The sequence below is a fragment of the Marinobacter lutaoensis genome (assembly GCF_001981305.1).
In the GTDB taxonomy this organism is placed as follows: Bacteria; Pseudomonadota; Gammaproteobacteria; order Pseudomonadales; family Oleiphilaceae; genus Marinobacter; species Marinobacter lutaoensis.
Genome location: NZ_MSCW01000007.1, coordinates 280,318 through 337,988, shown reverse-complemented (window position 1 = coordinate 337,988; position 57,671 = coordinate 280,318). Strand labels below are relative to the sequence as shown.

At 64.5% G+C, this 57,671-nt stretch carries 45 protein-coding genes (2 of these 45 only partly in view); 23 read left to right on the top strand and 22 right to left on the bottom strand.

Annotation, left to right across the window (positions count from 1 at the left end):
• The 6 genes from nusA to pnp all read left to right on the top strand — a co-directional run.
• Positions 1-1,408, top strand: the 3' portion of a protein-coding gene (gene nusA, locus BTO32_RS11120; protein ID WP_076724709.1) for a transcription termination factor NusA. Its footprint begins 86 nt before the window's first position; 1,408 of the gene's 1,494 nt are visible here — the last part of the coding sequence; the start codon falls outside the window, past its left edge; the stop codon is at positions 1,406-1,408.
• A gap of 18 nt (positions 1,409-1,426) precedes the next feature.
• A complete protein-coding gene (gene infB / locus BTO32_RS11115) occupies positions 1,427-4,012 on the top strand; it encodes a translation initiation factor IF-2 (protein ID WP_076724708.1) in 2,586 nt (861 codons plus the stop codon).
• Complete coding sequence (rbfA, locus tag BTO32_RS11110) at positions 4,012-4,443, top strand: 30S ribosome-binding factor RbfA (RefSeq protein WP_076724707.1); 432 nt, start codon at positions 4,012-4,014, stop codon at positions 4,441-4,443. Before infB ends, rbfA begins: the two co-directional genes overlap by 1 nt.
• Positions 4,440-5,381, top strand: a complete 942-nt coding sequence (gene truB / locus BTO32_RS11105; RefSeq protein ID WP_076724706.1) for a tRNA pseudouridine(55) synthase TruB — start codon at positions 4,440-4,442, stop codon at positions 5,379-5,381. Before rbfA ends, truB begins: the two co-directional genes overlap by 4 nt.
• 62 nt (positions 5,382-5,443) lie before the next feature.
• Complete coding sequence (gene rpsO, locus BTO32_RS11100) at positions 5,444-5,713, top strand: 30S ribosomal protein S15 (protein ID WP_076724705.1); 270 nt, start codon at positions 5,444-5,446, stop codon at positions 5,711-5,713.
• Positions 5,714-6,061: 348 nt separating this feature from the next.
• Entirely contained in the window at positions 6,062-8,176 is a 2,115-nt protein-coding gene (gene pnp, locus BTO32_RS11095; protein WP_245820335.1) for a polyribonucleotide nucleotidyltransferase, read from the top strand.
• A gap of 82 nt (positions 8,177-8,258) precedes the next feature.
• On the opposite strand, the gene BTO32_RS11090 is transcribed toward pnp, so the two are convergent.
• From BTO32_RS11090 to BTO32_RS11050, 9 genes are all read right to left on the bottom strand, one after another.
• On the bottom strand, positions 8,259-9,137 hold the full coding sequence (locus BTO32_RS11090) for an alpha/beta hydrolase (protein ID WP_076724703.1): 879 nt from the start codon (positions 9,135-9,137) through the stop codon (positions 8,259-8,261).
• A complete protein-coding gene (locus tag BTO32_RS11085) occupies positions 9,107-10,972 on the bottom strand; it encodes an Lnb N-terminal periplasmic domain-containing protein (protein WP_076724702.1) in 1,866 nt (621 codons plus the stop codon). Before BTO32_RS11085 ends, BTO32_RS11090 begins: the two co-directional genes overlap by 31 nt.
• Positions 10,973-11,054: 82 nt before the next feature.
• A complete protein-coding gene (locus BTO32_RS11080) occupies positions 11,055-11,519 on the bottom strand; it encodes a DUF3015 domain-containing protein (RefSeq protein ID WP_076724701.1) in 465 nt (154 codons plus the stop codon).
• Between the two features lie 250 nt (positions 11,520-11,769).
• A complete protein-coding gene (locus BTO32_RS11075; RefSeq protein WP_076724700.1) occupies positions 11,770-12,471 on the bottom strand; it encodes an ABC transporter ATP-binding protein in 702 nt (233 codons plus the stop codon).
• Positions 12,472-12,480: 9 nt separating this feature from the next.
• Positions 12,481-13,236 carry a high-affinity branched-chain amino acid ABC transporter ATP-binding protein LivG gene (gene livG / locus BTO32_RS11070; protein ID WP_076724699.1) on the bottom strand — a complete coding sequence of 252 codons (756 nt, stop codon included), beginning with the start codon at positions 13,234-13,236 and terminating at the stop codon, positions 12,481-12,483.
• Between the two features lie 6 nt (positions 13,237-13,242).
• On the bottom strand, positions 13,243-14,511 hold the full coding sequence (locus BTO32_RS11065; protein WP_076724698.1) for a high-affinity branched-chain amino acid ABC transporter permease LivM: 1,269 nt from the start codon (positions 14,509-14,511) through the stop codon (positions 13,243-13,245).
• Positions 14,511-15,434, bottom strand: coding sequence for a high-affinity branched-chain amino acid ABC transporter permease LivH (gene livH / locus BTO32_RS11060; protein ID WP_076724697.1), 924 nt, complete (start codon positions 15,432-15,434; stop codon positions 14,511-14,513). The genes BTO32_RS11065 and livH overlap by 1 nt, the downstream gene beginning before the upstream one ends.
• A gap of 163 nt (positions 15,435-15,597) precedes the next feature.
• Entirely contained in the window at positions 15,598-16,710 is a 1,113-nt protein-coding gene (locus tag BTO32_RS11055) for a branched-chain amino acid ABC transporter substrate-binding protein (protein WP_076724696.1), read from the bottom strand.
• 196 nt (positions 16,711-16,906) lie between these two features.
• Complete coding sequence (locus BTO32_RS11050; protein WP_076724695.1) at positions 16,907-17,866, bottom strand: tetratricopeptide repeat protein; 960 nt, start codon at positions 17,864-17,866, stop codon at positions 16,907-16,909.
• Between the two features lie 287 nt (positions 17,867-18,153).
• Between BTO32_RS11050 and BTO32_RS11045 the strand changes: the two genes are divergently transcribed.
• Entirely contained in the window at positions 18,154-18,648 is a 495-nt protein-coding gene (locus BTO32_RS11045) for a MarR family winged helix-turn-helix transcriptional regulator (RefSeq protein WP_076725083.1), read from the top strand.
• Between the two features lie 61 nt (positions 18,649-18,709).
• Here BTO32_RS11045 and lon read toward each other — a convergent pair whose 3' ends face one another.
• Positions 18,710-21,160, bottom strand: coding sequence for an endopeptidase La (gene lon, locus BTO32_RS11040; RefSeq protein ID WP_076724694.1), 2,451 nt, complete (start codon positions 21,158-21,160; stop codon positions 18,710-18,712).
• A 228-nt stretch (positions 21,161-21,388) separates the two neighbouring features.
• Here lon and trxA point away from each other — a divergent pair, with 228 nt between their 5' ends.
• Positions 21,389-22,252, top strand: coding sequence for a thioredoxin (trxA, locus tag BTO32_RS11035; protein ID WP_076724693.1), 864 nt, complete (start codon positions 21,389-21,391; stop codon positions 22,250-22,252).
• 52 nt (positions 22,253-22,304) lie between these two features.
• Here the strand turns inward: trxA and BTO32_RS11030 are convergent, their stop codons facing one another.
• Positions 22,305-23,669 (bottom strand): KamA family radical SAM protein, encoded by a 1,365-nt coding sequence (locus tag BTO32_RS11030; protein ID WP_076724692.1) that lies wholly within the window; start codon positions 23,667-23,669, stop codon positions 22,305-22,307.
• 598 nt (positions 23,670-24,267) lie between these two features.
• Between BTO32_RS11030 and aceE the strand changes: the two genes are divergently transcribed.
• Entirely contained in the window at positions 24,268-26,931 is a 2,664-nt protein-coding gene (gene aceE / locus BTO32_RS11025) for a pyruvate dehydrogenase (acetyl-transferring), homodimeric type (RefSeq protein ID WP_076724691.1), read from the top strand.
• Positions 26,932-26,943: 12 nt separating this feature from the next.
• A complete protein-coding gene (gene aceF, locus BTO32_RS11020; RefSeq protein WP_076724690.1) occupies positions 26,944-28,569 on the top strand; it encodes a dihydrolipoyllysine-residue acetyltransferase in 1,626 nt (541 codons plus the stop codon).
• A gap of 391 nt (positions 28,570-28,960) precedes the next feature.
• Here aceF and BTO32_RS11015 read toward each other — a convergent pair whose 3' ends face one another.
• The 3 genes from BTO32_RS11015 to ptsP are packed head-to-tail and all read right to left on the bottom strand — an operon-like array spanning position 28,961 to position 34,499.
• A complete protein-coding gene (locus BTO32_RS11015) occupies positions 28,961-30,706 on the bottom strand; it encodes a PTS fructose-like transporter subunit IIB (RefSeq protein ID WP_076724689.1) in 1,746 nt (581 codons plus the stop codon).
• The gene (gene pfkB / locus BTO32_RS11010; RefSeq protein WP_076724688.1) at positions 30,703-31,668 is read right to left on the bottom strand and encodes a 1-phosphofructokinase; all 966 of its coding nucleotides are present in this window, start codon (positions 31,666-31,668) and stop codon (positions 30,703-30,705) included. Before pfkB ends, BTO32_RS11015 begins: the two co-directional genes overlap by 4 nt.
• Positions 31,668-34,499 carry a phosphoenolpyruvate--protein phosphotransferase gene (gene ptsP / locus BTO32_RS11005; protein ID WP_076724687.1) on the bottom strand — a complete coding sequence of 944 codons (2,832 nt, stop codon included), beginning with the start codon at positions 34,497-34,499 and terminating at the stop codon, positions 31,668-31,670. The genes pfkB and ptsP overlap by 1 nt, the downstream gene beginning before the upstream one ends.
• Before the next feature lie 127 nt (positions 34,500-34,626).
• Between ptsP and cra the strand changes: the two genes are divergently transcribed.
• Complete coding sequence (cra, locus tag BTO32_RS11000) at positions 34,627-35,613, top strand: catabolite repressor/activator (RefSeq protein ID WP_076724686.1); 987 nt, start codon at positions 34,627-34,629, stop codon at positions 35,611-35,613.
• Positions 35,614-35,692: 79 nt separating this feature from the next.
• On the opposite strand, the gene BTO32_RS10995 is transcribed toward cra, so the two are convergent.
• Positions 35,693-36,817, bottom strand: a complete 1,125-nt coding sequence (locus BTO32_RS10995) for a DcaP family trimeric outer membrane transporter (protein WP_076724685.1) — start codon at positions 36,815-36,817, stop codon at positions 35,693-35,695.
• Positions 36,818-37,134: 317 nt separating this feature from the next.
• Here BTO32_RS10995 and BTO32_RS10990 point away from each other — a divergent pair, with 317 nt between their 5' ends.
• The 5 genes from BTO32_RS10990 (at position 37,135) to astB (ending at position 43,485) form a co-directional block, all read left to right on the top strand.
• Positions 37,135-38,349 carry an aspartate aminotransferase family protein gene (locus BTO32_RS10990; protein WP_076724684.1) on the top strand — a complete coding sequence of 405 codons (1,215 nt, stop codon included), beginning with the start codon at positions 37,135-37,137 and terminating at the stop codon, positions 38,347-38,349.
• A gap of 84 nt (positions 38,350-38,433) precedes the next feature.
• Positions 38,434-39,450, top strand: a complete 1,017-nt coding sequence (locus BTO32_RS10985) for an arginine N-succinyltransferase (RefSeq protein ID WP_076724683.1) — start codon at positions 38,434-38,436, stop codon at positions 39,448-39,450.
• 28 nt (positions 39,451-39,478) lie between these two features.
• Positions 39,479-40,612: an arginine N-succinyltransferase gene (astA, locus tag BTO32_RS10980; protein ID WP_076724682.1), complete on the top strand. Its 1,134-nt coding sequence runs from the start codon at positions 39,479-39,481 to the stop codon at positions 40,610-40,612.
• 43 nt (positions 40,613-40,655) lie between these two features.
• Complete coding sequence (gene astD / locus BTO32_RS10975; protein WP_076724681.1) at positions 40,656-42,131, top strand: succinylglutamate-semialdehyde dehydrogenase; 1,476 nt, start codon at positions 40,656-40,658, stop codon at positions 42,129-42,131.
• 13 nt (positions 42,132-42,144) lie between these two features.
• The gene (gene astB, locus BTO32_RS10970) at positions 42,145-43,485 is read left to right on the top strand and encodes an N-succinylarginine dihydrolase (RefSeq protein ID WP_076724680.1); all 1,341 of its coding nucleotides are present in this window, start codon (positions 42,145-42,147) and stop codon (positions 43,483-43,485) included.
• 16 nt (positions 43,486-43,501) lie between these two features.
• Here the strand turns inward: astB and BTO32_RS10965 are convergent, their stop codons facing one another.
• Positions 43,502-44,137, bottom strand: a complete 636-nt coding sequence (locus BTO32_RS10965) for a TetR/AcrR family transcriptional regulator (protein ID WP_076724679.1) — start codon at positions 44,135-44,137, stop codon at positions 43,502-43,504.
• 184 nt (positions 44,138-44,321) lie between these two features.
• On the opposite strand from BTO32_RS10965, the gene BTO32_RS10960 reads away from it, so the two are divergent.
• Together BTO32_RS10960 and BTO32_RS10955 are read left to right on the top strand one after the other, a co-directional pair.
• The gene (locus tag BTO32_RS10960) at positions 44,322-45,395 is read left to right on the top strand and encodes an efflux RND transporter periplasmic adaptor subunit (protein WP_076724678.1); all 1,074 of its coding nucleotides are present in this window, start codon (positions 44,322-44,324) and stop codon (positions 45,393-45,395) included.
• Positions 45,395-48,421 carry an efflux RND transporter permease subunit gene (locus BTO32_RS10955; RefSeq protein WP_076724677.1) on the top strand — a complete coding sequence of 1,009 codons (3,027 nt, stop codon included), beginning with the start codon at positions 45,395-45,397 and terminating at the stop codon, positions 48,419-48,421. The genes BTO32_RS10960 and BTO32_RS10955 overlap by 1 nt, the downstream gene beginning before the upstream one ends.
• A 10-nt stretch (positions 48,422-48,431) precedes the next feature.
• Here BTO32_RS10955 and astE read toward each other — a convergent pair whose 3' ends face one another.
• The 6 genes from astE to BTO32_RS10925 all read right to left on the bottom strand — a co-directional run bounded on the left by astE (position 48,432) and on the right by BTO32_RS10925 (position 53,379).
• Positions 48,432-49,460 (bottom strand): succinylglutamate desuccinylase, encoded by a 1,029-nt coding sequence (gene astE, locus BTO32_RS10950; protein ID WP_076724676.1) that lies wholly within the window; start codon positions 49,458-49,460, stop codon positions 48,432-48,434.
• A 5-nt stretch (positions 49,461-49,465) separates the two neighbouring features.
• A complete protein-coding gene (locus BTO32_RS10945; RefSeq protein ID WP_076724675.1) occupies positions 49,466-50,188 on the bottom strand; it encodes an ABC transporter permease in 723 nt (240 codons plus the stop codon).
• 3 nt (positions 50,189-50,191) lie between these two features.
• Positions 50,192-50,896, bottom strand: coding sequence for an ABC transporter permease (locus BTO32_RS10940; protein ID WP_076724674.1), 705 nt, complete (start codon positions 50,894-50,896; stop codon positions 50,192-50,194).
• A 58-nt stretch (positions 50,897-50,954) separates the two neighbouring features.
• The gene (locus BTO32_RS10935; protein WP_076724673.1) at positions 50,955-51,710 is read right to left on the bottom strand and encodes a transporter substrate-binding domain-containing protein; all 756 of its coding nucleotides are present in this window, start codon (positions 51,708-51,710) and stop codon (positions 50,955-50,957) included.
• An 85-nt stretch (positions 51,711-51,795) separates the two neighbouring features.
• Complete coding sequence (locus tag BTO32_RS10930) at positions 51,796-52,566, bottom strand: ABC transporter ATP-binding protein (protein ID WP_076724672.1); 771 nt, start codon at positions 52,564-52,566, stop codon at positions 51,796-51,798.
• A gap of 36 nt (positions 52,567-52,602) precedes the next feature.
• Positions 52,603-53,379 carry an FCD domain-containing protein gene (locus BTO32_RS10925; protein WP_076724671.1) on the bottom strand — a complete coding sequence of 259 codons (777 nt, stop codon included), beginning with the start codon at positions 53,377-53,379 and terminating at the stop codon, positions 52,603-52,605.
• Between the two features lie 274 nt (positions 53,380-53,653).
• On the opposite strand from BTO32_RS10925, the gene dctP reads away from it, so the two are divergent.
• The 5 genes from dctP to BTO32_RS10900 form a co-directional block, all read left to right on the top strand.
• The gene (gene dctP, locus BTO32_RS10920; protein ID WP_076724670.1) at positions 53,654-54,793 is read left to right on the top strand and encodes a TRAP transporter substrate-binding protein DctP; all 1,140 of its coding nucleotides are present in this window, start codon (positions 53,654-53,656) and stop codon (positions 54,791-54,793) included.
• Between the two features lie 101 nt (positions 54,794-54,894).
• On the top strand, positions 54,895-55,605 hold the full coding sequence (locus tag BTO32_RS10915) for a TRAP transporter small permease subunit (RefSeq protein WP_076724669.1): 711 nt from the start codon (positions 54,895-54,897) through the stop codon (positions 55,603-55,605).
• Positions 55,602-57,137, top strand: coding sequence for a TRAP transporter large permease (locus BTO32_RS10910; protein WP_076724668.1), 1,536 nt, complete (start codon positions 55,602-55,604; stop codon positions 57,135-57,137). The genes BTO32_RS10915 and BTO32_RS10910 overlap by 4 nt, the downstream gene beginning before the upstream one ends.
• Before the next feature lie 19 nt (positions 57,138-57,156).
• Entirely contained in the window at positions 57,157-57,588 is a 432-nt protein-coding gene (locus BTO32_RS10905) for a GlcG/HbpS family heme-binding protein (RefSeq protein WP_076724667.1), read from the top strand.
• A gap of 33 nt (positions 57,589-57,621) precedes the next feature.
• On the top strand, positions 57,622-57,671 hold the 5' end (the start) of the coding sequence (locus BTO32_RS10900; protein WP_076724666.1) for an FAD-linked oxidase C-terminal domain-containing protein. It continues 1,423 nt past the right edge of the window; 50 of the gene's 1,473 nt are visible here — the first part of the coding sequence; its start codon is at positions 57,622-57,624; its stop codon lies beyond the right edge, outside the window.

The window sequence follows — 57,671 nt, the reverse complement described above, 5'->3', positions numbered from 1 at the left end:
TGCGCTCGCCACGGCGGCCAAGAAGCGTTACGAAGACGAGGACGCCGACATTCGGGTTGCCATCGACCGCAGGACCGGCGAATACGAGACCTTCCGCCGCTGGCTGGTGGTGGACAACGACCAGGTACCGGCGCTGGGTACCGAACTGACGTTGCAGGAGGCCGAGGAGATCGATCCCAACCTCAAGCCCGGCGACATCTATGAAGAGAAGGTGGAGTCCGTCTCCTTTGGCCGCATTGGCGCTCAGGCCGCGAAGCAGATCATCTTTCAGAAAGTGCGGGAGGCCGAGCGGGCCAAGATCGTGGACAGCTACCGTGACCGGATCGGCGAGCTGGTCTCCGGAACCGTGAAAAAAGTGACCCGGGACAACGTCATCGTCGACCTGGGCGGCAACGCCGAGGCCCTGCTGCCGCGCGAGCACCTGATTCCGCGCGAATCCTTCCGCATGGGTGACCGGGTGCGGGCGCTGCTGCTGGAAATCCGCACCGATCATCGCGGGCCCCAGCTGATTCTCAGCCGCACCGCGCCGCAGATGCTGGTGGAGCTGTTCCGGATCGAGGTCCCCGAAATCGCCGAGGAACTGATTGAAATCCGGGGCGCGGCCCGGGATCCGGGTTCCCGGGCCAAGATCGCGGTGAAGACCAATGATCGCCGGATCGATCCGGTGGGTGCCTGTGTTGGCATGCGAGGTTCCCGGGTTCAGGCGGTGTCCAACGAACTGGGTGGCGAGCGGGTCGATATCGTGCTGTGGGACGATAACCCCGCGCAGCTGGTGATCAACGCCATGGCCCCGGCGGAAGTGGCTTCCATCGTTATCGACGAGGACCGGCACACCATGGACGTGGCGGTGGCGGAGGACAATCTGGCCCAGGCCATCGGCCGCAATGGCCAGAACGTTCGCCTGGCGTCCGAGCTGACCGGCTGGACCCTGAACGTGATGACCGAGGAAGAGGCCGGCGAGCGCCAGCAGCAGGAGTACAACCGGTTGCTGGAATACTTCACCTCCACCCTGGATGTGGATGAGGAGTTTGCCAGCGTGTTGATCGAGGAAGGCTTCACCTCTCTGGAGGAGGTGGCCTACGTCCCCATGGAAGAGCTGCTGGCGATTGAGGGCTTCGACGAGGAGACCGTGACGGAGCTGCGCCGTCGGGCCAAGGACGTGCTTCTGAATCAGGCTCTGGCGGACGAGGAAGCCCTGGAGGGCGCCGAGCCGGCGGACGACCTGCTCAACATGGACGGCATGGACCGTGCCCTGGCCTTCAAACTGGCGGGCATGGGGGTCCGTACCATGGAGGACTTGGCGGAGCAGTCGGTGGACGATCTGCTCGACATTGAAGGAATGGATGAAGAGCGTGCCGGCCAGCTGATCATGGCCGCGCGGGCTCCCTGGTTTGAAGATCAGGCTTAATTCGGGAGGAGGACCAGTATGTCTGAAGTAACGGTAAAACAACTGGCCAGAGATGTAGGCGCTCCCGTGGATCGTTTGCTGAAGCAGATCGTCGAGGCCGGCCTCAAGGCCCGCTCCGAGGACGACTCTGTGACCAGCGATGAGAAACAGCAGTTGCTGGCTTATCTGAGAAAGACCCACGGCGAGGCGGATGCCGAGCCGCGCAAGATCACGTTGAAACGCAAGACCACCACCACCCTCAAAGCCGGCAAGGCCAAGACGGTGAACGTCGAGGTACGCAAGCGCCGTACCTACATCAAGCGGGCCGAGCTGCAACCGGAGCCGGAGCCCGAGGCGCCGAAACCGGAAGAGGTGATCGACGCGCAACCCGCCCCGGCCGCCGCCGAAGAGGCGACCCCCGCGGTGGCGGAAGCTCAGGCGCCGCAGGCTGCGGACGCGGCCCAGGCGCCGGAGGCCGAAGCGAAGCCGGAGGCCGCGCCGGATACCACGCCGTCGGAATCCGAGGAAGCGCCTTCCGATGAGAGCGCGCCGGCGGAGCCCGAGGCCGCTGAGCCCGAGACCGCCGAAGGCGTGGCTGTCCCGCCGCCGGACAAGGACGGCAAGGACCGCAAGGGCAAGAAGAAGAGCAAGGTGCGCGAGCGCACAGAAGAGGTCGACGACGGCAAGCCCAAGAAGAAACAGGCGGGTCATCGAGGCCCCCGCAGTCGTCCGGTGGAGGAGCCGGTGCTCATCTCGGATGACGAGGACGAGTCCACGCCGCGTAAGTCGCTGCGTGTGAAAAAGAAACCCAAAGAGAAGCGTCATGGCTTCGAGAGGCCGACCAAGCCCATGGTACGAGAAGTGGAAATCCCCGAGACCATTACCGTTGGCGATCTGGCCCAGCGCATGGCCGTGAAGGCGGCGGATGTCATCAAGACCCTGATGGGTATGGGCGTCATGGCCACCATCAACCAGCCGCTGGATCAGGAAACGGCGATTCTGGTGACCGAGGAACTGGGGCACAAGGCCAAACCGGTCAGCGAGGAAGCCTTCGAGGAGGAGATCCTGAGCGAGATCACCGGCGACTCCGAGGGCAAGGAAAAGATCAAACGGGCACCGGTGGTCAGCGTCATGGGCCACGTCGACCACGGCAAGACCTCGTTGCTGGACTACATCCGGCGCACCAAGGTGGCGGCTGGCGAATCCGGTGGCATTACCCAGCACATCGGTGCCTATCATGTTGAAACCGACCACGGCATGATCACCTTCCTGGATACTCCGGGCCACGCGGCGTTTACCGCCATGCGGGCGCGCGGTGCCCAGTGTACGGACATCGTCATTCTGGTGGTGGCCGCGGACGACGGCGTCATGCCCCAGACCAAGGAGGCAATCGACCACGCCCGCTCCGCTGGCGTGCCGATCGTGGTGGCCATCAACAAGATGGACAAGGAAGAGGCGGACCCCGACCGCATCAAGAACGAGCTGTCGGCGCTGGAAGTGATTCCGGAAGACTGGGGTGGCGACACCCAGTTCGTGCCGGTGTCCGCGCACACCGGTCAGGGCATCGAGGACCTGCTGGAAGCCGTGCTGCTGCAGGCGGAAATTCTGGAGCTGGAAGCGTCACCGGATGCCTCGGCCAAGGGCGTGGTCATCGAGTCCAGTCTGGAACGGGGCCGGGGCTCGGTGGCGACCGTGCTGGTCCAGAACGGTACCCTGCACCGGGGCGATATGGTGGTGGCGGGTTCCTACTTCGGTAAGGTTCGCGCCATGACCGACGAGTCCGGCCGTCAGGTCAAGGAAGCCGGGCCGTCTATCCCGGTTGAGATTCTCGGCCTGAATGGTACGCCGGACGCGGGTGACGAGTTGTTCGTGGTGGCCGATGAGCGGAAGGCCAAGGAGCTGGTGGAATTCCGCCAGGCCCGTGAGCGCGAGCAGCGTCTGCAGCGCCAGCAGGCGGCCAAGCTTGAGAACATGTTCGAGAACATGGGCAAGGACGAGGTCAAGACCCTCAACGTCGTCCTGAAGACCGACGTGCGCGGTTCTCTGGAGGCGATCACCAAGGCCCTGCTGGACCTGGGCAACGACGAGGTTCAGGTCAAGATCGTGTCCTCGGGCGTGGGCGGTATCGCGGAGACGGACGTGAGTCTGGCGGCAGCCACCAACGCCGTGATTTTCGGCTTCAACGTACGTGCGGATTCCGCCGCCAAACGCCTGGTCGAACAGGAAGGTCTGGACCTGCGTTACTACAGCATCATCTACAACCTGATCGATGACGTGAAAGCGGCCCTGACCGGCATGCTGGCACCGGAGTACCGGGAAGAGATCGTCGGCATCGCCGAAGTCCGGGACACCTTCCGCTCGCCGAAGTTCGGCCAGGTGGCCGGCTGTATGGTGGTCGAGGGTACCGTGTACCGGAACAAGCCGATCCGCGTGCTGCGTGACAACGTGGTGATCTTTGAGGGCGAGCTGGAGTCGCTGCGCCGCTTCAAGGATGACGTCGCGGAAGTGCGTAACGGCATGGAGTGCGGTATCGGCGTTAAAGGGTACGACGTCAAGGTGGGTGACCAGATCGAGGTGTTCGATCGGGTCAAAGTCGAGCGCAAACTGGAGTCCACGGGGGGCTGATGGCTCGGGAATACAGCCGTGTGGATCGCATCGGCGATCAGATGCAGCGTGAACTGGCGGTGCTCATCCAGCGGGAAATCAAGGACCCGCGGGTGGGCATGGTCACGGTCAATGCGGTCAAGGTCAGCCGGGACCTCGGCTACGCCGACGTGTACGTGTCCCTGATGTCGACCGAGGAACTGTCGGAGCAGTCCCCGGAAGTGCAGGCATCGCTGGCCGTGCTCAACAAGGCGGCCGGCTTCCTGCGCGGCCAGGTCGGTCGGGCCATGAAGCTGCGGGTGGTACCGCACCTGCGGTTCCACTTCGATGCCCTGCTGGGTCAGAGCCGCCGGATGGATCGGCTGATTCGCGAGGCGGTCGGTGACAGCCCGGTGGTGCCGCGGGACGACAACGACGACCCGGTTTCCGATAATCCGGAGCGGGACGCTTGAGGCGGCGACAGAGAGGCCGGAATGTCAACGGCATTCTGGTGATCGACAAACCCCAGGGTGTCACCTCCAACGGCATCCTGCAGCAGGTCAAGCGCCTGTTCGGCGCGGCCAAGGCCGGGCACACCGGTGCCCTGGACCCGCTGGCGACCGGCGTGCTGCCGCTGTGTTTTGGGGAGGCCACCAAGTTCTCCCAGCTGATGCTGGACAGCGACAAGGCCTACGTCACCACCGCCAGGCTTGGGGTGCGTACTGAAACCGGGGACAGCGACGGCGCAGTGGTGTCCGAGCGGCCGGTGCCGGCGCTGACCGAGGCCGCCGTGGAGTCGGTGCTGGACCGGTTCCGCGGCGACATCCAGCAGGTTCCGTCAATGTACTCCGCGCTCAAGCACAAGGGGCGGCCTCTGTATGAGTATGCCCGTGAAGGTGTCGAGGTGGAGCGCCCGGCACGCCCGGTCACCATCCATGAGCTGAAACTGCTGGCGCTGCGCGGAAACGAGCTGGACCTGGCGGTGGCCTGCACCAAGGGTACGTACATTCGCTCACTGGTGGAGGACATTGGCGAGGCCCTCGGTTGCGGCGCCCATGTGACCGCACTGCGGCGTACCCTGGCCTCCGGCTACACCCTGGCGGATGCCCACCGGGTCGAGGACCTGGAAGCGATGCGGGCCCGGGGTGAAAGCCTGGACGGCCTGCTGCTGGCCCCGGATACGGCGCTCTCCATGTTCCCGGAACTGCGCCTGCGGGATGGGGCGCTGCTATCGATCTTGAATGGACAACAGGTTAGAATACCGGGCCAGCCCGTCGAGGGTTTTGCGCGCCTGTACGGCGAGCACGACTTCGTAGGGCTGGTCGAGGCTTTCCCGGAAGGCGAGCGGACCCGTGTGGTGCCTCGTCGGCTGGTGAAAGGGGGCTCCGGACGTGAGTCACGGCGCCCTTAGCCGGGCTGTAGAGATGCGCGGTTCGGCTGGATGAATGAGCATCGCAACCAATGAGGTGACATATGGCACTGTCTGCCAGTGAGAAAGCACAGATTGTAAAAGAGTTTCAGCAAAGCGAAGGCGACACCGGTTCTCCTGAAGTTCAGGTGGCCCTGCTGTCCGCCAACATCGACAAGCTGCAGGAACACTTCAAGGCCAACAAGCAGGACCACCACTCCCGTCGTGGTCTGATCCGGATGGTCAACCAGCGCCGTAAGCTGCTGGACTACCTGAAGCGCAAGAACGCCGACCGGTATCTGGAGCTGATCCAGCGCCTGGGTCTGCGTCGCTGATCCGGCCTTGACAGTCTGGGGCCTGTGCCCGCACGGGGCCAGGCCGTCAACCGGCGGGTTGCCGCCGGTTGAAGCTTCTCTTCCGTGCATTGCCACCGCGGTTGTTTTGCCCGTGACCCCAGGGAGTCGTCTGTCGTAACCGAAAGCACCCTTTGATAGCAGGTTGTTGAAAAGCCCCGGCCGTCGCAGACCGGGATTTTGCAACAGCCTGTTAGCTTTCAGGCAGGCTGCGCCACGAGGTCGCCCAGCAAACACCTGCGGTTCTGTGGGCCCCGATCCGAGCGGTCGGCGGTTCCCGTTGTTCGACAGAACGTTTTTTGACTTTTGCTACAGGAGTGTGTTGTGGAACTGCAACCTCGCACCAAGACCTTTGAAATGGGTGGCCAGACCTTCACCCTCGAAACCGGCCGTATTGCCCGCCAAGCCACCGGCGCGGTGCTGGTCACTTCCGGCGAGACCGCCGTATTGGGGACCGTGGTTGGCGCCAAGGAAGCCAAGCCAGGCCAGGGTTTCTTCCCGCTGACCGTCAACTACATCGAGAAGACCTACGCCGTGGGCAAGATTCCGGGGGGCTTCTTCAAGCGCGAAGGCCGTCCGTCCGAGAAGGAAACCCTGACGTCCCGCCTGATCGACCGTCCAATCCGTCCGCTGTTCCCGGAAGGCTTCATGAACGAGGTGCAGGTGATCTGCACGGTCATGTCCGCCAGCAAGGAACAGGATCCGGACATCGCCGCCATGCTCGCCGCCTCCGCGGCACTGGCCATTTCCGGTATTCCGTTTGAGGGCCCCATCGGGGCGGCACGTGTCGGCTTCACCGACGACAAGGGCTATTTCCTCAACCCCACCTTTGCCGAGCTCGAGAGCTCCCTGCTCGACATGGTCGTGGCGGGCACCGAGGACGCCGTGCTGATGGTGGAGTCGGAGGCCAAGGGCCTGACCGAGGACCAGATGCTCGGGGGCGTTCTGTTCGCGCATCAGGAAATGCAGACGGCCATCAAGGCCATCAAGGAATTCGCCGCCGAAGTCGGCAAGCCGCGCTGGGACTGGCAGCCCGAGCCGGAGAATACGGACCTGCTGAACGCGCTCAAGGCGGAGTTCGGTGCCGCCATCGAGGAAGCCTACGGCATCCGTGACAAGATGGCCCGCTATGAGCGCCTGGGTGAGATCAAGGCCCGGGCGGTCGAGGCGTTCGCCGGCGACGAGGAAGGTCGTCCGTCCGAGGAAGACGTTAAGAAATACCTGGGCAAGATTGAGAAGCAGATCGTTCGCCAGCAGGTGCTGGACGGCAAGCCGCGTATCGACGGTCGCGACAACAAGACCGTACGCCCGATCAAAGTGGAAGTCGGCATCCTGCCCAACGTACACGGCTCGGCCCTGTTTACCCGGGGCGAGACCCAGGCCATCGTTACCGCGACCCTGGGAACCACCCGTGACGTACAGATCATTGATGCTCTGGAAGGTGAGAAGAAGGACGCCTTCCTGTTCCACTACAACTTCCCTCCGTACTCCGTGGGTGAGGCGGGCCGCATGGGCTCACCGGGCCGTCGTGAAATCGGTCACGGTCGCCTGGCCAAGCGGGGTGTCGCTGCGGTGATGCCGTCCATCGACGAGTTCCCGTATGCCATCCGGGCGGTGTCCGAGATCACCGAGTCCAACGGTTCCAGCTCCATGGCGTCCGTCTGTGGCTCCTCCCTGGCGCTGATGGACGCGGGGGTTCCGCTGAAGGCTCCAGTGGCGGGCATCGCCATGGGCCTGGTTAAGGAAGGTGACCGGTTCGCGGTTCTGACCGACATCCTGGGTGACGAAGACCACCTGGGTGACATGGACTTCAAAGTGGCCGGCACCCAAGACGGTGTGACCGCACTGCAGATGGACATCAAGATCAACGGGATCACCGACGAGATCATGGAAATCGCGCTGCAGCAGGCTCACGAAGCCCGTCTGCACATCCTGGAGGAAATGAACAAGGTGATCGCCGAGCCGCGTGCGGAGCTGTCCGAGCGTGCCCCGAGCATCACCGCCATCAAGATCCACCCGGACAAGATCCGTGAGGTCATCGGCAAGGGCGGCTCGGTGATTCGCGCCATCTGTGACGAAACCGGTGCCTCCATCGACCTGGACGACGACGGCAACGTCAAGATCTACGCCGACAACCAGGCCGCCGCCCAGGCGGCCGTCAACCGGATCCGCGAGATCACCGCGGAGATCGAGGTTGGCGCGATCTACAAGGGTCGGGTTGAGCGTATTGTGGACTTCGGTGCGTTCGTGAACATTCTGCCGGGTAAGGATGGACTGGTGCACATTTCCCAGATCTCCGACCGCCGGATCGAGAATGTCTCCGATGAACTGAGCGAAGGTCAGGAAGTGCTGGTCAAGGTGCTGGACGTGGACAACCGCGGCCGCGTGAAGCTGTCCATGAAGGAAGTGAAGGAAGGCGAGCAGCCGACGGACTTCTCCGCCTGATCGCCTTCGGGCCTGGCAAAAACCCGCCGCTCCCCTGGGTCGGCGGGTTTTTTATGGGCTCCGTGTCAGTAGCGGGGCCCGCTTACCCTCCGCTTCCCTTTGCTGCGGTCGCCATGAAGCGAAGCACGTCTTCCCGATATTCCGGAATTACGAAGGTTGCCGCGTGGGGCGTGTCCGTCTGCAGGAAGGCCTTGGGCTCCCGGGCCGCCTCGAACAGGGCTCGGCCATGGTGGAAGGGAATGATCCCATCCCGAACGCTGTGAATCACCAGCACCGGAACCGGGCTGATGCCGGCAATTCTGTCCGTGCCTTCGTAGTCCCCGGGAACGGTCCAGCTCAGCGGAATCTGGAACGCCCAGGTCAGCCAGAACGCCGCCAGTTTCTCCCGGGCGATTGCCCGGAACCCGGAAAAGGTACCGTCTAGGATGACGCCGGTCAGCGCCGGTGTCTCCCCCCGTCGGGTCCACTCGCTGGCCAGCGCGACCCCCAGGCCTCCGCCAAGGCTCTGGCCGAGCAGGTAGACCGGTTGATCGCCCCGTTTCGGGGTGTCGGCAAGCCAGCGCAGGCCGGTTTCGACGTCGTGGAGGGCGCCTTCGAGGTCCGGGTCGCCGGTGGATTGGCCGAAGCCCCGGTAGTCCAGGGTGAACACATTGTAGCCGGCCTCCGGCAGCCAGGCGATGTTGAGGATATGGCTGCTGATGTTCTGGGCGTTGCCGTGCAGGTAGTACACGGTTCCCCTGACGTTGCCGGTCTCGGCAGCGGGTAGCCACCATCCGTGCAGCCGCTCGCCGTCCCCGGTGTCGAGGTAAATGTCGTCGTAGGCCAGGCCGAGTCGGTCGGGAGTCACGTAGGTCACGTGGTCCGGATAGAAAAAGACGCTGCTGCAGCCGGACAGCCCGCCCAGGGTTGTGGCGGCCAGCAGGGCAAGGCTCAGAAATAGGCGTGCAGTCCGGCGTGCCATAGGCTTTGGTACCTGTCGAAGTGGTGGTCCCGGGAGAATTCCGCGAACAGGCTGAAACGGCGCCCCAGATGCCAGCCGCCCTGCAGGTAGAGCTGGTCGCGGCGGTGCTGATCACTGACCAGCCAGGCTTTGGTCCGGACGCCGGCCAGGAGGCTCAGCCGGTCGCTCTGGTGCAGGAGCCCCAAGTCCGCTCCGGGCGCGGCGTCATAGCCCCGGCTCAGGTCGTCGTCAATTTCCAGGTCGGCGGTGGCCAGCGCGAATGCCTGGGTCGCCCCGCCCAGACGCCAGCTGCCACCGGCGCCGCCTTCCAGGTAGGGGGTCAGCACGCGGTCCTGGCCGGTGTCGGTCCGGCGGGCACCAAAGCCCACCTGCCAGGACAGGGGGGAGAAGAACGCATCCCGTGGGCTCAGGGAGCGGATCTCGACGGCCGTCAGCCGTTCCAGCTGGAGTTCGTCGTTGTCGGTGTACACCCGTGCATCCAGCCGCAGGAACTGCAGCTGGGCACCGGGCCGGTAACCGGCGGGCGGGTCCAGCACGTCGTGATAGGCCGGGCGCAGGGTTAGGTTCAGAAACTCGCGGTGATCCTGCTGGCCCGTGCCCAGGCTCAGCCGGAAGGTGTCGTGCCCTTGGTCGTCGCGAACCGGGGGTGTCGGCGGTGTGTCTTTCGGCACTGCACCGTGGATTCGGCTCCGGGCCATCAGCAGCCGGTGGGACAGGGGAGCGGCGTAGCCGCGGGGCCAACCCTCGGCCTCGCTCTGGTAGCGGACGTAATCGTAGGTGGCGTCCAGCACGGCGGCCTGCTCAGGTTCCGGCAGGGCGCGTACCTCGGGGGCGTCCGGGGCAACGTAGCCGTTGGCAATCGCTGCCGCCAGCTGTTGCTGGGGGGCGGGCAGCTGGTCGATCTGGTAGGCCACTGAGGTGGCCGCCGAGGGGCGGTAGTAGACCCGGCTCACCAGCCCTTTGTCGACCACCCAGCGAACCGTGTCCGAGGGGATGGCGTGGGTGCCGACTTCATCCAGTAGGCGCGTGCCCGGTCGTGCCACGTCAATCAGGGCCAACAGCCGGTAGGCGCAATTCTCGTCAAAGAAGTAGTAGTCGAAGCGCTTGTCCTGAATTTCCCAGGCATGGGCCAGCAGGCGCTCCACTTCCGGGCCGGTCAGGTTGAGGGTGTATTCCCAAAGGTCTCGGTGCTCAATGTCCGAGTAGAGGCGAATCTTTTCGTAGTAGGGCTGCACGGTGGTGATGCCGGGGTAGCCACCGAAGATGCCCTTGTAGGCGAACAGGAGTTCACTGTCGTGCGCCTGTGCGTCGGCGGCATAGGAGATGGTGCTGGCCAGCAGCAGGTTGGTCTGTTCGTCCTGCTGTGGCGGGTCCAGGCGCAGGAAGGTGTGACCGAACATCGACGAGGGGCTGTTCAGGTAGGAAGCGGCGAACACCAGGGTCACGGTTTCAGTGTTCAGGGTTCGTTTCCAAGCGTCGTACGCCGGGCAGGTGACCGGCGAGCGGGGCAGGCCGAGTCGCTCCCGGAGCCAGGCGTCGCGGGCGGGGAAGCGACAGCGGGCGTGCAGGTCTCCGTCCCCGGGCGTCTGGATGGCCCGTAGGGTGGCTTCAAGTTCGGCTTTGGGCGAATGTTTGCCGTCGGGACTCAGGAAGAACCGGTCGTCATCGGCCTGGCTGGTGTAGCCGCGACCCAAAGGGCCGGGTTGGTAGTGACCGAGAGTGAGCCAGTCTGGGTCCTGGTACAGGTCTTCGGGGACATCAAGGTCGGTGGCATACAGATTGGCACTGAGGGCAAGCCAGAAGACAGCCAGCCCAAGTCGCAAGGTTTGGCCCATGGGTCCTGCGTGTCCGGTTGAAAGAAAAGAGGGTGGTGGCGCCATCCCTGGCGCCGGGTGGTGCGTCCTTGCCGGATGCGGATCAGGCCGCGACGTATTTGCTCAGCGCTTCGTGCTGCTCCAGAACACCGACGATGGCGTCGATGGCTTCACCGGAGGTGGTGTCGGCGCTCGGGAAGATGGTGGCGAAGTTGTCCTGCAGCACCTTGCGGAACGTTTCGCGGTCACCTTGTTCGACGCCCAGCAGTACCGCCAGGGTGTCGAGGTTTTCACCGGAACCGCGGGACATGTCACGGGCAACTTTGTCGATATTGCTGTCCATGTACATGGCCATGGACTGGACGGCCTCGTTGGTCTGGCAACCCAGGGTGCCGGTGGTCATACCAAAGGTCTGGTTACCGAAAGTACCATTGGTGGTTGCCGCCAGCACGTGAGGCGCGATACCGGATTGTCCTTTCCAGATCATGGCACCCACGCCACAGCCCGGTTGAGCAAAGGCCATGGAAGAAGCACCCAGAAGAATTGCACCTGCGATCAGTTTTTTCATTATCCACTCCTTTCTGTGGTTTAGCTGTCGTCGCATAGACCGCCAGGCCGGCCAGGCCGGACCGACGGGAACGGCCCTGACAGGATCCTGTGGAGACAGGTCAGACCGTAACCCGGAGTATAGTCCAGTTTTCGGAAAAGCAACTGGGAAATATCGTGAGTGTTTGATTTGTGTCGAAAAAAACGGCCCATGCCGGTGCCGGGTGAGGGCAACCGGAGGCAGCCGGGCTGCACTCCGGTGCGAGGTGGGGTTATCCCCCCAGGTAGGCGTTGCGCACGTCCGGGTTGGCCAGCAGGTTCTTGCCGGTGTCGTGTAGGCGGATCCGTCCGGTCTCCAGCACGTAGCCACGGTCCGCCAGGTTCAGGGCCTGGTGGGCGTTCTGCTCCACCAGAAAGACCGTGATGCCTTCGTCCCGCAGCTGGCCGATGATCTCGAAGATCTGCTGGATGACCAGCGGCGCCAGCCCCAGCGAGGGTTCGTCGAGGATGATCATGCGGGGTTTGCTCATCAGGGCCCGGCCGATGGCGAGCATCTGCTGCTCGCCCCCGGACATGGTACCGGCCCGCTGGTGCTCCCGCTCTTTCAGGCGGGGAAAGAGCTCGTAGACGTAGTCCTGGCTCTTGCGGATCTCCGCCTTGGTGTTGAAGAAGCCGCCCATGTGCAGGTTTTCCTCAACGGTCAGGCCGGAAAAGATGCGCCGGCCCTCGGGCACGATGGCTATGCCTGAGCGCATGATCTGCGCCGTGGGCTCGTGGGTAATGTCCCGGCCTTCCAGGATGACCCGTCCCGAGCTTGCCTGCGGGCTGCCACAGACGGTCATCAGCAGGGTCGTCTTGCCGGCGCCGTTGGCACCGATCAGGGAAACGATCTCCCCCTTGTTTACTTCGACGGAAACCCCGTGCAGCGCCTCGATTTTCCCATAATGGGTATGAACGTTTTCAAGTACTAGCATGGTTCTTCCTCAGGCCTCGCCCAGGTAGGCTTTGATCACGTCGTCGTTCTGGCGGATTTCCTCCGGGGTGCCACTGGCCAGGGGGCGGCCCTGGTTGATGACGTTGATCCTGTCGGAAATGCCCATCACCAGACTCATGTCGTGCTCGATCAGCAGCACTGAGACGTTGTAGTCCTCCTTCAGGCTGACGATCAGCTGGTCGAGGTCGCGGGTTTCGGCCGGGTTGAGGCCGGCCGCGGGTTCGTCCAGCATCAGCAGCGTCGGTTCGGTGACCATGCAGCGGGCGATTTCCAGGCGCCGCTGCTGGCCGTAGGCCAGGTTGCCGGCTTCCCGGTTGGCGAGATCGATCAGCCCCACCCGTTCCAGCCAGTAGCGGGCCCGCTCCAGGGATTTTTTCTCCCGGGCGCGATAGTCGGGCGTGCGGACCAAGCCCGCGAGCAGGTTGGTGTTCAGGTGCCGGTGCTGGGCCACCAACAGGTTTTCCACCACCGTCATGCTGTTGAACAGACGGACGTGCTGGAAGGTGCGGACCATGCCCAGGCGGGAAATCTTGTAGTCGGGCTTGCCCTGGATTTCCTGCCCCCGGAACAGGATCTTGCCACCGGTCGGCCGGTAGAAGCCGCTGATGCAGTTGAACACCGTGGTTTTGCCGGCCCCGTTGGGGCCGATGATGGAAACGATCTCGCGCTCCTTGACGTCCAGGGTTACTTGGTCCACCGCCAGCAGGCCGCCGAAGCGCATGGAGAGATTCTTCACTTCAAGCATCTGCCGTCACTCCTGCCCTTTCAGCTCAATGTGCATGCGGCGCATGGGCATCAGCCCCTGCGGGCGCCAGATCATCATCAGTACCATGGCGGCACCGAACACCAGCATCCGGTATTCCGAGAACTCCCGGGCCAGCTCGGGCAGGATGGTGACCGCGGTGGCCGCCAGGATGACGCCAATCTGCGAGCCCATGCCGCCCAGAACCACGATGGCCAGGACGATGGCGGACTCCAGGAAGACGAAGGACTCGGGGCTGATGAAGCCCTGCTTGGACGCGAACACGGTACCGGCAAAGCCGGCGAAGAAGGCACCGATGGTGAAGGCAGAGAGCTTCACCGCGGTCCGGCTCAAGCCCAGAGAGCGTGCCGCGATTTCGTCCTCGCGCAGGGCTTCCCAGGCACGTCCCACCGGCATGCGCATCAGCCGCCGGATCACCAGGGCGGTGAACACCGCCAGCAGCAGTGCGATCAGGTACAAGAAAATCACCTTGTGTTCGCTGGAGTAGGCGATGCCGAACGTCTCATGGAACGAGGTGTTGCCTTCCCCTTTGACCCTGCGGCCGAACTCCATGCCGAACAGGGTCGGCTCCGGAATGCCGCCGATGCCGTTCGGGCCGCCGGTAAGGCTGGTCCAGTTGTTCAGCAGGATGCGGATGATCTCGCCGAAGCCGAGGGTAACGATCGCCAGATAGTCGCCGCGCAGGCGCAGTACCGGGAAACCCAGCACCAGACCGAACAGGGCCGCCAGACAGGCGCCGATGGGCAGCGACATCCAGAAGGAAATCCCAACGTACTGGGACAGCAGGGCGAAGGTATAGGCACCGACGGCGTAGAACGCCACGTAGCCAAGGTCCAGCAGGCCGGCCAGGCCCACCACCACGTTCAGGCCCAGGCCCAGCATGATGTAGATCAGCACCAGGGTGGCCAGGTCCACCGCGCCCCGGGACACGAAGAACGGCCAGAACAGCGCCAGCACCACGATGCCGGTGATGACCCAGGACTCGATCCGGGCCCGCTTGTTCTCGGCCATGGCTTCCCGCTGGGACGGCTGCAGGAACGGCAGCGCCCGGACCTTGCCCATGATGTGGTCCCGGAACAGCTGGAACAGAAACACCAGGACAGCGGCCAGAAATACCAGCATCAGGGTGCCGGCGTCGGCCCCGCTCAGGGTGACGTTGATGCCCTGGGCCTCAAGATTCAGGCCGAGGATCGGGTAGGAAATGATCAGGGTGATCAGCGCGCAGAACAGTGCGTGCTTGATTTTGTGAGCCGCCATTAGATCTTCTCAACCTCCGGTTTGCCAAGCAGGCCGGTGGGTTTGAACAACAGGATGAGGATCAGCAGGCTGAATGACACCACGTCCTTGTATTCGCCGCTGAGGTAGCCGGAGGTCAGGCTTTCCGCCACCCCCAGGATCAGACCGCCGAGCATGGCGCCCGGAATACTGCCGATACCCCCCAGCACGGCGGCGGTAAAGGCCTTCAGGCCAGCGATGAAACCGAACAGCGGATCGATCGAACCGTAATACATGCCCAGGAGCAGCCCGGCCACGGCCGCCAGCGCGGCGCCGATGACAAAGGTGGCGGAGATGATTCGGTTGGTGTCGATACCCAACAGATTGGCCATGCCCAGATCCTGGGACACTGCCCGGCAGGCCCGGCCGATGCGGGAGCGGGAGATGAACAGGGTCAGGGCGGACATGCAGATGAGGGTGGTGATAAAGATGGTGATCTGCATGTAGGACAGGGACATCTGGAAGGTGTCGGGGGAACCGAACAGGAAGCCGCCCTGGATCAGGGCCGGGAAGCCGATGTTGCGGGAACCCTGTGCCAGGTGCACGTAGTTCTGCAGGAAGATGGACATCCCGATGGCCGAGATCAGAGGGATCAGCCGGTGTTTGCCCCGGACCGGCCGATAGGCCACTCGCTCCACGGCCCAGCCCATGGAACTGGCGACGATCATGGCGCAGATGAGCGCGACGATCAGAACCAGGGGCAGCCAGGTGATGCCGAGGGTGGCGAGGCCGGTGATGGCGATCAGCGCGGTGTAGGCGCCGATCATGTAGATTTCACCATGGGCGAAGTTGATCATCCCGATGATGCCATACACCATGGTGTAGCCAATGGCGATCAGGGCGTAGGTGCTCCCGATCGTGAGCCCATTGATGAGCTGTTGAGAGAAATAGAGGAGGTCTTGCATTGTTAGTGAACTCCGATAGCCCGCTCCCTCCGCTTCCCGTGCCGGCGAGCCGGGATATCCGGGCCGCCGGAGGGCAAGGATCGACAGAAGCCTAGAAAAACACCTTCTCCCGGATCGCGGTGAGAAGGTGCTCTCATGATTACCGTTTGTTAACGATTTCGGCTCAGTTTACCGGAGTTTTGCTGCCGTCTGAATGCCATTCGTAGACGACGAACTCAAACGACTTCATGTCGCCCTTCTCGTCGTACTGAACGGTTCCGATCGGCGTCTGGAAGGTGCCGCTGTGCAGCGCCTTGGCGACTTCGTACGGATCGGAGGAACCCGCCTGCTTGATGCCGTCGGCAATCAGCTGGACCGCGGTGTAGGAGGTCAGCACGAACGGGCCGGAAGGGTCCTCGCCCTTGGCCTGGAATGCCTTGACCAGCTCCTGGTTTTCCGCCTTTTCATCGAAGCTGGGCGGCAGGGTGACCAACAGCCCTTCGGCGGCTTCACCGGCAATGGTGTTGATGTCCTTGTTACCCACGCCCTCGGGGCCCATGAACTTGGCGTCCAGGTCGGCCTGGCGTGCCTGGCGCAGGATCAGGCCCAGTTCGGGGTGGTAGCCGCCGTAGTAGACATAGTCGACGTCGGCTTGTTTGAGCTTGGTGATGAGGGAAGAGAAGTCCTTGTCACCGGCGGTGATCCCCTCGAACATGGCGATTTCAACGCCCTTGGCCTGCAGGGTGTCACGCACCGCGGTGGCAATGCCCTCGCCATACTGCTGCTTGTCGTGGACGATGGCCACGCGCTTGGGATTCTGGCTGGCGATGTAGTTACCGGCGACGGGGCCCTGCATGCTGTCCAGGCCGATGGTGCGGAACACCAGCTCGTAGCCGCGTTCGGTGATTTCCGGGTTGGTGGAGGCCGGGGTGATCATCAGCACGCCCTCGTCCTCGTAAATGTCGGAGGCCGGCTGGGTGGAGCTGGAGCACAGGTGGCCGACCACGAAGCGAACACCGTCGTTGACCAGGCTGTTGGCCACGGTGACGGCCTGTTTCGGGTCACAGACGTCGTCGTACTCGACGCCAACCAGTTTTTCGCCCATGACACCGCCGTTGGCGTTGATCTGCTCAATGGCCATGCGGGCTCCGGAGAATTGCATGTCGCCATACTGGGCCACGGGGCCGGTCATGGGGCCTGCAATGCCAATCTGGATCTCTGCTGCTGCCTGGCCTGCGGCCATCAGGGCAATGGAAGCGCTAACCGCTGTTGCGAGTTTTTTTACTGAGATTGTCATCGGGTCAGTCCTGTTAGGTTCAGGGTTATTCTTGTGTTCTCAGAGAGTTAAACATACACCACGGACTGCCGGTTGTCAAGCAGATCGGACCAGTGTTTGTTCCGGAACACAACTTTCTGCAAACACAACAATGTTTGGGGCCGGATGGCCCCGTCTGGGAACGCTGTAAGCAAACCCCGTGCCTGACTGGACCGTGTCACGTGTGGTTGCTGTCGTCCTGGTCCGGGAAGACCAGGGCCCGGAAGTTGTCGTGGTCGTGCAGCTGGGCAAAGCTCGGGTCCACCGAGGCGTCGTCCCGGTAAGCCTCGGAAATCCGGATGGCTTTTTCCAGCGTGCTGACGGCATCCTCCCATCGGCCAATCTCTGCGTAGGCGCAGGCCAGCTGGTAATGGGCGTGGCCATTGTCGGGGTCCAGCTTGAGCGCTCTCTGGCACAGACTAATGGCCCACAGGGGCTCTTGCAATTCCAGCACCGCGTCGGCCTTGTAGCTCAGTGCCTCGACGTCGTCGGGACGCAGGTCCAGGATGCGGTCGTATGCGGCAATCTTGTTCTGTTGGGAGGTCTCCTGGCTTGCTTTAAGCCAGAGCGAGTGCACCTCATTGGTGCGTTCGATTTCTTCCTGGTTCTGCTGGATGATGTCGGACTTCTGCTGCAGCTGTTCCTCGATGGCCTTGAGGCGACGTTCGTACTCCACCACCAGTTCGTTGACCCGCTTTTCGGCGACGCTGGCCAGCTGGTTGCGCATGTCCCGGATGGAATTCCAGCCAATCACCACCAGAATGGAGGTGGCGCCGGCGATCAGATAGAAGAAGTAGGTGACGGTGTCGGTGGCGTAGGACATGGTCTTGTCCGCCACCGTCAGCTCCTTGTCGACCACTTTCTCGATCAGCTCGGCGCGGGTGTCCATCATTTCCTTGCGCAGCGCCTTGCTTTCCTCCAGCAGGTACAGCTCGATGAACGGCGTGTACATTGGCTCGTCCAGATCGGAAAGGGCAGCCGCCACGTCCTCGGACGTGATATCTTTGCGCTCCGGTGGGGGCTCGTCGGCACCCTGGGCCCGGGCGGCCCCCGTCCCCAGCAGGGTGGCCAGCGCCAAGCCGGCGAGCAGGAGCCGGTGTGGAAGTTGCCGGAAACGGCGCGTGTCGCGTGATGTCATGGTGCTGCATCCGTGTGGCAGGGTGGGTTGAAAACCCTTGACCTTAGCATAGCGGCGCTCGGAATGAACGGCGGGCGGTCGCGCAGCCGGGTGCCGGAGCCGCTAAGTGGAAGTGCCCACTTGCATTTTCTGGTATAAAGACCTGTAATCATTAGTGCTGTAAATAATGTGTTGGATTGTCAGGATGGGGCGTGTCGATGGCGAGTCGCGAGCGGGCGCACTCGGTCACGGGGGCGGGCGCCGAATCCAGTCCAGGCCGGGCACTGGCCCCCGATCGGAGTAACGCGGTGAACAACTACGAGCAGGTATTGGTTGCGCTTAGGCGCGTGATCCGGGCTACGGATCTGCACTCCAAGCGCTTGAGCAAGCACGCCGGGCTGACCGGTCCCCAGCTACTGATCATGCGGACCATTCGCGATCTGGGCGAGGTGACCATCGGCACCATCGCCGATAAGGTCAGCCTGAGTCAGGCCACGGTCACCACCATCCTGGACCGTCTGGAACACCGCAAGCTGGTGTACCGGGTGCGGAGCACCAAGGACAAGCGCAAGGTGCATGCCCATCTCACCGAGGCCGGGGCTGAGCTGCTGGCCCGGGCGCCCAACCCGTTGCAGGAGGACTTCATCAAGAAGTTCCAGAGTCTGGATGAATGGGAGCAGACCATGATCCTGGCGGCGCTGCAGCGGGTGGCCAACATGATGGATGCTGATGATATCGACGCCTCGCCGGTGCTGACGGTCGGCTCCGTGCTCAACGACGACGGCTGGAAGGAAAAAGGCTAGGCCCGTGACGGCGCGGGCCGCAGCAGGGGCCGGGGAATCCCCGGCCCCTGTTCGTTGGCGGTCAGTGCACGGAGGAGCCGCGCTGGCGTTTGCTGCCGAAGCACACTTGGAACACGTCGTTGTAGTGCTTGGCGAAGTTTACCGTCAGTCCCTCTTTCAGGTAGTCCGGCAACTCCTCGTAGTCGCCCCGGTTGGCTTCCGGCAGAATCAGGTTGGTGATCTTCTGCCGCCGGGCGGCGATGACCTTCTCCCGAATGCCCCCCACCGGCAGCACCTGGCCCGTCAGGGTCAGCTCGCCGGTCATGGCGATGTTCGACTGCGGCGCCTCCTTGCGGGCCAGTGACAGCAGCGCGGTGGCCATGGTGATGCCGGCACTGGGGCCGTCCTTGGGGGTCGCACCTTCCGGAACGTGCAGGTGCACGAAGGACTTGTCGAAGAAGGTCGGGTCGCCCTTGTAACGCTTCAGGTTCGAGCACACGTAGCTGTAGGCGATCTCGGCCGATTCCTTCATTACGTTGCCCAGTTGGCCGGTCAGCTTGAAGCCGCGTTGGCTGCTGTGGATGCGGGAGGCCTCGATGCTCAGAGTGGCGCCGCCCATGGCGGTCCAGGCCAGTCCGGTGACCACGCCGACGCCGCGCAGCGATTTTTCCTTCCGGAATGGCGGTTGTCCCAGGTACTCCTGCAGGTCGGAGACCCCCACCTTCACCGGCCGGTCGGGGTGTTCCAGCAACTTCACGATGCCCTTGCGGACGATCTTGTGCAGCAACTTCTCCAGGTTGCGGACCCCCGCTTCCCGGGCGTAGCCCTCGATGACCTGGCGCAGCGCCGCGTCGCTGACGCTCAGCTGTTTCTTCATCAGTCCGGCCCGCTTGAGCAGGCGCGGCAGCAGGTGGTGCTTGGCGATGGCCAGCTTTTCCTCGGCGATGTAGCCGGACAGGCGAATGATGTCCATCCGGTCCAGCAGCGGCCGCGGGATGGTGTCCAGTTGGTTCGCGGTGCAGATGAACAGGACCTTGGAGAGGTCCATGCGCACATCCAGGTAGTGATCGAGGAACTCCCTGTTCTGCTCCGGGTCCAGGGTCTCCAGCAGGGCTGAAGCCGGGTCGCCCTGGTAGGAGGCACCGATCTTGTCGATCTCGTCGAGCATGATCACCGGGTTGCAGACCTTGCTGTCCTTGAGGGCCTGCACGAACTTGCCGGGCATGGCGCCGATGTAGGTGCGGCGATGCCCCTTGATCTCGGCCTCGTCGCGCATGCCTCCGACGCTGAACCGGTAGAACTTACGGCCAAGGGCGTCCGCCACGGAACGGCCGATGGAGGTCTTGCCCACGCCCGGTGGCCCCACCAGCAACAAGATGGAGCCGCTGATCTCGCCCTTGAAGGTGCCCTCGGCAAGGAACTCGATGATCCGGTCCTTCACGTCATCCAGGCCGTCGTGGTTGCGGTCCAGGACCCGGCGCGCCTCGGCCAAGTCGAAGTGATCCCGGGAATACTGGCCCCAGGGAACCTGGGTGAGCCAGTCCAGATAGTTGCGGGTCACGCCGTATTCCGGCGAGCCCTGTTCCAGTACCTGCAGCTTCTGCAGTTCCTCGCGGAAGCGTTCCTGAACCGCCTCCGGCGGCTCCAGCTCGGCCATGCGCTGCTCGAAGCGTTCGATGTCGGCGGTTTTGTCGTCCTTGGCCAGTCCCAGTTCCCGCTGAATCACCTTGAGCTGCTCGCGCAGGAAAAATTCGCGCTGGTGCTTCTGCACCTTGGCGTTCACTTCCTCGCTGATCTGGGATTGCAGGCGCGCCACCTCCTGCTCCTTGCGCATCAGCAACAGGACTTTCTCCATGCGCCGGAGCAGGGGCACCGTGTCCAGGACTTCCTGGAGCTCGGCGCCCGGGGCGCTGGTCATGGACGCGCCGAAGTCGGCCAGCGGTGAGCTGTCATCCGGCCCGAACCGGGAGAGGTACTGCTTCACTTCCTCGCCGTACAGCGGGTTGGAGCGCAGCAGCTCCTTGATGGCACTGATGATCGCCAGGGTGTACGCCTTGAGTTCGTCGGCGTCTTCCTCCGGCTCGCTCGGGTATTCCACCTCCACCAGATAGGGGGGCTTGCGCCGCAGCCACTGGACGATGCGAAAACGCTGCAGACCCTGGGCGATGAACTGGACTTTGCCGCCTTCCTTCTGGGCGTGGTGCACGCGCACGGCGCAGCCCATGGTTTCCAGCTGATGGCTTTCGGGAATGCCCTGGTCGGCGTCCTGTTCGGACACATAGCAGATGCCCAGCACCCGGTGGTCGGTTTCGCCCACGCGCTTGAGCGTTTCATGCCAGGGATCCTGATTGACCACCACCGGCTGTACCTGGGCCGGGAAGAACGGGCGGTTGGTTACCGGCAGCACGTACATGCGGCGGGGCATGATCTGCTGCGGCAGCACCAGGCTCTTGCTGTGCTCGTCCTTGCCGATGTACTCGGTAACGTCTTCTTCGAACTCCTCAAGGCTGTCTTTGCGGTTATCGTCGTTCATGCCGTGTTTAACATCCATCAGAGAGTAAGGATCGGAAGGGCGACCGGGAGTCATCCGCCCGCGTGTCTGGAATTACTAGCGAATGTGGCGCCTGTTGGCTCTATTTCAAGGTGGCGCGGGGCCGATGGGAGCGGGTTCGGGCCGTCGCGGTTGATTTTCCCGGCGGAGGCCCCATGATCGAGGCTACTGACTTCTTAAACATTTGTGGAAAAGGTGCCGGGTACCTCGATGAGCGATTCGTCCTACATTTTTGACGCCACCATGGAAAACTTCCAGCAGAAGGTGATGGAAGCCTCTGCCCAGACACCGATCCTGATTGACGTCTGGGCGGACTGGTGCGCGCCCTGCAAGCAGCTGATGCCGATTCTGGAAAAGCTGGCGAACGACTACAAGGGCGGCTTCCTGCTGGCCAAGGTCAATGCCGACCAGCAGCCGGAGCTGACCGCGAGCCTGGGGGTTCGCAGCCTGCCGACCGTGATTCTGGTCAAGAACGGGCAGGCGGTGGACGGCTTCAACGGTGCCCTGCCGGAAAGTGAAATCCGCAAAGTGCTGGAGAAGCACGTGGAAGCCCCGGCGGAGGACCCGTACGACACCGCGCACCGCCTGTGGCAGGCCGGTGACCTTCAGGGGGCCATGGACCTGCTGTCGGAGTTGAACCGGCAGGACCCGGAAAACATGAAGGTGCTGATCGACCTGGCGCAGCTGAAGGCGGAAACCGGTGATGTCGATGCGGCCGAGCAGGTGCTCGAGAGCCTGCCCCCGGAAGAGAAAATGCAGCACCAGGCCCGGCAGCTGGCGGCGCGGGTGAAATTTCTCAAGCAGGCGGGTCAGTTGCCGCCGATGTCGGAGCTGGAGCAAACCCTGGCGGCCGAGCCGGACAATGCCGAGGCCCTGCATCAGCTGGCCCTGCACCATGTGCTCAAGGGCAACAACGCCCAAGCCATGGAACTGCTGATCCGCCTGATGCAGGTGGACAGCCAGTACCGGGATGGCATCGCCAAGACCACCCTGGTGGAGCTGTTCGACAAGCTGGGCAACAGTGACCCGGATGTCCGAGTATACCGTCGCAAGCTCTACACGCTGATGCACTGACCTGCGCCGCGAGTAAAAAAACGGGGTGCCGCTGGGGCACCCCGTGCCGGCATCAGCCGTTGCCTTTTCTCATCTGCTCGTACTCGTCCTCGAAGAAGAATTTGTCCTCCCCGAACGCCGGCTCCAGTTCGTGCAGCCAGGTGGCGGTCTCACTGTACTTGGCGAAGAACGGGCGCTGGACCCAGTCCGGGTTGCGTCCCTGCAGGAAGCGCAGTACGAAGACCTTCTCACCGTGAATCTCGGTGATGCCCTGAACCTCCACCTTGCCGGGGCCGGCACTCATGGAGGGGCCACGGGCGGTACGGCCAAGACCAGAGACCTGCTTCATCGCCTCTCGATAGATCTCGTAGGCCCGCGCCAGCGGCACCTCGAAATAGTTCTTGGCGCCGGTATCGCGCTCGACAAACATGTAGTAGGGGATGATGCCCAGTTGCACCTGCTTCTTCCAGAGCCGGGCCCAAGCTTCGGGGTGGTCGTTGACGTGGCGGATCAGGGGGCCCTGGGCGCGGATCTCGGCACCGGTGGCGCGGATGCGGCGAATGGCCTCCTCCGCGATGTCGGTGGACATCTCCTGCCAGTGGTTGTAGTGGGCCATGATGGCCACGTGCTTGCCGGCGTCCACCAGGCGCGTCAGCAGTTCGATCAGCTCGTCGGCGTCGTTGTCGGTCACGAACCGGTAGGGCCAGAAGGTGAGGGCCTTGGTGCCGATGCGGATGGTTTGGATGTGGTCATACTCCGGTGCCAGCAGCGGCTCCAGGTATTGCACCAGGTTGTGGGTCTTCATCACCATCGGGTCGCCGCCGGTGACCAGCAGGTCGGTCACCTCGGTGTGCTCGCGCAGGTAGCGGTGCAGCTTTTCCGCCTCGGTGCTGGCCATCTTCAGTTCCTTGTCGCCCACGAACTGGGCCCAGCGGAAGCAGAACGTGCAGTAGGAATGGCAGGTCTGGCCCTGGGCCGGGAAGAACAGCACCGTCTCCCGGTACTTGTGCTGCAGGCCGTTGAGCTTTTCGCCGTCCAGCTCCGGGATGTTCATGGCCATCTGGCCGGCCGGATGCGGGTTCAGCGCCTCCCGGATTTCCCGGGCGGCGGCCTGGATGGTTTGCTTGTCCGCACCCTCCCGGTGCAGCCGTGCCATACGCTCGAAATGTTCATCCTTGAGCATGCCCCGTTGCGGGAAGACCAGTTGGTAGATCGGATCGTCTGGAACCTTGTCCCAGTTGATCAGCTCGTTGATCACGTATTCATTGACCCGGAACGGCAGCACGCTGGCCACCACCTTCATTTCAAACAGCGTGTCCTCGGGGAGAGTCTGGATGGCCTCAATCTTGTCGAGCTGCCGGTCGGTATAGACCTTGAAGCGCCGTTCCTCGAAGTCAGTGACCGGGATCCTGTTCGGGAAGGTGACAATGGAGTTCATAGATCGCCCTCTCTCGGTTGTTGTGTTTTTGGTGTGTGGAGGTCGGCCTGAGGGGCCGGTCTCCGTTGGTCAAAAAATGGGCAGGGGAGTATACCGGAATTGGTGAATGTTTTCAGGTCTAAATGAATCGCTGGCCACGAGGCTGGCTCGGGCCCCGGCCGGACCGGGTGGTTTCGGGGGCCGTCTTCCGGACTAAGACCTTGGTCTGAGGCCGGTTGTCTGGCATCCAAGAAACCCTCATTATTGCGTAAGTAACCGAAATCAGCCGCTGAAAAGACGGAAAAATTCCGCCCGTGGTGACCTATTTGCACCAAAATGAAGTAAAAATACTACAATAGGGCCCGCATCATCGGTCGGGCTTCCCGCCGGCTGGCCGGGCAGGGGCCGCAGGCCCGCACCGGTGCCCGGGCCAGACAGGAAAACTCCGGAAGCTGTTCTATGCTTGATGGATGTCCCGAAGTGCTGCCCGGCAGTACAGCTATCAGGCTGATACACCGAAAAAAACACGGCTTTTCAACGCAGCTTTTTCATTCTTGCAGTGCGCCAGGCCGCCGACCGTGGCCCGCAATGCACCTTTTGATGCCAAGGGGAGGGTTTGATGTACCAGGACGATGATCCCATTGAAACCAGCGAGTGGCTGGATGCGCTCGAGTCGCTGATTGAAAACGAAGGCGTGGACCGTGCCAAGTTCATACTGGAACGCCTGTCCGAACGCGCCAGCCGCGAGGGAACCGAGCTGCCGTATTCCATCACCACGCCGTTCCGCAACACCATTCCGGTCACGGACGAGGCTCGCATGCCGGGCGACCTGTTCATGGAGCGCCGGATCCGCTCCCTGATCCGCTGGAACGCCATGGCCATGGTGGTCCGGGCGAACAAGCGCCCGGGTGACCTGGGTGGACACATCTCCACCTTCTCCTCGGCCGCGACCCTGTACGACGTGGGCTTCAACTATTTTTTCCACGCCGGCGACGAGACCCGCGAGTCGGATCTGGTGTACTTCCAGGGCCACGCGGCGCCCGGCATCTACGCCCGTTCCTTCCTGGAGGGCCGGTTCGACGAGAAGCAGCTGGACAAGTACCGTGAGGAAGTGGACGGCGAAGGCCTGTCCTCCTATCCCCACCCCTGGCTGATGCCGGACTACTGGCAGTTCCCCACGGTGTCCATGGGGCTCGGCCCGATCCAGGCCATCTATCAGGCTCACGTCATGAAATATCTGCACAGTCGCGAGCTGATCGACATGACCGGTCGCAAGGTCTGGTGTTTTGTCGGCGACGGCGAGTGCGACGAGCCGGAGACCCTGGGTTCCATCTCCAAGGCCGGCCGCGAGAAGCTGGATAACCTGATTTTCGTGGTCAACTGCAACCTACAGAGGCTGGACGGCCCGGTGCGTGGCAACGGCAAGATCATCCAGGAGCTGGAAGGGGTCTTCCGTGGCGCTGGCTGGAACGTGATCAAGGTGGTCTGGGGCCGCATGTGGGACCCGCTGTTCGAGAAAGACGAGGACGGCATCATGCAGCGGGCCATGGACGAGATCTGCGATGGCGACCTGCAGAACTTCACCTCCAACGGCGCCGCCTACACCCGCAAGGAGTTCTTCGGCCGCTACCCGGAGCTGGCGAAGCTGGCGGAGAACCTGTCCGACGAGGACATCAACAAGCTGAACCGGGGCGGACACGACCCGTACAAGGTGTACGCCGCCTATCACAAGGCTGTGAACCAGGCCAATGGCCGGCCCACGGTCATCCTGGCGCATACCATCAAGGGCTATGGGTTCGGCGCCGCCGGCGAAGCCAAAAACACCGCGCACTCCCTGAAGAAACTGGACCTGGACACCCTGAAGGCGTTCCGGGACCGTTTCGGCGTGCCGCTTAAGGACGACGAACTGGAGGACGTGCCCTACTACCGCCCGGCGCCGGACAGCCCCGAAATCGTGTACATGAACAAGCGCCGGCAAGAGCTGGGGGGCTTCTATCCCAAACGCCGCAAGGACTGCCAGCCGCTCCAGATTCCCGCTCTGGACATCTTCAAGCCCGTGCTGGAAGGCTCCAACGGCCGCGAAATTTCCACCACCATGGCCTTCGTGCGTATCCTCAGCGCCCTGGTCAAGGACAAGCGCATTGGCAAGCGGGTCGTGCCGATCGTACCGGACGAGGCCCGCACCTTCGGCATGGAGGGCATGTTCCGGCAGCTGGGCATCTACACCTCCGAGGGCCAGAAGTACGTGCCCCAGGACCGTGACCAGATCATGTACTACCGGGAGGACAAGAAAGGCCAGATCCTTCAGGAAGGCATCAACGAGGACGGCGCCATGGCGGCCTGGATGGCGGCGGCGACCTCCTACAGCACCAACAACTTCCCGCTGATTCCGTTCTACATCTTCTATTCGATGTTCGGCTTCCAGCGGGTGGGGGATCTGGCCTGGGCCTCCGGCGACATCCAGGCTCGCGGGTTCCTGATCGGCGGCACCGCCGGCCGCACCACCCTCAACGGCGAGGGTTTGCAGCACCAGGACGGTCACAGCCACGTGCTGGCCAACACCATCCCCAACTGCAAGGCCTACGATCCCGCCTACGCCTACGAGCTGGCCGTGGTGATCCGGCACGGCATGAAGGAGATGTTCGAGGAGAACCGGAACGTCTTCTACTACCTGACGGTGGAGAACGAGAACTACGAGCAGCCGGCCATGCCCGAAGGCTGCGAGGACGGCATCATCCGTGGCATGTACAAGTTCGAGTCGGTCGAGGTGAAAGGCCGTAAGAAAGCGCCCCGGGTTCAGCTGCTCGGCTCCGGCGCGATCATGAACGAAGTGCGTGCCGCCGCTCAGTTGCTGAAGGATGACTGGGGCGTGGCGTCCGACGTCTGGAGCGTCACCAGCTACAACGAGCTGGCCCGCGACGGCCAGCACGCCCATCGCTGGAACCTCCTGCACCCGGACGACAACCCCAAGAAGCCGTACGTGACCCAGTGTCTGGAAAACCAGCCGGGACCGGTGGTGTCCTCCACCGACTACATCAAGCTGCACTCCGAACAGCTGCGGGCGTACATCCCGAAAACCTACCTCACGCTGGGCACCGATGGCTTCGGCCGCAGCGACACCCGGGAAAAACTGCGTCACTTCTTCGAGGTGGACCGCTACTACGTGACCGTGACGGCGCTTTCCGCCCTGGCGAAGGACGGTGAGGTCGACAAGGAGCGGGTCCTCGAAGCCATGCGCAAGTACGGCATCGACCGCAACAAACCGAACCCGGTGCAGAGCTGAGGAGACCGCCACATGAGTGAACAGGAAATCAAGGTTCCCGATCTCGGCGGTGCCGAGGAAGTCGAGGTTATCGAGATCATTGTCAGTGAAGGTGATTCCGTCGCCGAGGAGGATCCCATCCTGGCCGTCGAGTCCGACAAGGCCTCGGTGGAACTGCCGGCCCCGGTGGCCGGCAAGGTGACCCGGATCACGGTGAAGGTCGGCGACAAGGTCCGTGAGGGCGATGTCGTCGGCATGATCGTCGCCGACGGCGAGTCCGCCGCGCAGGATGATGCCGAGGCCGAGCCCCGGGCCGCCGAGCCGGACACCCCGGCTGCCGAGCCCGCGCCGGCGCCGAAGGCCGCCGGGGGTAGCCGCCGGGAGACCGTCAAGGTGCCGTCCCTGGACGGGTTTGAGCAGGTGCCGGTGATCGAACTCAACGTTGCCGAGGGCGATACCATCGCCGAAGAAGACGCTCTGGTGACCGTGGAGTCGGATAAGGCCACCATGGAAATCCCCTCGCCGTTCGCCGGCAAGGTGGAGCGGATTCTGGTCAAAGTCGGGGACAAGCTGTCCGAAGGCGACGACCTGCTGGAAATGACGGTGACCGACGCCGGCGCCCCCCCGGCGGCCGAGTCGCCGGAGCCGGCCCCGGCCGAGCCATCACGGCCGGCCGAGCCCCGCGAATCCGCGAAGCCCGAGCCCGCGCCGCAACCCCTGGGCGCCACCTATGAAATGCCGACGCCCGGGGCCAAGGTGCACGCCGGCCCGGCGGTCCGCAAACTGGCCCGGGAACTGGGAGTCGACCTGGCCCGGGTCAAGGGCAGCGGTCCCAAGGGGCGGATCGTCAAGGACGATGTCCAGGCCTATGTGAAGCGCCAGCTGCAGCAGGTGCAGCAGGGAGCCGGGGGCGCGCCCGCCAGTGGCATTCCCGGGGTGAAACTGCCGGATTTCAGCCAGTTCGGCGACATCGAACGCGAACCCATGTCCCGGATCATGGCGGCGACTGCGGCCAACATGCAGCGTAGTTGGCTCAACGTGCCCCACGTCACCCAGTTCGACGAGGCGGACATCACCGACATGGAAGCGTTCCGCAAGGCCCAGAAGGCGGCCGCCGAGAAGAAAGGCGTCAAGCTGACGCCACTGGCGTTCCTGCTCAAGGCCTGCGCCGCCGCACTGGCGGAGCTGCCGCAGTTCAACGTGTCGCTGGACATGGAGCGCAAGGAAGTCATTCGCAAGAAATACATCCACATCGGCATCGCGGTGGATACGCCGCACGGCCTGATGGTGCCGGTGGTCCGGGATGTGGATCAGAAAGGCCTCTGGCAACTGGCGGCCGAGAGCGCGGAGCTGGCCAGGAAAGCCCGCGACAAGGAGCTCAAGCCGGCCGACATGCAGGGCGCCTGTTTCACCATCACCAGCCTCGGTGGCATTGGCGGCACCGCGTTCACCCCCATCGTGAATACGCCGGAAGTGGCGATTCTCGGGGTCTCCAAGGCGGCCATGAAACCGGTGTGGGATGGCCAGGCCTTCCAGCCCCGGCTGATGCTGCCGCTGTCGCTGTCCTACGACCACCGCGCGGTGAACGGTGCCGACGCGGCACGCTTCACCACGCGACTGGCGCAGCTGCTCGGGGATATCCGGACGCTGTTGCTGTAACGGCGGGAGGCTGGCGGATGCGCCCGGTGCGCATCCGCAGCGGGAACGACAACGGGGGCCTGCAGGCCCCCGTTTTTTTACTCAGTTGGCGAAGAACATCCAGTCGAAGTAGTCGTGGAGGGCCAGCAGCGTGGCTTCCTCTTCCGGCTGGGTCAGTTCGAACAACAGGTCGGAGTGTTTGGCTTGTTTCATGGCGACACCTCTCTGTCAGACGATGGGGCCACCTCCCGTGGCCCGTGCAGCTTTGCTCCTGCATTCGCCGTGCCAAACCTCGGAGCTCGGTCCCGGAGCGGTTCGCCGGGGCTGTCCGGGGGGCGAAGGTGACGCTCCGATGCCTTCTTTGGGAGCCGCCTGCACCAGCCTGGGGCCCTGGTCGGAAGCCGCGCCCCGGTCAGGCCGGGGCGGTACTGACGTCTGCCCGCCCGACCTTGACCAGCGCGTAGCTCACGCCAATAAACAGCGAGCCAACGGCAATGGCCAGCAAGTACAGCGGCACCGCGCTGACGGCGTTGGGGATGGCCAGTACGAACAGGCCGCCGTGGGGGGCCATCAATTTCACCGAGAACAGCATGGACAGTGCCCCGGTGATGGCGCCGCCCACCATGCACACCGGAATCACCCGCAGCGGGTCCTTGGCCATGAACGGAATCGCGCCCTCGGAAATGAAGCACAGGCCCAGCACGAACGAAGCCCGACCGGCCTGCCGTTCGGCCTCGGCGAACTTGCGCGGAGCAATGAATGACGCCACGCCCATGCCGATGGCCGGTACCATGCCCGCCGCCATGATCGCGGCCATCGGTGCGGAACCGCCGCTGGCCTCGGACAGCAGGCCCACGCCAAAGGTGTAGGCGGCCTTGTTGACCGGGCCGCCGAGATCGAAGCACATCATGGCTCCGAGAATGGCGCCGAGCAGGATGGCGTTGGTGGTGCCCATGCTTTCCAGAAAACCGGTCAGGCCGTCCATGATCGCCGCCATCGGTTCACCGATGACGTAGATCATGCCCAGGCCGGTCACCAGGCTGGCGACCAGGGGGATGATCAGGATTGGCTTCAGGGACTCGATGCTCTCGGGCAGGGGCAGCTTGCGGCTGACGAAGCGGGCGACGTATCCGGCCAGGAAACCCGCCACGATGCCGCCGAGGAAACCGGCCCCCAGGTCACTGGCCAGGTAGCCACCGATCATGCCCGGCGCCAACCCCGGTCGGTCGGCGATGGACCAGGCGATGTAGCCGGCCAGCAGCGGCACCATCAGTTTGAATGCGGTGCCGCCGCCGATCTGCATCAGGGCCGCTGCCAGGGTGCCTTCCTCCTGGAAAGCTTCAATCCCGAACACGAAGGACAGCGCAATCAGCAGGCCGCCGGCCACCACCATCGGCAGCATGAAGGAAACCCCGGTCAGCAGGTGTTTGTACGGGCCCCGTTTTGCGCCGCTGCTTCGGGCTTTGGGCGGGTTGCCTTCAAACTCCCGAGCGTGGGCGATGGCCTCCCGGAGTGTTTCCGCCGGCTGCTTCAGGGCGGTGCTGGTGGAGGTGCGCCACACCCGCTTGCCGGCGAAGCGGCTGGGGTCCACTTCGATGTCGCAGGCCAGGATCACCAGGTCCGCCGAGGCGATCTCGTCCGCCGTCAATGGATCGCGGGCGCCGACGGAGCCCTGGGTTTCCACGCGGATCCGGTGGCCGGCGGCCTCCGCCGCGGCGGTCAGGGCTTCCGCCGCCATGAAAGTGTGGGCCACGCCGGTGGGGCAGGCGGTCACGGCGACGATGCGCAGGCCGCCCTCGTCCGGGGGTACGGTCTCAGGTTCTGCCGTGGCCTGAGTGTCCGGACGCCAGGGCCTGGCCTCGGCCCGGGCCCGGTCGAGAACGGCGTCGGGATCGGACAGGGCCGCGGTGACCGGAACCTGCCACAGGGGCTTGCCGGCATACGCGTCCAGGTCCACCGGCACGCCGACGGCGGCGATCACCAGGTCCGCCCGCGCCACGGCGGTGGTGTCGGGCGGGGTCTCCGCGCCGCCGTCCGGCCCCCGCAGGTCGGTGGTGACCGACCAGCCACGTTGCCGGGCCGCCCGCGTCAGCGCTCGGGCGGCAAGAAATCGGGTGGCCACGCCCTGGGGGCAGGCGGTCACAATCATCACATTCATCTTGGCATCTCCCCGGTGTTGTTGTGCCCGGGCCCGCGTTGAACCCGGGTGAGTTGGAGCAGGGTGGGAAGGTCCGCCGCGTCGGGGTGACCGACGCCAACGTGTCGCACGCATTCGGCGGACAGGGCCGTGGCGAACCGGAGCACCTCGGGGGCCGGCCATTGCTTCAGCATCCCGTGCAGCATGGCGGCCAGCAGGGTGTCGCCGGCACAGACGGTGCTGACCGCCCGGACCGGTGGCACCTGGGCCTGAAACGTGCCGCTGGGAGCGAGCCAGAGCACGCCGTCGGCGCCCAGTGAGACGATGACTTGCGCCACGCCGCCGGCCTGAAGCCGGCGTGCGGCCGACCTCACCGAGGCCAGGTCCGGCAGCTGGTGTCCGGCCCATTCCGACAGCTCCTCGGCATTGGGTTTCAGCGCGAAGGGGCGGGCAGCAACACCGGCCGTCAGGGCGTCCCCGGAGGTGTCCAGCCATACCGGAATGCCGGCGTCACCGGCCTGTTGCACCAGCCGGGCCAGCCCGCTGGCGGGCAGGCCCGGCGGCAGACTGCCACCGATCACCACGGCATCGCAGCCCGCGAGTTCGGAGGCCAGGCGCCGTTGCAGCGGCTCCAGGGCGGTGTCCGGTACCGGTGTGCCGGTGCCGTTCAGGTCGGTGAGCCGGCCATCGGATTCGGCGATCTTGACGTTGATCCGGTTCTGCCCGGGAATGCGCAGGAACCGGTCCCGCAACCCCTCGGCCTCGAACAGTCGCTCGAACGGCGCCGCGTTGGCCTCGCCCAGCAGTCCGGTGACGGTGACGGTGTGGCCGAGCCGCGCCAGTACCCGGGCCACGTTGATCCCCTTGCCGGCCGGCTCCAGCCGGGTATTGGCGGTCCGGTTGACCTCGCCCAGTGCCAGGCGCGGGGTTTCCACGCTCAGGTCCAGGGCCGGATTCAGGGTCACGGTGAGAATGTGGGCCATCAGCCGGCCTCCAGGGCGTCGCGGACCTCGGCGGCGGTGGCCAGGGACAGAGCCCGGTGTGCCTGCCGGCGGGCCGTGGCAAGGTCCAGGTTGCGGATGCATGCCTTCACCAGCGGGACCCGGCGGCTGGTGACCGAGAGCTCGTCCACGCCGAGGCCGACCAGTACCGGAACGGCTTGGGGGTCGGAGGCCAGCTCGCCGCACACTCCGACCCAGCGGCCATGGTCGTGGGCCGCTTCCACCGTCATCCGAATCAGCCTCAGAACCGCCGGGTGCAGGCCGTCCGCCTCGGCGGACAGTGTGCCGTGACCGCGGTCGATGGCCAGGGTGTACTGCGTCAGGTCATTGGTGCCAATGGAAAAGAAATCCACCTCGGGGGCCAGGCTCTGGGCCAGCAGGGCACAGGAGGGCACCTCGACCATGACCCCGACCTGGAGGTCGGCGACCGGAACGTCCGCCTGCACCCGGTCGACGATCGCCCGGGCCGCCCGGAACTCCGCCACATCCTTCACCATGGGGAACATGATGCGCAGGGGGCGGTCGCCGGCGGCGGTCAGCAGGGCCTGCACCTGGGTTTCGAGAATGTCCGGCCGGGACAGGGACAGCCGGATGCCGCGCATCCCCAAGAACGGGTTGTCCTCCCGGGGCAGGGGCCAGTAGTCCAGCGGTTTGTCACCGCCTACGTCCAGGGTCCGGGCCACCAGCGGCCGTCCGTCCAGGGCCGCAAACGCCTGCCGGTACTCGTGGACTTGCGTCTCCAGGTCCGGCGCCTCCGGGTGTGCCATGAAAATGAATTCGGTCCGGAGCAGGCCAACGCCATCGGCGCCCCGTGCCACCGCGTCCGGTGTGTGGGCGGTGTTGCCCAGGTTGGCACAGACTTCAACGGTATGGCCGTCCGTCGTTGTCGCCGGCTGATGGCGGCATTCGTGGGCCCGGGCCTGCAGCGCCGACAGGTGTTCCAGGCGGCGGTGAATGCGCTCCCGGCGCTCGCGGCCCGGGTTGGCGACCAGACAGCCCCGTTCGCCGTCCACCACCAGGTCGGTGCCGTCGGCAAGAGTCAGTACCCGCTCACCGGCCCCAACCACCGCTGGCAGGCCCAGGGCCCGAGCCAGGATTGCGCTGTGGGCGGTCGCTCCGCCCCGGGCGGTCACCAGGCCGCGTACCCGGGTGAGGTCGAGCCGGGCCACATCCGAGGGACCCAGGTCCTCCGCCACCAGAACATAGGGTGTATCCGGCGGGGTCGGCAGGGCCGCGCCGCACAGGTTGGCCAGTACCCGTCGGCCGACGTCCCTCAGGTCCGCGGCCCGCTCCGCCAGTACCCGGTCGGCAAGAGTTTCCTGGGCCCGGGCCGCGGTCTCGATGGCTCGCCACCAGGCAGCCTCGGCGGACGCGCCCTCGTGGATGGCTTCGACGGCGGCCTGATACAGGTCCTCGTCCCGCAGCATTTCCACATGGACTGAGAGAATGGGCGCGGCCTCGCCGCCCTCGGCCTGACGGATCAGAGTTTGCAGCTGCCCGGCGGCGTCCTTCAAGGCCTGTTGCAGACGCCGGATCTGCTCTGCGCCGTCATTGGCCGTATCCGGGTAAGTCAGGGTGGGGGGGCGCATCACGAATGCCGGAGCCAGTGCCAGTCCCGGCGAGGCGGCAACGGCTTTGATCGGCTGGTCGTCCACCAGGGGGGCCGGCGGCTCGAGGTCGGCGTGGGTCGCGCGGGTTTCCGCCGTGGCCAGGGGCGCAACCGCCTCGCCCAGCCCCTCGTGAATGGCCCGGGTCAGGGCGGCGATGGCCTGTTCGGCGTCCTCGCCGGTGGCGGAGAGGCGCAGGGTCTGGCCCCGGCGCGCACCCAGTCCGATTACCCGGGTCAGGCTGGTGGCCGATACCGCCGGGCCGTCGCCCTCCAGGAGCCGGATTCGGATGTGGGCGTTGTGGCGGCGGGCCTCCTGGACCAAGTGCTTGGCGGGGCGGGCGTGCAGCCCAGGGTGGTTAAGCAGGGTCACCGTCGCCGTGACCGCCGGCCCGGCTTCCCCCGACATTCCGGCCAGCCATGCCTCGGCGTCCAGACGGTCCATGGGGGCGTTGCCGGCCAGGATATGGTCGATCCGTTCCAGCAGCTCGTCGGCCGCATCCCGGGGTGCCGCCAGACAGAACACGCCCTGAAGCCCGGGTGTCGGTGTTGCCGGAGTGGCCAGGGCCAGGGCCGGATGCCGGGCCCCCTCGGTGTGATGGCTCAGCCAGAACCCCCGGCCCAGATCGATGGGGTTTTGCTCGGCGATCCGGGCCAGGAAGCCGGTGTCGATGCAGTGCAGGCGATGCAGACGGGCGGCGGCCACCAGGGCGAGTTCGGCGGGGCTGGTGGCCGCGACGCCGAGGCACAGGGTCTCGCGGTCGCACTTCGGGGTAACGGGGGTGCGGGAAAGACGGGCCGCCAGGTCGCCGGCATCGGTGATTCGGGACAGGGTGTCCGGCAGGTCGGGGGTGTCGAGAACGCGGGTGAGATGGCGCAGGATGTCCAGGTGCTCGTCCGACTGGGCGGCAATGGCCACCAGCACGTGCACCCGGGCGCCATCATGCCAGGTGATGCCGTCGGGAAACTGCAGCACGCGGACGCCGGTCGCCACCACCGCGCCCCGGCTTTCGGGGGTGCCATGGGGGATGGCGATGCCATGGCCGAGAACCGTGGACGACTGCCGCTCCCGGGTCATCATGCCATCAAGGTAGTCGGGGGTGGTATAGCCGGCCTGTTCCAGGTCCCGGGCGGCCTGTGCCAGTGCTTCCTTCCAGTCTGTGGCCCGGGCACCCAGTCGAATGTCGTTGGCGGTCAGCGTCAGCATGTCGGGCGCCTCGCGTTGTTGTTTTGAATGCGGGTTTATTTTTGCTGAATCGTGTCAGCAAACGTAAAATCGATGATGAAACAGATATCATTGGAAATCAAGCCATCGTGTCACCGGAGTTGTGCCCATGACCCTCGCCGAACTTGCCCGACTCGCCGGCGTGTCGAGAACCACCGCCAGCTATGTCATGAACGGACAGGGGGCCGCCCGCCGAATCAAACCGGAGACCATTGAGCGGGTGCTGGCGCTGGCCCGGGCGCACAATTTCCAGGTGGACGCCCAGGCCGCGGCCCTGCGTGGCGGCGCCAGCCGAACCCTGGGCTTCATCCTGCCGGACCTGGAAAACAGCAGCTACGCCCGTCTGGCGAAACTGCTGGAGCAGGGGGCCCGCGCCCAGGGGTACCAGTTGCTGATTGCCGGCTCCGATGACGATCCGGACACCGAGCAGTCCCTGGCCCTGGCCCTGAAAGCGCGCCGCTGCGACGCCCTGATCGTGGCCAGTGCCCTGGCCCAGGACGACCCGTTCTATCCGGGCCTGCAACAGGACGGCCTGCCGGTGATCGCGGTGGACCGCGCCCAGTCGCCGGGGCAAATCCGCTGCGTGGTGAGCGACAACCGCAGTGCGGCTCGGGCCCTGACCGAGTCGGTGCTGACAGTGGATACCGGGACCGTGGCGTGGCTGGATGCGGTGCCCGAAATTGCCATGACCCGCGAACGCCGGGCGGGCTTCCTGGCCGCCACGGCTCAGGCCGGTGTGGTGTCCCGGGTGGACAGCGGGCCCCGCTACAACCGTGCCTCCGGCGCCGCCATGATGCGCCGGCTGCTGCAGCGCCATGGCTTGCCGGATGCTTTGGTCACAGCCTCATTCACGTTGCTGCAGGGGGTGCTGGATGTGCTGCTGGAGCAACCTGGCGGATTGCCTCGGGGGTTGCGCCTGGCCACCTTTGGTGATGACCGCTTGCTGGATTTCTTGCCGCTGGCGGTCAATTCGCTGCCGCAGGATCACGAGGCCATTGCCCGGGCCACTCTGGAGCAGGCGCTGGCGGCGGTGGCGGGCGAGGGGACGGTGGCGACGGTGACCATCAACCGTACGCTGCGCGTGCGCCGGCGCTGAGCTGGACTCGGCGCCGGCCCGCAAACAAAAAGCCCCGGCCGGAGCCGGGGCTTTTTGGGGCCAATGCCCAGGGGTAGGTTTAGAAGTTGTACTGCGCGGCGAACAGCAGGCGGCTGGCGTCGCCGTCGTCACCGTTCTGGGTTTCGCGCTGGCCGTACTGGAGCTCGACGCCCATCATGACGTTCTTGACCGGTGTCCACTGATAGTTGGCCATCAGGGCAGACACAGACTCGGTCTCAGTCGCGGCGAGTGCGCCATCGTCAACGGCGTCGTCCAGATCCACTTCCACCATGCCGTAGCCGATGTTGATGCTGCGACCCCCGCCGAGCTTGATGCCGGCGCCGATGGAGCCGCCGTAGCCGGAGATGGTCTCCAGGTCACCGTTGGCGTCGACATAGGCGCTGTCGGCACCGGAACGGTACAGGTAGCTGTTGGCACCGTCGCTGTAGTTCAGGGTGCCCTGCACGGTGATCATGTCGGTGACGGCCATCTTGGCGGCCACGAAGGTGGCGAAACCGAAGGCGCTGTCGTCGTCGGTGCCGGTGTCATAGCCCAGTTGCTGTACCAGAACGGCCGCCGAGTAGCTCAGGCCGCCGGAGGAATCTTCCAGGCGGGCGGTGAACGCCGGCATTCCGTCTTTAGCCGCACCGCCGGCGTTGGCGATGGAGTTCTGCGGGTCTTCCGCGGAGAAGGACAGGGCTCCGGTGGTGTAACGTACCTGGGCGGTCCGGCTCTGGTAACCGGACAGGCCCGGCAGAGAGTCGAAGTCCAGGGTGGAGGTGTTGCCGACAAAGCTGGTGTAGTTGGACCAGGTCTGACCAGCCAGGACGTTCTGATAGGAGCCGTAGGCGTGACGCAGGCGCAGGTTGCCGCCGCGGAAGTCACCCTCGACGTTCACCATGACCCCCTCGGGGCTGGTGGCCTTGACACCGATACGGCTCTGCACCGCGTCGGCACCGAAATAACCGGTCGGCTCGTCGTCTTCCGCCGCCCCGACATTGATGGCTTCGTAGTTGAACGAGCGGGTTGAGGACGAGACATCTTCGTCGATGTCATAACTGGCGTTCAGGCGCGCGTAGCCGTAGACAGCCATTTCGTAATCGCCGGCGGTAAAGTTGACCGCGCCAGCCTGCCCCGCCATGCCCAGTGCACCGGCGATGGCCGCCGCACGAATAGCCAGTCTCAGTTTGTTATTGCTTTGCATCGTTGTTGTCTCCACACATTTATTGTTGTTGGACCCACCAACAAAGTAGTTACGAATCTGTGACAATTCAAATGAAATCGCCGATTCTTTAGACGAAGGTCTATAGCCACTTTTCGTTGATATACAAACATCTGTGCTACACCTTGGGGCGTGCCGGGCGTAGCGCTTCCCGGGTCGCTGGAAGGCGGTCGTCAGGGGCGGCAGATGTGCTTGCGTGCCGAGTGTCGTATATGATGGGGCGATCCGCGCCCAGGGTGGCTGCGGAACCGGAACAATGCCTGCTATGTTAACGAGTTGAATCCCGCTGAGAGACACGTATGAACAAAGAGCCTGTTACCCGCGAGTTGTTTGATGAAGTCATGGTGCCCAACTATGCCCCCGGCAAGGTGATCCCGGTGCGTGGCGAGGGCTCTCGAATCTGGGACCAGGACGGGCGGGAGTATGTGGACCTCCAGGGCGGGATTGCCGTCACCTGTCTGGGCCACTCCCACCCCGGCCTGATCGGCGCGCTGCAGGAGCAGGCGGAGAAGATCTGGCACCTGTCCAACGTTATGACCAACGAGCCGGCGCTCCGGCTGGCCAAGACCCTGTGCGACCTGACCTTCGCCGAACGGGTGTTTTTCGCCAACTCCGGTGGCGAGGCCAATGAGGCGGCCTTCAAGCTGGCGCGCCGGTATGCCTGGGAGCACTACGGTCCCGACAAGCACGAGATCATCGCCTTCCGCAATGCCTTCCACGGCCGCACCCTGTTCACCGTCAGCGTCGGAGGCCAGCCCAAGTACCTGGAAGGCTTCGAGCCGGCGCCGGCCGGCATCCATCACGCCGAATACAACAACCTGGACTCGGTCCGGGCACTGATTTCGAAGGAGAAGACCTGTGCCGTCGTGGTGGAACCGATCCAGGGCGAGGGCGGGGTGCTGCCCGCCGATCCCGAGTTCCTGAAGGGGCTGCGCCAGCTCTGTGACGAGCACGATGCCCTGCTGGTGTTCGATGAGGTGCAGACCGGCGTTGGCCGTACCGGTCATCTGTACGCCTATGAGATGTACGATGTGGTGCCGGACATCCTGTCCACCGCCAAGGGCCTGGGCGGCGGTTTCCCGGTGGCGGCCATGCTCACCACCGCCAAGGTGGCGGCGAGCCTGGGCGTGGGCACCCACGGCAGCACCTATGGCGGCAACGCCCTGGCCTGTGCCGTGGCGCAGAAGGTGATCGACACCGTCAGCCAGCCGGAGATTCTGAAGGGCGTGAAGACCCGTTCGGAACGGCTGAAGAAGGGCATGATGGCCATTGGCGAGCGCTACGGCGTGTTCAGTGAGGTGCGTGGCGCCGGCCTGCTGCTGGGCTGCGTGCTGACCGAGGCCTGGCAGGGTCGGGCGCGGGATTTCCTCAACGCCGGTCTGGATGAGGGTGTGATGGTGCTGGTGGCCGGGGCCAATGTGGTTCGTCTGGCGCCGTCGCTGATCATCCCTGAACCGGACATCGACGAGGCGCTCGAGCGCTTCGAGGCGGCGGTCAAGAAACTGACGGCCTGACGACCACCGGAGATCGCGTGCGGTCACGGCGGTGCGCGATCACGACCGGCGGAGGGAACGACTCGACGATATGAAGGGATGACTATGTGGCTAGTCCGTCCGGCACGACCGGATGATTTGCAATCGATTCTCGAGATTGCCGGAGCCCAGGGCGCACGACTGTCCTCCACGCTGCCCAAGCAGGAGGAGGCCCTGGCCCGGAAAATCGAACACTCGCAGGCGTCGTTCGCCGGGGCCAACGACCCGGAGCTTCCGCCCCGGTTTCTGTTCGTGCTGGAAGATACCCGGACCGGCACCCTGCACGGTACCGCCGGTATCGACAGCCGGGCCGGCAACGGCCAGCCGTTCTACAACTACCGGCGGGACGCCCTGATTCACGCTTCCCACGAGCTGGGGATCTCGCGCCGGGTCGAGGTGTTGTACCCCAGTCATGGCCTGACCGACCGCACCCTGCTGTGCTCTTTCACGACCCGCCCGGAGCGGGTGGGCACGGAAGCGTTCGAGCTGCTGTCCCGGGCGCGGATGCTGTTTATTGCCGAACATCGGTCCTGGTTTGGCAGCCGCATGGTGGTGGAGATTCAGGGCGTACAGCACGAAAACGGCCGGGTGCCGTTCTGGGACAGCCTCGGTCGCCACTTCTTCAACATGGATTTCCAGGCGGCGGACCAGTACTCCAGCCTGCTGAGCAAAACCTTCATCGCCGAGCTGATGCCGCCGAATCCCATCTACGTGACCCTGTTGTCGCCGGAAGCGCAGGCGGCCCTGGGTCAGCCACACCGCCTGACCGTCCCGAATCTGGAACTGCTTCAGCGGGAAGGTTTCCAGGCCGGCAACTACCTCGATATTTTCGACGCCGGTCCGGTGCTGGAGGCACGCACCGATACCCTGCGCACCCTGGTGACCAGCCACCGCAAGACCCTGCATGGCAGCCACGACGACTCCGGCGAGACCTGCCTGATCGCTGGGGGCGAGGGCAGCGGGTTTCGCTGTACCCTGGCCCGGGCGACGGACACCCTGGAAGGGGATGTCCGGGTGCCGGTGGAAACCTGGCACCTGCTGGAAAAGAGCGCCGGCGACACCGTAAGGATGGCACCGCTATGACCCGAAACCGAAACACGGAGGGCCGCCGATGCTGGTGATACGGCCCCTGCAGCAAGGCGATTTGGACGATCTCTACGCCATGGCACTCAACGCCGGCAAGGGTCTGACCACCCTGCCGGCGGACCGGGATCTGCTCCAGCGCAAGATTGACCTGGCCCAGGATACTTTCAACCAGCGGTGCGAGCCGGAGGCCGGGTTGTACCTGTTTGCCCTGGAGGACACCGAGGTCGGTCGCACGGTGGGCATCAGCGGCATCCAAGCGCGGGTGGGGCTGGACGAGGTGTTCTACAACTACCGTCTGAGCCTTACGGTGAACGCGTCCCGGGAATTGGGGGTGCATGTGCGCACGCCCACGCTGCAGCTGTCCAATGACATGACCGACACCAGCGAGATTTGCTCGCTGCTGCTGGCCAGCGACTACAAGGGCGGCGGCAACGGCCTGTTGCTGTCCCGCTGCCGCTTTATGTATCTGGACGAGTTCCGCAAGCACTTTTCGGACAAGGTGTTCGCGGAGATGCGGGGCGTTTCCGACGCGCAGGGGCGCAGTCCCCTGTGGGATGCCCTGGGCAGCAAGTTTTTTGACATGGAGTTCGGTGAGGCGGACCGGCTGTCGGGGCTGGGTAACAAATCCTTCATCGCCGAGCTGATGCCGAAGTATCCGATCTATCTGTCGATGCTGCCGGAGTCGGCCCGGGCGGTCATCGGCCAGGTGCACGAGAACACCCGGCCGGCGCTCAGGATGCTGCAGGCGGAGGGCTTCAACTTCAATGGCCTAGTGGACATCTTCGATGGCGGCCCGGTGGTCGAGGCCTTCGTACACAACATCCGCACCGTGCGCGAGAGCGTGACCCGGTATGTTCTGGTCACCCAGAAACCGGTCCCCCTGGAGGTGCCGCCGGCGGAACGGGTAATGGTATCCAACCGCTCGTTCCAGGACTTTCGTGTCACCACCCTGCCGACCCCCTGTGTCGGCACGGAGACCGTCCGCATGTCGCCGGCCGTGGCTGAGGTGCTGGGGGTCGAGTCCGGCGACTCGGTGCGCGTGGCGCCCCTGAAGGAGGGCGGCCGCTGGCCGGGCCCCGCCGGCAGGGACGGTGAACAGGAACATGAGACAAGACCCGGCAGGGTCCGCAGGCACCGCAGCCACTCTTCGTGGGGCTGAGGCGTGGACAACCGGAAATTTCAGTACCGGGAAGGAGTAAACCATGACGAACCTGACAGGTGAGATTTACATCGACGGGCTGTGGCTGATGGGGCACGGCACGTCTTTTGATTCATTGCAGCCGGTGACCGGCGACATTGTTTGGGAGGGGGCCGGCGCCAGCCTGGAAGATGTGGATGCGGCGGTGCGGGAGGCCCGCAAGGCGTTTCTGGCGTGGCGCCGGCGCGGCTTTGCCGAGCGGCAGGCTGTGGTGGAAGCGTTCCGGGATCAGCTGGAGGCCAACAAGGAAGCCCTGGCGCACCAGATTGGCCTGGAAACCGGCAAGCCGCTGTGGGAGTCGCGCACGGAAGTGGCGGCCATGATCGGCAAGATCGGCATTTCCATCGAGGCCTACCACAAGCGCACCGGCTACTCGGAATCGGAGGTGGCGGGTGGCCAGGCGGTGCTGCGGCACCGGCCCCACGGCGTGGTGGCGGTGTTTGGCCCCTACAACTTCCCCGGCCATCTGCCGAACGGCCATATCGTACCGGCGTTGCTGGCCGGCAATACCGTGGTGTTCAAACCCAGTGAGCTGACCCCCGGGGTCGCGGAGATGACGGTCCGGCTGTGGCAGAAAGCCGGGGTGCCGGACGGGGTGATCAACCTGGTCCAGGGCGGTAGCGATACCGGCAAGTGCCTGGCCAGCCATCCCCTGATTGACGGCCTGTTCTTCACCGGCAGCTCCACCGTGGGCCACCTGCTGCACCAGCAGTTCGGGGGCCAGCCTGAGAAGATTCTGGCTCTGGAAATGGGGGGCAACAACCCGCTGATCGTTCAGGATGTGTCCGATCTCGACGGGGCAGTGCACCATGCCATTCAGTCCGCCTTCCTGTCGGCGGGGCAGCGCTGCACCTGTGCCCGGCGCCTGCTGGTGCCCAAGGGGCGCAAGGGCGACCAGTTCGTGGAGCGGCTGGTGGCGGTGGCCAGCCGTATTCAGGTCGGCGCCTTCGACGACGAGCCCCAACCGTTTATGGGCTCGGTGATCTCGCCCAAGGCCGCAGAGCAGCTGCTGGCCGCCCAGGCGAACCTGCTGTCGCTGGGCGCGCGCTCCCTGCTGGAAATGAAGCAGCTGAAGCCGAACACCGGCCTGCTGTCACCGGGCATCGTGGACGGTACCGGTGCCGAGCTGCCGGACGAGGAGTATTTCGGACCGCTGCTCACGGTGTATCGCTACAAGAGCTTCGACGACGCCCTGGCGCTGGCCAACCAGACGCGCTTCGGCTTGTCGGCCGGCCTGCTGTCCGACGACCGCAAACTGTTCGACCGGCTGGTGGAGGAAGTTCGCGCCGGCGTGGTCAACTGGAACCGGCCGCTGACCGGCGCCAGCAGCGCCGCGCCTTTCGGCGGAGTGGGGGCCAGCGGCAACCATCGTCCCAGCGCCTACTACGCGGCGGACTATTGCGCCTGGCCCATGGCCTCCCTGGAAGCACCCAAGAGCGAGGTGCCCGAATCCCTGGCGCCGGGGCTGAACTTTGACTGACAGGACGGAAACCATGAGCCAACACGCGGTGGAAGCGAACTTTGACGGCCTGGTCGGGCCGACCCACAATTACGCGGGCCTGTCCTGGGGTAATGTGGCCTCCAAGGCCAACGTGCATGCCGTCTCCAATCCCCGGGAGGCGGCCCTTCAGGGGCTGGCGAAGATGAAGCGGCTGGCGGACCGGGGCTACGCCCAGGGTATCCTGCCCCCCCACGAGCGGCCGCATCTGCCAACCCTGCGCCGGCTTGGTTACGCCGGCACCGACACCGATATCCTGGCGAAGGTCGCGCGGGAAGCGCCGGCGCTGCTGGCGGCGGTTTCTTCCGCCTCGGCCATGTGGACCGCCAACGCGGCCACGGTGTCCCCCAGTGCCGATACCTCAGACGGCCGGGTTCATTTCACACCGGCCAACCTGAGCGCCAAGTTCCACCGTGCCATCGAGCACGAGGTCACCGGCCGGTCGCTCCGGGCGATCTTCGCGGACGAGCGGTATTTCGCCCATCATCCGGCGTTGCCATCGGTTGCTCACTTTGGTGACGAGGGGGCGGCCAACCACACCCGTCTGTGTGCCGGTTACGGGGCGCCGGGGGTGGAGTTGTTCGTGTATGGCCGGGTGGCCTTCAACGAGGATGCCCCGGCGCCGACGCGTTTCCCGGCCCGGCAGACTCTTGAGGCCTCCCAGGCGATCGCCCGGCTGCATGGCCTGGCGGACGCACACCGGGTCTTCGCCCAACAGAACCCAGCCGCCATTGACGCGGGGGTGTTCCACAACGACGTGATCGCGGTTGGCAACGGCAACACCCTGTTCTACCACGAGCTGGCATTCCTGGACGAGGCGCGGACCCTGGCCGATATCCGTGCCCGCCTGACCGGGACCGAGCTGCACGCGATCCGGGTGGACGCCGCCGAGGTGCCGATCGAGGATGCGGTAGCCTCTTACCTGTTCAACAGTCAGCTGCTGGAGGCTCCGGGGGGCATGTTGCTGGCGGTGCCCGGCGAGTGCCGGGAGGTGGCCTCGGTGAGCCGGTATCTGGACCGGCTGGTGGCTTCCGGTGGCCCGATCCAGGCGGTGGAGGTGTTCGACGTTAAGCAGTCCATGAAAAACGGCGGCGGGCCCGCTTGTTTGCGGTTGAGGGTGGTGCTGACGGACGAGGAACGGCAGGCGGTCAATCCGGGGGCTTGGCTCACCGATGCGCTGTACGCGAAGCTCACTGCCTGGGTAGAGCGGCACTACCGCGACCGCCTGAGCCAGGATGATCTGGCCGATCCGAAGCTCCTGGACGAGGTGCGCACGGCTCTGGACGAGCTCACCGGCCTTCTGGGGCTGGGGTCGATCTACGACTTCCAGCGCTGACACCGGCCGTGCGCCTTCAGGCCCGGATGGACGACGTCAGCATGTCCATGGTGTGACGGATGAGGGTGTCCGCGGGAAAGTCGTGGGCGCCCTCGGCCATTTCTGCTTGGCACAGCAGGATCACGCCGTGCAGGGCGCCGCGCAGATACAGGGCGGTCTGGAACGGGTCCCGGATGCGCTCGCGGCTGAGCGTGCCATCCTCCAGACCCTGCCGGATGGCCCCCACCATCAGGTCCATCAGGGCCGCCTTTGAACACAACATGTCCTTGGCCTGGCGTTCATCCGCTTCCGCCATCGCCGTTGAGGCCTTGGTGAGGGCGGAGAAATAGTCCGGCTGCTCCAGATAGAAGCGGTAATAGGCTTCCCCCATGGCTCGGATCTGGGCCAGACCGTCCTGCTCTGTATCCCGTGCCTGCTCGAAACGCGCCACCAGGCTTTGCCCGGCGCGCAGCATGATGCCGCGCTGGATCGCGGCCTTGTCCTTGAAGTAGACGTAGAGCAGGGCCCGACTCAGGCTGGCGGTCCGGGCGATGTCGTCCATCGACGTGCGGTCGTAGCCTTTCTCCGAAAACACCTGCTCGGCGGCATCCAGGATGGCGTCGTAACGGGCTTGGCGTTCTCGTTCCCTACGTGATTTCAAGGCGTTGCTCATAGGCAGTGTCCGTTTGCTTGGCCATGGTCGGAATGATACCCGACTCTGCCGGAAAACCGGTGATTGATAAAGTGTCAAAGAATGACATGATGTATTGAAATGGTCCAGGTTTGGGCCGGGGCCGGAGGCGCCGTGCGTCCGGAAGGCGCATGCGGAGGGGGGCACTCGAATGGGAAGCGACGTTATGACAACACTGCGTATTTTTGTGGTTCCCCTGCTGGCGACGAGCCTGGCACTGGCGGGGTGCAAGACCGGCGAGGTGGACGCCGGCAGTCAGGCGCCGGCGGTGTCCGTGCGGGTGGCGGAGGTGACCGCCGCCGATACCCAGGGTGTGCCGCTGCGATTTTCCGGCATCGTCCGGGCTTCCCAGCGTGCCACGCTGACGTTTCAGGTCAGTGGCACCCTGAAGGCCAGGGCGGTGGAGCTGGGGCAGGGGGTTGCCGCGGGCGAGGTCCTGGCCCGGGTCTACAACCCCGCGCTGGAGCCGGCCCGGGATTCCGCCCGGGCCCGTCTGGATGAATTGACCGCCCAATATGAGCAGGCCGGGCGTGAGTGGGAGCGGGCCAGCCGGTTGCATCAGCGGGGCGTGGTGTCCGAGCAGAACCTGGAACAGATCGCGGCCCGTCGGGATGCCCTGAAGGCGAGTGTGGCGACGGCCGAGGCTGCGCTCGCGGAGGCGTCCCGACGGTTGGAGGAAAGTGCCCTGCGGGCCCCGTTCGCGGGGCGAGTCGAGGCCCTGCTGGTGGAAAAAGGGGAGTTCGTGGCGGCGGGCCAGCCGGTGATGCGGCTGTCGTCGCCGGCGGGTCAGGAGGTGGAAATCCGGGTGCCGGCGTACCTTCTGGAACAGATCCGGCTTGGGCAGTCGGTACCGGTGTGGCCGGTTCAGGACCGGTCGTTGCCGCCGGTGACCGGGGCGGTGGTGGAAATTGCCCAGGCCAGCGCCATTCGGGGGGAGCTGCATCCGGTGCTGGTGCGTCTGCCGGAGGCGGCACTGTCGTCCGGCCAGCCGGTCGAGGTCGGGATCCGTCCCCGGTACCGGGGCGCGCTGACGGTGCCCTTGCTGGCGGTGGTCCGGGACGTGGACGGCACCCGAGTGTTTCGGGTGCGGGGGCGACGGGCGGAACGGGTGCCGGTTGCGGTGGAACGGGTGGTCGGCGAGCGGGTGGTGGTTCGGTCTGAGACATTGCAGGCCGGTGATCGGGTGGTGTACGCCGGCATGACCCGGCTGGTGGACGGCGATGCCGTGGAGGTGCGGTGATGACCGGGCTGCTGCTCCGCTACCAGCGGTTGCTTGGCATGGTGGTGCTGATGCTCTGCCTGCTGGGGGTCGCCGCTTATGGCACCATGCCGCGCCAGGAGGATCCGTCGTTTCCCTATCGGGCCGGGATGATCACCGTGACCTACCCCGGGGCCAGTGCCGAGTCGGTGGAGCGTCTGGTGCTGCGCCCGCTGGCGGATGAACTCCGGCAGGTGGAGGAGGTGGAATACACCCAGGGCACGGCCCGTAATGGGGTAGCGCTGGTCAGGCTGCGCCTGCAGGATGCCATCTACGATACCGATCCGGCCTGGGACCGCGTTCGTCAGGCCATGGAGCGGGCCCGCCTGGACTTTCCGGACGAGGTCGGGCGGATGTCCCTGGACGATCGCCTGATCGATATCCCCACCATCGTGTTGGCGGTATCCGGTTCGCCCTCGGTCACGGAGCTGACGGCGGTGGCCGAGCGCCTGAAGCAGAACCTGGCGGACCTCCCGGGACTGTCCCGCATCGAGCTGGACGGCGATGCCGACGAGCAGATCACCCTGGCGCTGGACGATGCCGCGCTTTACCGCCTCGGGCTGTCGCCGTCGGTGGTCCTGGAAACCCTGGCCCGGCGCAACCGGACCCTTCCCGGTGGGTTCGTGGTGGTGGCCGGGCGCCGGGTGTCGGTGCTGCCCAACAGCGAGTTCGCCGATATCGAGGCGATCCGGGCCACGCCGATCGAGCTGCCTGACGGCTCCCAGGTGCCCCTGGCCGCGCTCGCGGAAGTTTGGCGAGGTCCTGCCGAGCCCCGTCAGCCGGAAACCTGGTTCGACGGCGAGCGGGTGGTGCTGGTGTCACTGATCATGGAGGAGGGCCGCACCGATGCCATCCGTTTGGGCGAGCGGGTGCGTGAGCGGGTGGCCCAGCTTCGGGACGACTTCGCGCCCTATCAGATCCGGGAGATGTTTTTCCAGCCGGACAAGGTCAAGGCGCGCCTCGACAACCTGGCCTGGAGCCTGGTGTTGTCGGTCCTGATCATTATCGCGGTAGTCTTCACCGGCATGGGCCTGCGGATGGGCGTGCTGGTCGCCTCGATCTTGCCGATGGTGGCCCTGATCAGCATCGGCCTGTACGACCTGGGCGGCGGTGTGCTGCATCAGGTGGCGGTGATCGGCCTGGTGATTTCTCTGGGGATTCTGATCGACAACGCCATTGTCGTCGTCGAGAGTATTCAGGGCGGGTTGGACCGGGGCCTGCGTCGCCTGGATGCCCTGCGCCAGGCGGTGGGCGATCTGGCGGGGCCGCTGGGGGCCTCCACCGGCACCACTCTGGCGGCGTTTGCACCGATGCTGCTGTCCAAGGGGGGAGCGGCGGATTTCACCCGGGGGGTGCCCGTGATGATCATGCTGACCCTGTCGGTCAGCTACCTGCTGGCGATTTCCGCCGTCCCCCTGCTGGCAGCGCGTTTTCTCAAGCCCCGTGGTCATGCCCAGCGGGACCGCCTGACCGGTCTGGCCCGGGTGCTGGGGCGCTTGGTGGCCGGCCGGCCCCGACAGCTGATTCTGCTGGGCGGTCTGTTGGTGGTGATCAGCGTCGGCCTGTTGCCCCTGACCCACCAGCAGTTCTTTCCGAACGCGGACCGCCCCCGGGTGATCGTGGAACTGTATATGCCGGAGGGGACGGACCAGGCGCGGACGTCCGAGGCGGCGGCCCGCTTGGAACGGATGATCCGGAGTCAACCCCGGGCCCTGGAAGTCCACCGGTTTGTCGGCTTCGCCGGGCCGGCCTTCTATTACAACCTCCAGCGTGCCCCCCAGGCTCCGAACCGGGCCCGCCTGGTGGTGCGTACGCCCACCCTGGCCGATACCCCGGACATGGTGCGTTGGATCCGACACCATGTGCGCGAAGACATGCCGGAGCTGGATGTGACGGTGGGCATTTTGGGGCAGGGGCCGCCCCGCGCCGCGCCGGTGGAGATCCGGGTGTACCACGCCGAGGAATCGGCCCGGCGTCAGGCGGTGGAGCAGGTGTTCGCCAGCCTTCGTTCGGTCGAGGGCACGGTCGATGTGCGCCACGATCTGGACCTCGGGGTCCCCAGCCTGTCGATCGAGGTGGACGATGCCTCTGCTGCCCGTTATGGCCTGACCCGGGCCGATGTTGCCCGGAGCCTGTACGGACAGAGTTTCGGCGTGGTGGCGGAGCGTTACCGCCAGGAGGACGATCCGATCCCGTTGGTGCTCCGGTCCCGGGAGGGCACCGCGTTGCCCCTGTCCCGGCTGCTGTCCGTGAATATCTACAACGCCCGGGGCGATGCGGTGCCCCTGTCGGCGGTGGCGACCGTGACGACCCGCTGGGAACCGGCCGCGATCTACCTGCGTGACGGCGTGCGGATGAATACCGTGACCGCCAACCTGCGCCCGGGGTACAGCTTCAGCCAAGCCCTGGACGGTCTCCGGGCCGGACTGGAGCGTCAACCACTGCCGGCCGGCACCCGGCTGGAGATGGGCGGGGACGCGGAAGGCTCCGGCGACGCCAACGGCGCTCTGCTCACGGCCGCACCTGTCGGCGGTCTGTTGCTGCTGTTTTTCCTGCTGCTCCAGTTCAACTCGTTCCGGCGCGTCGGCATCATCCTGCTGACGGTGCCCCTGGCTGCGGTGGGTATTTTCCCCGGCTTGGTGCTGTCCGGATCGCCCTTCGGCTTCCAATCGCTGCTGGGGGTGATCGCCCTGGTGGGCATCGTGGTGAATAACGCGATCGTGCTGCTGGATGTGATGGATCGGGAATTGGCGCGGGGAGCCCCCATCCGTGAGGCGGTACGGCGGTCGGTGGAACAGCGGACCCGGCCGATCCTTCTCACCACCGCCACCACCGTGGCGGGGCTGTTGCCGTTGGCGTTCTCCAGCAGCACGCTGTGGCCGCCGATGGCCTGGGCCATCATTTCCGGATTGCTGGCTTCCACGGTACTGACGCTGCTGGTGATTCCGGCGGTGTGCGTGCAGTGGATCCGGTCGCCGGTGGCCGCACCGGAGAATGCGCCGGCCTGAGCGGTATCGCTCAGTCGCGGGCGCGGATCATCAGGCCGGCGCGCTGGCCGACCGGCACCTCGCGGTTGGGGAAGACGATGGCCTCCGGCCGTTCACCCACGCGATAGCAGGTATCGGGGTCGTCCCAGATCACGGTACCGGGCGCGTATTCGGTGAAGTTGGCGACGTCGTCTGGAATGTGCAGCTGGAAGCCCTCGCCGGTGTTCAGGATCTCGTGGACCACCTCGAACACGGTCAGGGTTCGCGCCGGCCGGGGCGCCGGAGCTCCCCGGAAACGCCGGCGCAGGGCATCCCGGATACCGGTGAACCGGCCCAGATCGTTCTGGCCGAAGGGCCGGACCTTGCCCAGTTCGATGGTGAAGCTTTCCGCCCCGAGCTCGGAGGCGGAGAAGGATGAGAAGGTCGTGCCTTCCTTGTGCTGGAGCAGAAGGGTTTCCACCTCGGCTTCCAGCAGGAAGTCGCACTGTGCCGATGGCACCTGGCGACCGGATACGAAGGGGTAGAGCGCGAATTTCTCCCGATGGGAGGGCCGGATGGCGGTGTGCAGGTCGTAGTGGCTCAGGGCCAGACCGCTGTGGGTGCGGGCAAACGCCCGGCAGTGATCTTCCAGAGCCCGGGCCCGGGCGGCTTCCGGCCGCCCCTGATAGTCAGCACGGCGGTGGGCGCCGTGGAACAGCCGGTTCATGTTGACATCGACGAAGCGCGTGCCCGCCACCATGGCCGCCGGGTTGCCCAGAATCAGCAGCAGTGGACAGGCCAGCGACCCGTGCCCCTCCAGCAGTTCCTCCAGCAGGCCGTTGAGGACTTCAATGGGCGCGGTTTCGTTGCCATGGACGCCGGCGGAAACGATCAGGGCCTCCTGATTGGCGTTGGCCTCGGCCCGGGCCGGTGTCAGCTCCAGCACGCCCAGGGCGCGGCGCCGTATCCGGCTGCCGTCCGGCAGCCGACCTTCGGTTTCTGGCAGGGTATCCCCGGCGTGGGCCAGAGTATGTTCCAGCCAGTCGCCTTGGTTCCCGAACAGTTGTTGCCGCAGCGCCATGGCCGTTATGACCCCACCGGTCGCTGGTGGCGCAGCAGGTAGCGCTCGAGCCGGCGGAAGGCGTATACCAGCGTGAAGGTCAGCGTCATGTACAGCAGCGCCACGAAGATGAAGGCTTCGAAGGGCGCGTAAAAGCGCGAGTAGATGTTGCGAGCGGCGCCGGTCAGGTCCACGATGGTGACCACGCTGGCGATGGCGCTGGAGTGCAGCATGAAGATCACTTCGTTGGAGTAGGCCTGGACCGCACGGCGTGCGGCGCTGGGCAGTACAATCCGGCGCATCCGCAACCACCAGTTCATGCCGTAGGCCTTGGCTGCCTCGATTTCGCCATGGGGCGTGGAGACGATGGCTCCCCGGATGATCTCGGTGGTGTAGGCGCAGGTGTTGAGCGCGAACGCCAGCAGCGCCGGGTAGAAGGGCTCACGGAAGATTTCCCACCAGAAGGTGTCCTGGATGCCGGGAATCTGGGCGATGCCGTAGTAGATGATGTACAGCTGGATCAGCAGCGGTGTGCCCCGGAACAGGTAAGTGTAGAGCCAGACCGGGCCGGAAATGAATGTGTTGCGGGAGGTCCGGAGAATGGCCAGGGGCACCGCGAACAGCAGCCCGATGATCAGGGACAGGAACACCAGTTGGATGGTGTTGACCAGACCGTCCCAGTACTCCAGGAGGGTCATGGTGGTGAAGATTTCGTTCTGGTCCAGCCATTGGGTAATGAATTCGGGCATGGCTTAGCTCCCCTGGACCACGCCGACGTTGGCGCGCTTGTCGAGCCACTTGATGAACAGTTCCGAACCGGCGGTGAGGGCCAGGTAGACTGCCGCCACGGGCACGAAGAAATGGAACGGCATGCGTTCGGCCTTGGCGGCTTCCTCGGCGACGCGGACCATGTCGGTCAGGCCGATGATGGAGACCAGGGCCGTCGTTTTCAGCAGAACCTGCCAGTTGTTGCCGATGCCGGGCAGGGCGTGGCGCAGCATCTGTGGGAACATGATGCGGCGGAAGGTGTGCCAGCGGGTAAAGCCGTAGGCCCGGGCCGCCTCGATCTGCCCCGTTTCCACCGCCAGGAAGGCGCCACGGAAGGTTTCGGTCATATAGGCACCGAAGATGAGTCCCATGGTCACCACGCCCGAGATGAACGGGTCGAACTGGAAGAAGAAGTCGATTTCATAGGTTTCCCAGAGGTAGTCCGAGATTGCGTTGACGCCGACCTGGCCGCCGTAATAGAACAGCAGCATCATCACCAGGTCGGGGATGCCGCGTATCACGGTGGTGTAGAAGGTGGCGATGCCCTGAGCCACCCGGTTGCCGGAGAGCTTGGACGACGCGCCGATCAGCCCCAGGGTGAGGGCGAGGGCCAGCGACAGGAACGCCAGTTCAACGGTGACCACTGCCCCGCTCAGCAACTCCGGGCCATAGCCTTTGAGGTCAAACATGGGGGAATTCCGCTAGAACGAACGGGGGCGACCGGTATGGTCGCCCCTGGTGGCAAGTTTAGATCTTGATGTCGTAGCTGAAGTATTTCTTCATGATGGCGTCGTAGGTGCCATCTTCCTTCAGTTTCTTCAGGGCGGCGTTGACCTGCTCGGCCAGGTCCTTGTCGCGCTGACGCATGGCCACGCCGACGCCTTCGCCCAGTTTCACGGGCTCGCCCACTTCCTTGAAGCCGTCCTTGCTCAGGATGGTCTGCTCACCCACCGGATAGTCCACGAAGACCACGTCCAGACGGCGGCCTTCCAGATCCAGGACCATGTCGTCGGCGGTGGTGTAGCGCTTGATGGTGACGATGCCGGACATGTTCTCGGTGACGTAGGTGTCCATGGTGGTGCCGCGCTGCACGCCCACCACCTTGCCTTTCATCGCCTCCATGTCGGTGACGTCGGTGTCGAAGTCGTTACGGGCAAACCAGCCGCCCGGCGTGATGTAGTAGGGGTCGGAGAACAGGACACGTTCGGCCCGCTCGGGGGTGATGGACATGGAGGACATGATGGCGTCGTACTTGCGGGCCACCAGTCCGGGAATCATGCCGTCCCAGGCCTGGATCACGAATTCGCACTCGGCCTGGATTTCCTTGCACATGGCGTCGGCCAGTTCGACCTCAAAGCCGGTCAGCTCGCCATTTTCGTCCTTGTACTCGAACGGTTCGTAGGGCACGTCGAAGGCAATGCGGATCTCCTTCCAGTCCTTGGCGTGGACAGTTCCCGCGGCCACGGCCAGGGCACAGCTTGCTGCAACAATCAGTTTCTTCATGTGTCACTTCTCCAGTGGTTTGCCGTTTTTGGCTTATTTTTTTGGATGTTGTAATTCCAACACGGATTCAAGATAGCACCGAGTGTCAGAACTTTGGAGCCAGGAACTGTTTCATGCGTTCCGAGTCCGGGTTATCGAACACTTTCTGCGGTGTACCCTGTTCCTCGATCACGCCCTGATGCAAAAACAGGACCTGAGTTGACACATCCCTTGCAAATGCCATCTCGTGGGTGACCACGATCATGGTCCGGCCCTCTTCCGCCAGGCTTTGCATCACCTTCAGCACCTCGCCCACCAGCTCCGGGTCGAGCGCCGAGGTGGGTTCGTCGAACAGCATCACTTCCGGCTCCATGGCCAGGGCCCTGGCAATGGCCGCGCGCTGCTGCTGACCGCCGGACATCTGGGCCGGGTAGTAGTCCTTGCGCTCGTAGATGCCGACTTTCTGAAGGTAGGCCTCGGCCCGTTCGATGGCCTCCTTGCGGGGTACGCCGAGCACGTGGATCGGCGCTTCGATGATGTTCTCCAGCACGGTCATGTGGGACCAGAGGTTGAAGCCCTGGAACACCATGGACAGCTTGGCGCGGATCTGTTCCACCTGCCGGTTGTCGGCGGGGACCCGTTCTCCCTTGCGGTTCTCGGTGAACCGGATTGGGTCGCCGTGCACAATAATGTCGCCGGAGGTCGGGGTTTCCAGAAGGTTGATGCAGCGCAGGAAGGTGCTCTTGCCTGAGCCGGAACTGCCGATCAGCGAGACCACATCTCCTTTGCGTGTCTCCAGGGAAACTCCCTTGAGCACTTCGAGCTTGTCGTAGGTTTTATGAATATCCCTGCAGATCAAGGGCGCTTGGTCCGCCATGGGTGACTCCTGAGCGTTCGTTCAAAGGCGCAAGTTTTACGGACTGTGGCGGCGGAAATCAATACCCGTGTGCTCCGGCGTGCCGGTGGCGGGCGTCACCGGCGCCCGGATGACCGGGTCTCCCTGCTGCTCCATTTCCTTCAATGCCTGGCTGACGAAACGGACGTGGCTGGTGGCGATCCGGCGGGCTGCCGCCGGTTTCGAGGATACCACAGCGTGGAACAGCTGGCGGTGCTGGCGCTCGATGGTCTTGCGCATCTCGGTCCGTGGGTTGAGGTTCGACACCGCCGCCTGGACGGTGAGCAGCATCATGTTCTTGAGGCCACTGAGGACATGCACCAGCACCGGATTGTGGGAAGCCTCGACGATGGTCTGGTGGAAGCCGTGGTCCGGCGTGGCGTTGCTCAGCGGATCGGTGCCTTCCAGGGCCCGGTAGGCCTTGGTGATCAGGTGCCGGTCCAGGGGCGTGGCGCGCTGGGCCGCGAGGAAGGCGGCCTGGCCCTCCAGCTGTTCCCGCACTTCCAGCAGGTCGTAGAGGGTTCGGGGGTGGCCCTCGTACAGTTGCACCAGGGGGCTCTGTACGTCGAATTCACCGGAACCCGGCACCAGGCTGGTGACAAAGGAGCCCTTGCCGTGCCGGGTTTCGATCACGCCGCGCCCCTGCAGCTCGTGCAGGGCTTCCCGGAGGATGGCTCGGGATACGCCGAGGCGGCTCGCGAGCTGTCGTTCCGAGGGGATTTTCTGGCCCGGCGCCAGTCCGCCATCGAGGATCAGGCGCTCCAGCCGGTAGGAGATTTCCCGGGATATTGCCATGGGCTTGTCCGTTTCCGGATCGTGGTCTGACCAGTTGTCATTGTCGTGTCGTTGTCTTGGTCACGGAACGCCGTGGCTGGCGAACGCCAAGGCCTTCTAACTATGGCCGATTTCCGCTACGGCGTCCATTTTCGCGACTGGAAAAACTGGTCTGACCAGTGGGCCCCTGGCTGGACTAATCGGTTGCCGCCGACGAAGATTTTCCTGATGTCGGCGATGATCCTCGATGCCGGCCCTGACGCGAATAACAACAACGCCAACGGAGACGTCTTTGATGAACGCATACAACAAGAACGCAGACACACGGGGCGACGCCGAGACCCGGCCGCGTCGCCGGTTCCTCAAGTCCGCGGCCGCGGGGGCGGCGCTGGCGGGTGCCCTGATGCTGGGGGCCGGGCAGGCGCAGGCGGCCACCACCTGGAAGATCCAATCGGTGTGGGATGCCGGCACGGTAGGCTATGACCTGTTCGAGGAGTGGTGCAACAGCATCAAGGACAAGTCCAACGGCGAGCTGATTTTCAAGCCTTATCCGGCCAAGGCGGTGGCGGCCGACAACAACGCCCTGTTCGATGCCGTGCGTAACGGCGTGCTGCAGGGCATGAATCCGTTCACTCTGTACTGGTCCGGCAAGATTCCAGCTTCGGTGTTCCTGTCTTCCTATCCGGCCGGTCCGGACCAGCCGCACCAGTGGGACACCATGTTCTACGCCCTGGGAATGCTGGAGAAGACCCGGGAGATCTACAAGAAGTACGGTCTGTTCTATGTCGGGCCGATCCAGCACGACGCCAACATCATCCACTCGAAAAAGCCGGTCAACAGTCTGGAGGATCTCAAGGGCATGAAGATCCGGGTGCCCGGAGGCATGGTGGCGGAAGTGTTCCAGCAGTTTGGCGTGTCCACCGTCAGCTTACCGGGTTCGGATATTTTCCCGGCGCTGGAGAAGGGCACCATCGACGCGGCGGACTATGTCGGCCCGGCGGTGAACTACGAGCTGGGCTTTTCCCAGGTGACCGACTACATCATTTTCGGCCCGCCCGGGGTGATGTCCATCTACCAGCCGGTGGACCTGATGGACCTGACCGTGAACCTGCGGGCCTGGAACGCACTGGATCCGAAGCTGCAGCAGTTGGTCGAGGACGAGGTGCGTAACTATTCCCAGAAGCACTACCTGACCATCCAGAAGCGCAACATCGAGGCCATGGAGAAATTCAAGGCGGACGGTGACACCGTCACCCGTCTGAGCCAGGAGGACCTCCGTGAGTTTCGCCGGGCTGCGATCCCCATCTGGTACAACTGGGCCAACAAGAACGAGGACGCCAAGGCGATCTTCGATCTGCAGCTCAAGTACATGATGAACGAGACCGTCGGCTACGTGACCGAGGAAGACCTGGAAGCGGCCAAGAAGCGGATGTGACCCCATCAGCCAAACAATAACCATGCGGCGGGGAAGGGCAGGGAACGTCACGGTGACGGCGCTCTCTCCCTTCCCCGCGCTATGACTGGGATGCAGACACAATGTCGGATCTGAGCAATTTCGGCTTTGTCATGCCGCACTGGTTCTACTGGGGCTGGCTGGCGGTGATGCCGCTGATCATGATGGCCTGGGACCGCTGGTCCACCCGGCGGGGCGTCAAGGCCATCGACAGGAACGCGCTGGCGAACGAGAAGCTCCAGCAGATCGAAGCGGAAATTTCCAAGACCATCGAGGCGAATTATGAGAACCGTTTGACCCGGGCGATCGACTGGATCAGCGAGAAGTCCGGGGTGTTCATCTCGTTCTGGACCGTCAACGCGGTGGTGTTCTATTTCTTCGAGGTGGTCATGCGCTACCTGTTCAACATGCCCACCATCTGGGTGCATGAGGCCAGTTTCCTGCTGTTCGGGATGCAATACCTGCTGGCGGGTGCGTTCGCCCTGCTGCACGGCGCCCATGTGCGGGTAGACGTGCTCTACAATTTGCTGCCGGTGCGTGGCCGGATCGGTATGGACATCTTCACGTCCATGTTTTTCTTCATGTTCGCCCTGGCCCTGGTGATCACCTCCTGGACCTTTTTCGAGAATTCCTACGCCATGGATGAGCGCACGGTGGAAACCTGGGGCATTCAGTACTGGCCGGTGAAGGCGATGATGCTGCTGGGGGCGGTGCTGATCACCCTCGCGGGGCTGTCCAAACTGATCAAGGACGTGGCTCTGTTCGTTCGGCTCGGTCGGGAGGGACAGGTATGAACGCACCCGTGCAAACCCGTGCCGCCCGGGGACTCTATGGCCGGCTCGGCACCTGGCTGATGATCGTCGCCACCGTGGCGCTGGCGTTCGTCATGTGTGTCGAGATCATCAATATCCTGTTCTACGACCCGTTCAGTGACGAACGCTTCCTGTTCCGCCTGGCCGGCAGCCTGTCGGACGTGTCCATCGGCCCGCTCACCTATCTGATGTTCGGGTCTTTGCTGGTGGCGCTGATGATGGGGCTCCCCCTGGCCTTTGTGACCGGTGGCCTGGGCGTGGTGTTCATCTATCTGGTCGGGGATTCGCTGATGCTGAATATCATCCCCAGCCGGATTTTCCCGATGATGACCAATTCCGACCTGGCGGCGATTCCCCTGTTCATTTTCATGGCGGCCATGCTGGAACGGGCGGGGCTGATCGAGGAAATGTTCAACGTCGTCTACAAATGGATGGGCGGTGTCGGTGGCGGGCTGGCGATTGCGACCATCATTGCCTCCACCATCCTCGCGGCCATGGTCGGGGTGATCGGCGCGGCGGTGGTGACCATGGGGATCATTGCCCTGCCGGCCATGCTCAAACGGGGGTACGACCACAAGATTGCACTGGGCTCGATCATGGCCGGCGGGACTCTGGGGATCCTGATTCCGCCGTCCATTCTGGCCATTCTTTACGCGGTGGTGGCACAGCAGTCGGTGGGTGAGCTCTATCTGGGCTCGGTGGTGCCGGGACTGATCCTGTCCGGTCTGTACGTGCTCTATGTCTGGGTGCGCGCCAAGATCAACCCGGACCTCGGTCCCCCGATCCCGGAAGAAGACCGCATCGGTTTCAAGGACAAGGTGCTGCTGCTCAAGGACCTGCTGGCCCCCCTGGTGCTGGTGTTTCTGGTGCTGGGGCTGCTGTTCGGTGGCATTGCCACACCGGTGGAGGCGGCCGGCATCGGCTCCTTCGGCGCCATTCTGGTGGCGATGAAGCATAAGGTCTTCACCATCGCCACCCTGCGGGATGCTTCGGTGACCACCGCCAAGGCCTCGGCCATGGTGTTGTGGATCATGTTCGGCGCCTCCGTGTTCGTGGGGTTCTACATCCTCCAGGGAGGGCAGGATTTCATCACTGAATCCATCCTGGGCACCGGCCTGCCGGCCTACGGTATCCTGTTCCTGCTGATGGTGCTGCTGGTGGTTCTCGGAATGTTCCTGGACTGGGTGGGGATCCTGCTGCTGGCGGTGCCCATTTTCATTCCCATCGTCGAGGCGCTGGAGTTCCCGGGGCTGTTTGGCCTGCCCGGAGTACCCGGCGAGGATGTGGTGCTGTGGTTCGGCGTGCTGTACCTGGTGAACATGCAAATGTCCTTCCTGAGCCCGCCGTTTGGCTATGCCCTGTTCTACATCCGGGGGGTATGCCCGCCGGAGATCACCATGGGCACCATTTTCAAGTCGTCCCTGGTGTTCCTGGCGATCCAGGCCCTGGGGCTGTTCATCTGTATCCTGATACCGAGCGTGGTGACTTGGTTACCCAATCTCGTGTATGGCTGATTCGAGGAGTAAGACAACCATGATGACCATCAACCGGCTGGACCTGGCCGATGCCCGGCTGCTGATCGAGGGGGCCGCGCACAAGGCCCGGGAAATCGGCGTGCCCATGTGCATTGCCGTGGTGGACGAGTCCGGCACCCTGATTGCCTTCGAGCGCATGGACGGAGGCAAGGTCACCAGCGTGACCATTGCCCAGGACAAGGCGTACACTGCGGCGGCCGCACGCAAGGCCACGCACGAATACAACGCGGTGAATGTGCCGGGCAGCCTCACCTTTGGCATTCACACCGAGGTGGGCGGTCGGCTCAGCTCGGTGGGCGGTGGTCTGCCGGTGGTGGTCAACGGCGAGGTGGTGGGGGGGATCGGGCTCAGTTCCGGTACGCCCCAGCAGGACATGGAATGTGCCCAGGCTGGGATCGACCACTTCTTGGCCCGGCGGCCGCAAGGCTGAACGCAACCCCGACACGGATCCTTCGAGAGAGCTATGACAAGCAAACCCAAAGTCAGCAAGGCGGAGCTGGCGGAGCAGTTCCG

Bases quoted from the DNA above. Each gene is read 5' to 3' on its own strand.
- BTO32_RS10930 (WP_076724672.1), bottom strand. From the start codon at position 52,566: ATGGCGGACCAAGCGCCCTTGATCTGCAGGGATATTCATAAAACCTAC.
- BTO32_RS10955 (WP_076724677.1), top strand. From the start codon at position 45,395: ATGACCGGGCTGCTGCTCCGCTACCAGCGGTTGCTTGGCATGGTGGTG.
- BTO32_RS11065 (WP_076724698.1), bottom strand. From the start codon at position 14,511: ATGGCGGCTCACAAAATCAAGCACGCACTGTTCTGCGCGCTGATCACC.
- astB (WP_076724680.1), top strand. From the start codon at position 42,145: ATGAGCCAACACGCGGTGGAAGCGAACTTTGACGGCCTGGTCGGGCCG.
- BTO32_RS10945 (WP_076724675.1), bottom strand. From the start codon at position 50,188: ATGCCCGAATTCATTACCCAATGGCTGGACCAGAACGAAATCTTCACC.
- BTO32_RS10925 (WP_076724671.1), bottom strand. From the start codon at position 53,379: ATGGCAATATCCCGGGAAATCTCCTACCGGCTGGAGCGCCTGATCCTC.
- pfkB (WP_076724688.1), bottom strand. From the start codon at position 31,668: ATGGCCCACATTCTCACCGTGACCCTGAATCCGGCCCTGGACCTGAGC.
- ptsP (WP_076724687.1), bottom strand. From the start codon at position 34,499: ATGCTGACGCTGACCGCCAACGACATTCGACTGGGTGCCCGGGCCACA.
- rbfA (WP_076724707.1), top strand. From the start codon at position 4,012: ATGGCTCGGGAATACAGCCGTGTGGATCGCATCGGCGATCAGATGCAG.
- aceE (WP_076724691.1), top strand. From the start codon at position 24,268: ATGTACCAGGACGATGATCCCATTGAAACCAGCGAGTGGCTGGATGCG.
- astE (WP_076724676.1), bottom strand. From the start codon at position 49,460: ATGGCGCTGCGGCAACAACTGTTCGGGAACCAAGGCGACTGGCTGGAA.
- BTO32_RS10990 (WP_076724684.1), top strand. From the start codon at position 37,135: ATGAACAAAGAGCCTGTTACCCGCGAGTTGTTTGATGAAGTCATGGTG.
- astA (WP_076724682.1), top strand. From the start codon at position 39,479: ATGCTGGTGATACGGCCCCTGCAGCAAGGCGATTTGGACGATCTCTAC.
- BTO32_RS11015 (WP_076724689.1), bottom strand. From the start codon at position 30,706: ATGAATGTGATGATTGTGACCGCCTGCCCCCAGGGCGTGGCCACCCGA.
- BTO32_RS10940 (WP_076724674.1), bottom strand. From the start codon at position 50,896: ATGTTTGACCTCAAAGGCTATGGCCCGGAGTTGCTGAGCGGGGCAGTG.
- BTO32_RS10935 (WP_076724673.1), bottom strand. From the start codon at position 51,710: ATGAAGAAACTGATTGTTGCAGCAAGCTGTGCCCTGGCCGTGGCCGCG.
- dctP (WP_076724670.1), top strand. From the start codon at position 53,654: ATGAACGCATACAACAAGAACGCAGACACACGGGGCGACGCCGAGACC.
- BTO32_RS11075 (WP_076724700.1), bottom strand. From the start codon at position 12,471: ATGCTAGTACTTGAAAACGTTCATACCCATTATGGGAAAATCGAGGCG.
- astD (WP_076724681.1), top strand. From the start codon at position 40,656: ATGACGAACCTGACAGGTGAGATTTACATCGACGGGCTGTGGCTGATG.
- BTO32_RS11055 (WP_076724696.1), bottom strand. From the start codon at position 16,710: ATGACAATCTCAGTAAAAAAACTCGCAACAGCGGTTAGCGCTTCCATT.
- livG (WP_076724699.1), bottom strand. From the start codon at position 13,236: ATGCTTGAAGTGAAGAATCTCTCCATGCGCTTCGGCGGCCTGCTGGCG.
- BTO32_RS10985 (WP_076724683.1), top strand. From the start codon at position 38,434: ATGTGGCTAGTCCGTCCGGCACGACCGGATGATTTGCAATCGATTCTC.
- BTO32_RS11080 (WP_076724701.1), bottom strand. From the start codon at position 11,519: ATGAAAAAACTGATCGCAGGTGCAATTCTTCTGGGTGCTTCTTCCATG.
- BTO32_RS10995 (WP_076724685.1), bottom strand. From the start codon at position 36,817: ATGCAAAGCAATAACAAACTGAGACTGGCTATTCGTGCGGCGGCCATC.
- livH (WP_076724697.1), bottom strand. From the start codon at position 15,434: ATGCAAGACCTCCTCTATTTCTCTCAACAGCTCATCAATGGGCTCACG.
- rpsO (WP_076724705.1), top strand. From the start codon at position 5,444: ATGGCACTGTCTGCCAGTGAGAAAGCACAGATTGTAAAAGAGTTTCAG.
- BTO32_RS10965 (WP_076724679.1), bottom strand. From the start codon at position 44,137: ATGAGCAACGCCTTGAAATCACGTAGGGAACGAGAACGCCAAGCCCGT.
- BTO32_RS10960 (WP_076724678.1), top strand. From the start codon at position 44,322: ATGACAACACTGCGTATTTTTGTGGTTCCCCTGCTGGCGACGAGCCTG.
- BTO32_RS11085 (WP_076724702.1), bottom strand. From the start codon at position 10,972: ATGGGCCAAACCTTGCGACTTGGGCTGGCTGTCTTCTGGCTTGCCCTC.
- BTO32_RS11090 (WP_076724703.1), bottom strand. From the start codon at position 9,137: ATGGCACGCCGGACTGCACGCCTATTTCTGAGCCTTGCCCTGCTGGCC.
- lon (WP_076724694.1), bottom strand. From the start codon at position 21,160: ATGAACGACGATAACCGCAAAGACAGCCTTGAGGAGTTCGAAGAAGAC.
- aceF (WP_076724690.1), top strand. From the start codon at position 26,944: ATGAGTGAACAGGAAATCAAGGTTCCCGATCTCGGCGGTGCCGAGGAA.
- BTO32_RS10905 (WP_076724667.1), top strand. From the start codon at position 57,157: ATGATGACCATCAACCGGCTGGACCTGGCCGATGCCCGGCTGCTGATC.
- trxA (WP_076724693.1), top strand. From the start codon at position 21,389: ATGAGCGATTCGTCCTACATTTTTGACGCCACCATGGAAAACTTCCAG.
- cra (WP_076724686.1), top strand. From the start codon at position 34,627: ATGACCCTCGCCGAACTTGCCCGACTCGCCGGCGTGTCGAGAACCACC.
- BTO32_RS11050 (WP_076724695.1), bottom strand. From the start codon at position 17,866: ATGACATCACGCGACACGCGCCGTTTCCGGCAACTTCCACACCGGCTC.
- BTO32_RS10910 (WP_076724668.1), top strand. From the start codon at position 55,602: ATGAACGCACCCGTGCAAACCCGTGCCGCCCGGGGACTCTATGGCCGG.
- infB (WP_076724708.1), top strand. From the start codon at position 1,427: ATGTCTGAAGTAACGGTAAAACAACTGGCCAGAGATGTAGGCGCTCCC.
- BTO32_RS10915 (WP_076724669.1), top strand. From the start codon at position 54,895: ATGTCGGATCTGAGCAATTTCGGCTTTGTCATGCCGCACTGGTTCTAC.
- BTO32_RS11030 (WP_076724692.1), bottom strand. From the start codon at position 23,669: ATGAACTCCATTGTCACCTTCCCGAACAGGATCCCGGTCACTGACTTC.